Annotated in this window: 49 protein-coding genes, 2 pseudogenes and 1 riboswitch (2 of these 52 running past the window's edge); of the genes and pseudogenes, 40 read left to right on the plus strand and 11 right to left on the minus strand. The window is 65.6% G+C overall.

Going from position 1 to position 56,956, the window contains the following annotated elements:
* A protein-coding gene (gene dsbD, locus HV773_RS15260) for a protein-disulfide reductase DsbD (RefSeq protein ID WP_129562993.1) crosses the window boundary here: on the plus strand, positions 1–321 show its 3' end. It extends 1,662 nt beyond the left edge of the window; only the last 321 of its 1,983 coding nucleotides appear in the window; the start codon falls outside the window, past its left edge; it ends in the stop codon at positions 319–321.
* Between the two features lie 105 nt (positions 322–426).
* Here dsbD and hemB read toward each other — a convergent pair whose 3' ends face one another.
* Complete coding sequence (gene hemB / locus HV773_RS15265) at positions 427–1,425, minus strand: porphobilinogen synthase (protein WP_129562992.1); 999 nt, start codon at positions 1,423–1,425, stop codon at positions 427–429.
* A gap of 329 nt (positions 1,426–1,754) precedes the next feature.
* Positions 1,755–2,399 (minus strand): ribosome biogenesis GTP-binding protein YihA/YsxC, encoded by a 645-nt coding sequence (gene yihA / locus HV773_RS15270; protein ID WP_129562991.1) that lies wholly within the window; start codon positions 2,397–2,399, stop codon positions 1,755–1,757.
* Positions 2,400–2,635: 236 nt separating this feature from the next.
* On the opposite strand from yihA, the gene HV773_RS15275 reads away from it, so the two are divergent.
* The 5 genes from HV773_RS15275 to msrQ all read left to right on the plus strand — a co-directional run bounded on the left by HV773_RS15275 (position 2,636) and on the right by msrQ (position 8,965).
* Entirely contained in the window at positions 2,636–3,307 is a 672-nt protein-coding gene (locus HV773_RS15275) for a c-type cytochrome (RefSeq protein WP_129562990.1), read from the plus strand.
* Positions 3,308–3,457: 150 nt separating this feature from the next.
* Positions 3,458–5,662: a cytochrome c biogenesis protein ResB gene (locus HV773_RS15280; RefSeq protein WP_129562989.1), complete on the plus strand. Its 2,205-nt coding sequence runs from the start codon at positions 3,458–3,460 to the stop codon at positions 5,660–5,662.
* A gap of 63 nt (positions 5,663–5,725) precedes the next feature.
* Complete coding sequence (ccsB, locus tag HV773_RS15285) at positions 5,726–6,961, plus strand: c-type cytochrome biogenesis protein CcsB (RefSeq protein ID WP_129562988.1); 1,236 nt, start codon at positions 5,726–5,728, stop codon at positions 6,959–6,961.
* A gap of 228 nt (positions 6,962–7,189) precedes the next feature.
* Positions 7,190–8,191 (plus strand): protein-methionine-sulfoxide reductase catalytic subunit MsrP, encoded by a 1,002-nt coding sequence (msrP, locus tag HV773_RS15290; protein ID WP_129562987.1) that lies wholly within the window; start codon positions 7,190–7,192, stop codon positions 8,189–8,191.
* Between the two features lie 63 nt (positions 8,192–8,254).
* Entirely contained in the window at positions 8,255–8,965 is a 711-nt protein-coding gene (gene msrQ / locus HV773_RS15295) for a protein-methionine-sulfoxide reductase heme-binding subunit MsrQ (RefSeq protein WP_129563409.1), read from the plus strand.
* Between the two features lie 78 nt (positions 8,966–9,043).
* Here msrQ and lysA read toward each other — a convergent pair whose 3' ends face one another.
* Both lysA and lptM read right to left on the minus strand, forming a co-directional pair.
* A complete protein-coding gene (gene lysA, locus HV773_RS15300; protein ID WP_129562986.1) occupies positions 9,044–10,327 on the minus strand; it encodes a diaminopimelate decarboxylase in 1,284 nt (427 codons plus the stop codon).
* A 36-nt stretch (positions 10,328–10,363) separates the two neighbouring features.
* Complete coding sequence (gene lptM, locus HV773_RS15305; RefSeq protein WP_129562985.1) at positions 10,364–10,741, minus strand: LPS translocon maturation chaperone LptM; 378 nt, start codon at positions 10,739–10,741, stop codon at positions 10,364–10,366.
* A gap of 35 nt (positions 10,742–10,776) precedes the next feature.
* On the opposite strand from lptM, the gene cyaY reads away from it, so the two are divergent.
* Positions 10,777–11,094, plus strand: a complete 318-nt coding sequence (cyaY, locus tag HV773_RS15310) for an iron donor protein CyaY (protein WP_129562984.1) — start codon at positions 10,777–10,779, stop codon at positions 11,092–11,094.
* Positions 11,095–11,816: 722 nt separating this feature from the next.
* Here the strand turns inward: cyaY and HV773_RS15315 are convergent.
* Positions 11,817–14,303 (minus strand): penicillin-binding protein 1A, encoded by a 2,487-nt coding sequence (locus tag HV773_RS15315; RefSeq protein WP_129562983.1) that lies wholly within the window; start codon positions 14,301–14,303, stop codon positions 11,817–11,819.
* Between the two features lie 300 nt (positions 14,304–14,603).
* Here HV773_RS15315 and pilM point away from each other — a divergent pair, with 300 nt between their 5' ends.
* The 8 genes and pseudogenes from pilM to ugpQ all read left to right on the plus strand — a co-directional run bounded on the left by pilM (position 14,604) and on the right by ugpQ (position 22,841).
* Complete coding sequence (pilM, locus tag HV773_RS15320) at positions 14,604–15,635, plus strand: type IV pilus biogenesis protein PilM (RefSeq protein WP_129562982.1); 1,032 nt, start codon at positions 14,604–14,606, stop codon at positions 15,633–15,635.
* Positions 15,632–16,330: a fimbrial assembly protein gene (locus HV773_RS15325; protein WP_129562981.1), complete on the plus strand. Its 699-nt coding sequence runs from the start codon at positions 15,632–15,634 to the stop codon at positions 16,328–16,330. The genes pilM and HV773_RS15325 overlap by 4 nt, the downstream gene beginning before the upstream one ends.
* Complete coding sequence (locus tag HV773_RS15330) at positions 16,327–17,229, plus strand: hypothetical protein (protein ID WP_175195318.1); 903 nt, start codon at positions 16,327–16,329, stop codon at positions 17,227–17,229. The genes HV773_RS15325 and HV773_RS15330 overlap by 4 nt, the downstream gene beginning before the upstream one ends.
* Before the next feature lie 89 nt (positions 17,230–17,318).
* Positions 17,319–18,896, plus strand: coding sequence for a type IV pilus secretin PilQ (locus tag HV773_RS15335; RefSeq protein ID WP_417629176.1), 1,578 nt, complete (start codon positions 17,319–17,321; stop codon positions 18,894–18,896).
* A gap of 149 nt (positions 18,897–19,045) precedes the next feature.
* Positions 19,046–19,600 (plus strand): shikimate kinase AroK, encoded by a 555-nt coding sequence (aroK, locus tag HV773_RS15340; RefSeq protein WP_035531679.1) that lies wholly within the window; start codon positions 19,046–19,048, stop codon positions 19,598–19,600.
* Between the two features lie 33 nt (positions 19,601–19,633).
* Entirely contained in the window at positions 19,634–20,728 is a 1,095-nt protein-coding gene (gene aroB / locus HV773_RS15345) for a 3-dehydroquinate synthase (RefSeq protein WP_129562978.1), read from the plus strand.
* A 187-nt stretch (positions 20,729–20,915) separates the two neighbouring features.
* Positions 20,916–22,046: pseudogene (locus tag HV773_RS15350) on the plus strand (deoxyguanosinetriphosphate triphosphohydrolase); the annotation flags it as partial.
* Positions 22,047–22,079: 33 nt separating this feature from the next.
* Entirely contained in the window at positions 22,080–22,841 is a 762-nt protein-coding gene (ugpQ, locus tag HV773_RS15355; protein WP_175195319.1) for a glycerophosphodiester phosphodiesterase, read from the plus strand.
* 91 nt (positions 22,842–22,932) lie between these two features.
* Here the strand turns inward: ugpQ and HV773_RS15360 are convergent, their stop codons facing one another.
* Positions 22,933–23,310: an ElaB/YgaM/YqjD family protein gene (locus HV773_RS15360; protein WP_129562975.1), complete on the minus strand. Its 378-nt coding sequence runs from the start codon at positions 23,308–23,310 to the stop codon at positions 22,933–22,935.
* 406 nt (positions 23,311–23,716) lie between these two features.
* Positions 23,717–24,436, minus strand: coding sequence for an OmpW/AlkL family protein (locus HV773_RS15365; protein WP_129562974.1), 720 nt, complete (start codon positions 24,434–24,436; stop codon positions 23,717–23,719).
* 188 nt (positions 24,437–24,624) lie between these two features.
* On the opposite strand from HV773_RS15365, the pseudogene HV773_RS15370 reads away from it, so the two are divergent.
* From HV773_RS15370 to thpR, 4 genes and pseudogenes are all read left to right on the plus strand, one after another.
* Positions 24,625–25,314 (plus strand): annotated as a pseudogene (locus HV773_RS15370) (transposase); the annotation flags it as partial.
* Between the two features lie 638 nt (positions 25,315–25,952).
* Complete coding sequence (locus tag HV773_RS15375; protein WP_129562973.1) at positions 25,953–30,653, plus strand: glutamate synthase-related protein; 4,701 nt, start codon at positions 25,953–25,955, stop codon at positions 30,651–30,653.
* 106 nt (positions 30,654–30,759) lie between these two features.
* Positions 30,760–32,226, plus strand: coding sequence for a glutamate synthase subunit beta (locus tag HV773_RS15380; protein WP_129562972.1), 1,467 nt, complete (start codon positions 30,760–30,762; stop codon positions 32,224–32,226).
* 201 nt (positions 32,227–32,427) lie between these two features.
* A complete protein-coding gene (thpR, locus tag HV773_RS15385; RefSeq protein ID WP_343052362.1) occupies positions 32,428–33,021 on the plus strand; it encodes an RNA 2',3'-cyclic phosphodiesterase in 594 nt (197 codons plus the stop codon).
* A 17-nt stretch (positions 33,022–33,038) separates the two neighbouring features.
* Here the strand turns inward: thpR and HV773_RS15390 are convergent, their stop codons facing one another.
* From HV773_RS15390 to HV773_RS15405, 4 genes are all read right to left on the minus strand, one after another.
* Positions 33,039–34,415 (minus strand): D-amino acid dehydrogenase, encoded by a 1,377-nt coding sequence (locus tag HV773_RS15390; RefSeq protein ID WP_175195321.1) that lies wholly within the window; start codon positions 34,413–34,415, stop codon positions 33,039–33,041.
* 52 nt (positions 34,416–34,467) lie between these two features.
* Entirely contained in the window at positions 34,468–35,772 is a 1,305-nt protein-coding gene (locus tag HV773_RS15395; RefSeq protein ID WP_129562970.1) for an MFS transporter, read from the minus strand.
* A gap of 233 nt (positions 35,773–36,005) precedes the next feature.
* The gene (locus tag HV773_RS15400) at positions 36,006–36,782 is read right to left on the minus strand and encodes an SDR family NAD(P)-dependent oxidoreductase (protein WP_175195323.1); all 777 of its coding nucleotides are present in this window, start codon (positions 36,780–36,782) and stop codon (positions 36,006–36,008) included.
* Complete coding sequence (locus tag HV773_RS15405) at positions 36,779–38,536, minus strand: ABC transporter ATP-binding protein/permease (protein ID WP_129562969.1); 1,758 nt, start codon at positions 38,534–38,536, stop codon at positions 36,779–36,781. The genes HV773_RS15400 and HV773_RS15405 overlap by 4 nt, the downstream gene beginning before the upstream one ends.
* 276 nt (positions 38,537–38,812) lie before the next feature.
* Positions 38,813–38,926, plus strand: a riboswitch (TPP riboswitch).
* Between the two features lie 270 nt (positions 38,927–39,196).
* Between HV773_RS15405 and HV773_RS15410 the strand changes: the two genes are divergently transcribed.
* The 21 genes from HV773_RS15410 to hisF form a co-directional block, all read left to right on the plus strand.
* The gene (locus HV773_RS15410) at positions 39,197–40,321 is read left to right on the plus strand and encodes an FAD-dependent oxidoreductase (RefSeq protein WP_129562968.1); all 1,125 of its coding nucleotides are present in this window, start codon (positions 39,197–39,199) and stop codon (positions 40,319–40,321) included.
* 142 nt (positions 40,322–40,463) lie between these two features.
* On the plus strand, positions 40,464–40,661 hold the full coding sequence (gene thiS / locus HV773_RS15415; RefSeq protein ID WP_129562967.1) for a sulfur carrier protein ThiS: 198 nt from the start codon (positions 40,464–40,466) through the stop codon (positions 40,659–40,661).
* Positions 40,662–40,746: 85 nt separating this feature from the next.
* Positions 40,747–41,562, plus strand: a complete 816-nt coding sequence (locus tag HV773_RS15420) for a thiazole synthase (protein WP_129562966.1) — start codon at positions 40,747–40,749, stop codon at positions 41,560–41,562.
* Complete coding sequence (gene thiE / locus HV773_RS15425) at positions 41,559–42,668, plus strand: thiamine phosphate synthase (RefSeq protein WP_129562965.1); 1,110 nt, start codon at positions 41,559–41,561, stop codon at positions 42,666–42,668. The genes HV773_RS15420 and thiE overlap by 4 nt, the downstream gene beginning before the upstream one ends.
* 177 nt (positions 42,669–42,845) lie before the next feature.
* A complete protein-coding gene (locus HV773_RS15430) occupies positions 42,846–43,667 on the plus strand; it encodes an ABC transporter ATP-binding protein (protein WP_129562964.1) in 822 nt (273 codons plus the stop codon).
* Positions 43,664–44,440 carry a lipid asymmetry maintenance ABC transporter permease subunit MlaE gene (gene mlaE / locus HV773_RS15435; RefSeq protein ID WP_129562963.1) on the plus strand — a complete coding sequence of 259 codons (777 nt, stop codon included), beginning with the start codon at positions 43,664–43,666 and terminating at the stop codon, positions 44,438–44,440. Before HV773_RS15430 ends, mlaE begins: the two co-directional genes overlap by 4 nt.
* A gap of 66 nt (positions 44,441–44,506) precedes the next feature.
* Positions 44,507–45,076, plus strand: coding sequence for an outer membrane lipid asymmetry maintenance protein MlaD (mlaD, locus tag HV773_RS15440; RefSeq protein ID WP_129562962.1), 570 nt, complete (start codon positions 44,507–44,509; stop codon positions 45,074–45,076).
* 26 nt (positions 45,077–45,102) lie between these two features.
* Positions 45,103–46,077 (plus strand): MlaA family lipoprotein, encoded by a 975-nt coding sequence (locus tag HV773_RS15445; protein WP_129563407.1) that lies wholly within the window; start codon positions 45,103–45,105, stop codon positions 46,075–46,077.
* Positions 46,078–46,228: 151 nt separating this feature from the next.
* Positions 46,229–46,861 carry an MlaC/ttg2D family ABC transporter substrate-binding protein gene (locus HV773_RS15450; protein WP_129562961.1) on the plus strand — a complete coding sequence of 211 codons (633 nt, stop codon included), beginning with the start codon at positions 46,229–46,231 and terminating at the stop codon, positions 46,859–46,861.
* Positions 46,858–47,130, plus strand: coding sequence for an STAS domain-containing protein (locus HV773_RS15455; protein WP_129562960.1), 273 nt, complete (start codon positions 46,858–46,860; stop codon positions 47,128–47,130). Before HV773_RS15450 ends, HV773_RS15455 begins: the two co-directional genes overlap by 4 nt.
* Before the next feature lie 262 nt (positions 47,131–47,392).
* A complete protein-coding gene (locus HV773_RS15460; protein ID WP_129562959.1) occupies positions 47,393–48,328 on the plus strand; it encodes an ABC transporter ATP-binding protein in 936 nt (311 codons plus the stop codon).
* Complete coding sequence (locus HV773_RS15465; RefSeq protein WP_129562958.1) at positions 48,325–49,080, plus strand: ABC transporter permease; 756 nt, start codon at positions 48,325–48,327, stop codon at positions 49,078–49,080. Before HV773_RS15460 ends, HV773_RS15465 begins: the two co-directional genes overlap by 4 nt.
* A gap of 27 nt (positions 49,081–49,107) precedes the next feature.
* Complete coding sequence (locus HV773_RS15470; protein ID WP_035531648.1) at positions 49,108–49,347, plus strand: BolA family protein; 240 nt, start codon at positions 49,108–49,110, stop codon at positions 49,345–49,347.
* A gap of 108 nt (positions 49,348–49,455) precedes the next feature.
* Positions 49,456–50,718 (plus strand): UDP-N-acetylglucosamine 1-carboxyvinyltransferase, encoded by a 1,263-nt coding sequence (gene murA, locus HV773_RS15475; protein ID WP_129563406.1) that lies wholly within the window; start codon positions 49,456–49,458, stop codon positions 50,716–50,718.
* Positions 50,715–51,401 carry an ATP phosphoribosyltransferase gene (gene hisG / locus HV773_RS15480; protein ID WP_129562957.1) on the plus strand — a complete coding sequence of 229 codons (687 nt, stop codon included), beginning with the start codon at positions 50,715–50,717 and terminating at the stop codon, positions 51,399–51,401. The genes murA and hisG overlap by 4 nt, the downstream gene beginning before the upstream one ends.
* A gap of 43 nt (positions 51,402–51,444) precedes the next feature.
* Entirely contained in the window at positions 51,445–52,764 is a 1,320-nt protein-coding gene (gene hisD, locus HV773_RS15485) for a histidinol dehydrogenase (RefSeq protein WP_129562956.1), read from the plus strand.
* A 262-nt stretch (positions 52,765–53,026) separates the two neighbouring features.
* Positions 53,027–54,103, plus strand: a complete 1,077-nt coding sequence (gene hisC, locus HV773_RS15490; RefSeq protein ID WP_129562955.1) for a histidinol-phosphate transaminase — start codon at positions 53,027–53,029, stop codon at positions 54,101–54,103.
* Positions 54,104–54,196: 93 nt separating this feature from the next.
* The gene (gene hisB, locus HV773_RS15495) at positions 54,197–54,784 is read left to right on the plus strand and encodes an imidazoleglycerol-phosphate dehydratase HisB (protein WP_035531642.1); all 588 of its coding nucleotides are present in this window, start codon (positions 54,197–54,199) and stop codon (positions 54,782–54,784) included.
* A gap of 12 nt (positions 54,785–54,796) precedes the next feature.
* Positions 54,797–55,438: an imidazole glycerol phosphate synthase subunit HisH gene (hisH, locus tag HV773_RS15500; protein WP_129562954.1), complete on the plus strand. Its 642-nt coding sequence runs from the start codon at positions 54,797–54,799 to the stop codon at positions 55,436–55,438.
* 189 nt (positions 55,439–55,627) lie between these two features.
* The gene (hisA, locus tag HV773_RS15505) at positions 55,628–56,380 is read left to right on the plus strand and encodes a 1-(5-phosphoribosyl)-5-[(5-phosphoribosylamino)methylideneamino]imidazole-4-carboxamide isomerase (protein ID WP_129562953.1); all 753 of its coding nucleotides are present in this window, start codon (positions 55,628–55,630) and stop codon (positions 56,378–56,380) included.
* 58 nt (positions 56,381–56,438) lie between these two features.
* Positions 56,439–56,956: the 5' portion of an imidazole glycerol phosphate synthase subunit HisF gene (gene hisF, locus HV773_RS15510; protein ID WP_129562952.1), read on the plus strand. The gene runs 256 nt beyond the window's last position; the window shows 518 of its 774 coding nt (coding positions 1–518); it begins with the start codon at positions 56,439–56,441; its stop codon lies beyond the right edge, outside the window.

The following is a 56,956-nucleotide window of genomic DNA, read 5'->3' on the forward strand; positions in this document are numbered from 1 at the left end:
AAAGAGATGGAAAACCTCACGTTCAGCGATCCGCGGGTGCAGTCACGCCTCGCGCAACTCGGTCTGCTGCGCGCCGACGTGACGGCCAATAGCCCGGACGATCAGGCGCTGCTCAAGCGCTTTGGCCTGTTCGGCCCGCCGGGCATCATCTTCTTCGACGCAAGCGGCCAGGAAGTGCTGCGCGTGGTGGGCTACGAAAACGCCGACAAATTCCTCGCCCGGCTCGACCGCGTGGCGGAGCAGGGGCAATCGCCTGCGCCTTCGGTCAAGCCGGTGCGATCGGTGCCGTCGGCGCTTTCGACGCTCACGGGCAAGTCTTAAGCACACCACACGGCTTGGCGCGACGGGTCGTGCGTCTGTGCAAACAAAAAGGCACGTCGCAGGACGTGCCTTTTTTCATGCATCAAGCGCGAACCCGCGCGGCGCTTACTTCTGCGCGCGCAACAGGCGGGCGGCGTCGAGCGCGAAGTACGTGAGAATGCCGTCGGCTCCCGCGCGCTTGAATGCGAGCAGCGACTCCATCATCACCTTGTCGTGGTCGAGCCAGCCGTTTTGTGCAGCGGCCTTGAGCATCGCGTATTCGCCGCTCACCTGGTACACATAGGTCGGGAAGCGGAACTCGTCCTTCACGCGGCGCACGATGTCGAGATACGGCATGCCGGGCTTGACCATCACCATGTCCGCGCCTTCCTCGATGTCGAGGCGCACTTCGCGCAGCGCCTCGTCCGAGTTCGACGGGTCCATCTGGTAGGTCATCTTGTTGCCCTTGCCCAGATTCGACGCAGAGCCCACGGCGTCGCGGAACGGTCCATAGAACGCCGAAGCATATTTGGCCGAATAGGCCATGATCTTCGTATGGATGTGGTTCTCGCTCTCGAGCATCTCGCGGATCGCGCCGATGCGGCCGTCCATCATGTCCGAAGGCGCGACGATATCGACGCCCGCTTCGGCCTGCGTGCGCGCCTGCGCGACGAGGATCTCAACGGTCTCGTCGTTGATGACGTAGCCGTTTTCGTCGATCACGCCGTCCTGGCCGTGGCTCGTGTACGGATCGAGCGCGACGTCGCAGAGCACGCCCAGATCGGGGAACCGCTTTTTGAGTTCGCGCACGGCGCGCGGAATCGTGCCGTCGGGATTGGTCGCTTCGATGCCGTCCGGCGTCTTCAGCGCCGGATCGACGGCGGGGAACAGCGACAGCACCGGAATGCCCAGTTCAACGCACTGCTCGGCCACGCCCATGAGCAAATCGACCGAGACGCGCTCGACGCCGGGCATCGACGGCACGGCTTCGCGCACGTTGGTGCCTGCGACCACGAACACGGGGTAGATCAGGTCGTTGGTGGTGAGGAGGTTTTCGCGCATCAGGCGGCGCGAGAAGTCGTCCCGGCGCATGCGGCGCGGACGATGATGTGGGTAGAAGCTCATGTCGGCAGATATCTTGAAACGGGACGCGCCAGGGCGCGCGGGAAACTTTTCAGGACAATGGTATATCATACCGATCGAGCGAGGCGCCTGGCGCCGGACTCCCCGCTTCTCCTCCCTGAGCGGGTGCCTGTCGTTTTTCGATAAGGCTGTTTAGCCCGCCGGCATTTACGGCGGGTTTTTTTATGTGCCGTCGAAACAGGTGATTCCGGTGCGCCGGCGAGGACACGCGGCGTCGCGCGTCCCGATATGTGGGCTAGCGCACATACACGCACTGAAACTGGCAAGTGAAGCGCCGGACCAGAGGGGGCCGCGGCGCGAGCGCGCCGGCCTTAAGCCTCTCCGGATTCGTCCTTGGGCGCGATCCAGCTTTCGATGACCGCGTGCGCCTCGTCGAGCCCCACGCGCTTGAGTGCGGAAAAGAGTTGCGCACTCAGCTTCCCTTCATAGCCCTGCTTGCTGTACTCCTCGAAGGCCTTGTTCGTCGTGCGCAGCGCGAGGACGCTTTCTTGACGTGTCAATTTGTCGCATTTCGTCAGAAGCGCGTGGATCGGCTTTCCGGTCGGCGCGAACCACTCGATCATGCGCCGGTCCAGGTCGGTGAGCGGCCGGCGCGCATCCATCATCAGCACGAGGCCGGCGAGTTGCGCGCGCGTTTGCAGATAGAGCGAGAGCAGTTGCTCCCAGTGCGCCTTCGCGGCTTCCGGCACTTCGGCGTAGCCGTAGCCCGGCAAGTCGACCAGATAGCCTGCGGGATCGTCGGCGCGGCCCACGTCGAAATAGTTGATGTGCTGCGTGCGGCCCGGGGTCTTCGACGCGAAGGCGAGGCGCTTCTGGTTGCACAGCAGGTTGATCGCCGTGGATTTGCCTGCGTTCGAGCGGCCGGCGAACGCGACCTCTGGCCGCGCGGTGGCGGGCAGGTCGCGCAGATGATTCACCGTCGTGAAGAAACGGGCTTGATGCAGCAGGAAGGCCATCGGTAGGACCACATGTGAAGTAGCGAGGCGGGAGGGTCCGCCAGGCCCGGAGGTGCCGGGAACGATCTGAAGATATCGGGGGGAGGCCCGACTGGCGCCGTGGCGCCTTGCGCGCTATTGTACAATGCGACGGTTTACTGAATACCGGGAGGGCCATCGCGGGGCTTTCGAGGTAGATCGGTCGCTGTCGTGTATTTGCAGAACCTGATTCCCACAAGACGAAACAAGGTGCGCGAATGAATCGATTGGGCAAGTCCTTGAAGGTACTCCAATTTGCGATAGGTGCGACGGCAGCAGGTCTCGTAGCAAGCGTTTCGATGATGGCGACGGCAGCCGAGTCTGCTCCCGCCAAGCCCGATCTAGCCCGGGGGCAGGCTATCGCGGGGCAAGTCTGCGCCGCCTGTCATGGCGCCGATGGCAACAGCAGCGGCGGCGCCTATCCCAAACTCGCCGGCCAGCACGCCGAGTATCTCGTCAAGCAGCTCAAGGATTTCAAGCCACAGCCCGGTGGCAAGCCCCCTGCGCGTAATAATCCAATTATGGTTGGCTTCGCCAGCGCGCTTAACGATCAGGATATGATCAACGTCGCGGCCTGGTTCTCGTCGCAGACGCCCAAGCCCGGCGCCGCGCACGATGCGAAGACCGTGCCGGTCGGCCAGAAGATCTGGCGTGCCGGTATTGCGGACAAGGGCGTGCCCGCCTGCGCGGGGTGCCACGGACCTACGGGGCAGGGCATTCCGGTTCAGTACCCACGGCTCTCGGGTCAATGGTCGGAATACATCGTCGCGCAGTTGCAGGCGTTCCAGCAGCGCACGCGCAACAACAACGAGCCGATGCGTGAAATCGCGCACCGTCTCTCGGACGACGAGATCAAGGCCGTTGCCGACTACGCAGCCGGCCTGCATTGATCCCGGCCTCGCGGCCGGGCAGTCGAAGAACAAGAAAAGGGTGTGGGCGCCGCATGGATGCGGCGGTCCCGCACCCTTTTTTGCTGTAATGCGCTGACGAAAAGCGCAATGAGAAGTGCCATGAGAAGCGCAATGAGAAGCGGAGTTTGAATGAGCGTCACCACGCAGGGTCTGCAATTGAATATCCGCCAGAGAGCGGTCAGAAGCACCATCGAGCTGCTCAGTTCGATGCGCTTTGCCATCGCGCTGCTCGTGGTGCTTTCCATTGCGAGCATCATCGGCACGGTGCTCACGCAGGACGACCCGTACCCCAACTACGTCAACCAGTTCGGCCCGTTCTGGGCCGACATCTTCCGCGCGCTGAGTCTTTACACGGTGTATAGCGCGTGGTGGTTCATGACCATCCTCGGCTTTCTCGTGGTGTCGATCTCGCTGTGCGTGATCCGCAACGCGCCGAAGATGATCGCGGACGCGAAGAGCTGGAAGGACAAGGTCCGCGAAGGCAGCTTGCGCGCGTTCCATCACAAGGGCGAGTTCGTGCTCGAGGGCGGCTCGCGCGCGCAGACCACCGCGACGCTCGGCAAGCTCGCGCAGCGTCTCGGCTACAAGTTTGTCACGCGCGAAACCGAGGGCGCGACGCTCATCGCTGCCAAGCGCGGCGCGCTTGCGAAGATCGGCTATATCTTCGCGCACGTGGCCATCGTGGTGATCTGTATCGGCGGCCTGCTCGACAGCAATCTGCCGATCAAATTCCAGATGTGGCTCTTCAACAAGACGCCCGTCCAGAGCAACGCCGTCATCAACGACATTCCACCCGAGCATCGGCTTTCCACCGCGAATCCGACATTCCGCGGCTACGCGTGGGTGCCCGAGGGGCAGTACGTTTCCACGGCCATCCTGAACCAGCCTAACGGCTCGCTGATCCAGGATCTGCCGTTCTCGATCCAGCTCAACAAGTTCATCGTCGATTACTACTCGACTGGCATGCCCAAGCTCTTCGCGAGCGACATCGTCGTGATCGATCACAAGACGGGCAAGCGCATTCCGGCGCGCATCGAGGTGAACGAGCCGTTCGAGTATGACGGCGTGTCGATCTACCAGTCGAGCTTCCAGGACGGCGGCTCGCAGATGCACATGACCGCTTGGCCCATGGCCGGCGCGAGCGCGAAGAGCTTCCCGCTCGACGGCACCATCGGCAATTCGGAGAAGCTCGCGCTGCCGGCGGGCCAGAGCGTGCCGGGCGTGGATGGCCAGACCATCGAGTTCGCCGATTTCCGCGCGATCAACGTCGAGAACATTTCGAACGGCAGCGGCCAGACCGACGCGCGCGGCGTCGCGCATCAGACCCTCAAGGAAGCGTTCGACGAGCGCCTGGGCTCTGGCGCGAAGAGCGCGAAGCCGCTCGATCTGCATAACGTTGGCCCCTCGGTGCAGTACAAGGTGCGCGACAAGGACGGCCAGGCGCGCGAGTACAACAACTACATGCTGCCCGTCGACGTGAACGGCGCGCGCATATTCCTCGCGGGCATGCGCGAGAACCCCGACGAGCCGTTCCGTTACCTGCGCATTCCGGCCGACAGCGGCGGCACGATGAAGGAGTGGATGCTGCTGCGCGCCGCGTTCGAGGATCCGGCGCTGCGCGAGCAGGCCGCGCAGCGCTTCGCTGCGCGATCGGTCCCCGATGCGAACCGTGAGTTGCAGCAGCATCTGCAAGAAAGCGCGTCGCGTGTCCTGACCCTTTTTGCGGGCGCGGACGCTTCGGCGCAGGGCACATCCCAGGCGCAAAAGGGCGGCTTCCAGGCCGTGGCAATCTTCATCGACAAATCCGTGCCCAAGGACCAGCAGGAAAAGGCCGCAGGACTCCTGCTGCGCATGCTCGAAGGCGCGACGTGGGACCTTTGGCAGCTCGCGCGCACGCAGGCGGGCGAGCCCGTGCTCAAGCCCGACGCGCAATCGGCGCGCTTCGTCCAGGACTCGATCAATGCGGTTTCGGACAGTTTCCTGTATGGATCGCCTGTCTATCTACAGCTCGATTCATTCAAGCAGGTGCAAGCTTCGGTATTTCAGGTGACGCGCGCGCCGGGCAAGAAAGTCGTGTATCTTGGCAGCCTGTTGCTCGTAATCGGCATCTTCTCGATGTTCTACGTGCGCGAGCGACGTCTGTGGTTCTGGCTGAAGGACCGGAGTGAGGCCAACGGCGGGGGCGTCGACGTCATCATGGCGATGTCGACCGCGCGCCGCACCCTCGACTTCGAGAAAGAGTTTGCCCGTACCCGCGAAGCCGTCTCCCGAGCCTTGGGTGTGAAACCCGGGGCCACCGGAGCAGGCAGCGGCGGGACGGACCGTACCCCTTGATCCACGCGCCATTCATGTGATTGACGCGATCCACGGAAACTCACGATCGACACCGGTAAGCCCATGGACCTGACTCAAGTAACTTCTTCCGCGCAAACCCGCCGCGCCGACCGCGCGGCAACGGCCGCGTCGCACGATGCGGCGTTTGCGCACGATCCCCACGCGGACGCGTTCTTTGACGAACGCCCCTTCCTGCGCCGTCTCACGGCGCTCGACTGGCTGTTCGCGCTGGCGCTGGTGTTGGGCGCGGGCTTCGCGCTCTCGCGCTACCACGCGCACATGAACTATTACGACAAGCTGGTGCTCTGCGGCACGGTGCCGGCGCTCGTCGTGCTGGGCTGGCGCTGGAAGCCGGCGCGTCTGTTGATGGCGGGCATTGCCGTGCTGTCGGTTGGCGCGATCCAGATTTATCAGGGCGACCTCGCGCGCGCCGACCAGGCGTTCTTCCTCAAGTACTTCCTCTCGAGCCAGTCGGCCATTCTGTGGATGAGCGCGCTGTTCGTGCTGGCGACGTTCTTCTATTGGGTCGGTCTGCTCTCGCGCTCGCCTACGGGTGGCGCGATCGGCACGAGGCTCACGTGGGCGGCGGTGCTGATCGGCTTCGTCGGCCTGATGGTGCGCTGGTACGAGTCGTATCTGATCGGCGCCGACGTCGGCCATATTCCCATCTCGAACCTCTACGAAGTGTTCGTGCTGTTCAGCCTCATCACGGCGCTGTTCTATCTGTATTACGAAAAGCACTACAACACGCGCGCGCTCGGCGCGTTCGTGCTGCTCGTGATCAGCGCGGCCGTGGGCTTCCTGATGTGGTACTCGATCTCGCGCGACGCGCAGCAGATCCAGCCGCTCGTGCCCGCGCTGCAAAGCTGGTGGATGAAGATCCACGTGCCGGCGAACTTCATCGGCTACGGCAGCTTTGCGCTTTCGGCGATGGTGGGTGTCGCCTACATCATGAAGGAGCGCGGCGTGCTGGCGGACCGCCTGCCCGCGCTCGACGTGCTCGACGACGTCATGTACAAGTCGATCGCCGTCGGTTTTGCGTTCTTCACCATTGCGACCATTCTCGGCGCGCTGTGGGCGGCGCAGGCGTGGGGCGGCTACTGGAGTTGGGACCCGAAGGAAACCTGGGCGCTGATCGTGTGGCTCAACTACGCGGCGTGGCTCCACATGCGCCTCATGAAGGGCTTGCGCGGCGGCGTGGCCGCCTGGTGGGCGCTCACGGGCTTGCTCGTCACGACTTTCGCGTTCCTGGGTGTGAACATGTTCCTCTCGGGCCTGCACAGCTACGGCAAGCTGTAATGCGCGGTAACGCGTGGTACTGGCGGACGGTGTAACCGCCGCCGCCCGCCCAGCGAACTAACCGTCGGATGCCTTGCGCTCCGACGGTTTTTTATTTGCGGGGCGGAAGAATTGCGGATCGCGTACGTTTGCCCGTTAGTGGAGGGCCCAGAACGGCGCGCGGGCAAGGTGGGTTTGCGGCGGGGTCAAGACGGGGCCGAGGTGGGCCGATTCGACAGGAGCAACATCATGTGGATCAAGCGCAGCAGCAGGATCATCCTCAATGGCGACGACATCGCCGCGAGCGAGATCACGCCGCAAAAAGTGTATGAGCAGCGCCGCCGTTTGCTGCAGGCGGCCGGGGCGGCCGCGCTTGGCGGTGTGGCGGGCCTGTTCGGCGTGCGCGACGCGTTCGCGGAATACGCGCCGCCCGATGCGAAGGCCCTCAAGCTCGCCGCGAAGACCAACACGAAGTTCGTCGCGCTCGACAAGGTCACGCCCTACAAGGACATCACGACCTATAACAACTTCTACGAATTCGGCACCGACAAGGGCGACCCCGCCGAGAACGCGCATACGCTGCGGCCACGTCCATGGAAGGTGAGCGTGGAGGGCGAGGTGAAGAACGCGAAGGTCTACGACATCGATGAGATTCTCAAGCTCGCGCCGCTCGAGGAGCGCGTGTACCGGCACCGCTGCGTGGAGGGCTGGTCGATCGTTGTTCCGTGGATTGGCGTGTCGCTTTCCGAGTTGATTCGCCGCGCGGAGCCTACCGGCAATGCGAAATACGTGCAGTTCATCACGCTTGCCGACCGCTCGCAAATGCCCGGTCTCGCCGATCCGATCCTCGATTGGCCGTACTCCGAAGGATTGCGCATGGACGAGGCGATGAACCCGCTCACGCTGCTCACCGTGGGGCTCTACGGCCAGGTGCTGCCGAACCAGAACGGTGCGCCGGTGCGCGTGGTGTTGCCGTGGAAGTACGGCTTCAAGAGCGCGAAGTCGCTCGTGAAGATCCGCTTCGTGGAAAAGCAGCCGCCCACGAGCTGGAACACCTACGCGGCCAACGAATACGGCTTCTATTCGAACGTCAATCCGAACGTGGATCACCCGCGCTGGAGCCAGGCGACGGAGCGGCGCATCGGCGAGGACGGCTTTTTCGCGCCCAAGCGCAAGACGCTCATGTTCAACGGGTACGGCGATCTGGTGGCGTCGATGTATCAGGGCATGGATCTGCGCAAGAACTTCTGAGCTTTGCACGGGATCGCTGTAGGTGCTGAAGCACCCACTCCGATCGACAGTCGCCAGATGGCAATGGAGCAATCGATGGAATCGACGACCGTTTCTCCGCGCGCGGGCGTGGGCGCGGCGGCCACACGCGCAGCGCGGGCGTTGCCCGCAGCCAACGGTCCGCGCTGGCTGCCGTGGGCCAAGGGCGTGGTGTTCGTCGCGGCGTGGTATCCGCTAGCGCGGCTGGTGTTCTACGGCGTCACGGACCGGCTCGGCGCGAACCCGATCGAGTTCATCACGCGCTCGACCGGCCTCTGGACGCTCGTGTTCCTCTGCATCACGCTCGCGGTCACGCCGTTGCGCCGCCTCACCGGCTTCAATGCGCTGATCCGATTTCGGCGCATGCTGGGGCTCTACGCGTTCTTTTACGCCGCGCTGCACTTCACCACCTATATCTGGTTCGACAAGTGGTTCGACGTGGCCGCGATGCTCAAGGACATCGGCAAGCGGCCCTTCATCACTGTGGGCTTCACAGCGTTCGTGCTGCTGATTCCGCTCGCCATCACCTCGACGCGCGCGATGGCGCGCAAGCTCGGACGTCGCTGGCAGACGCTGCACCGGCTGGTCTACGCGATCGGCGTGCTCGCGATCCTGCATTTCTGGTGGATGAAGGCGGGCAAGCACGATCTCGCGCTGCCGAAGCTCTATGGCGCGATCATGATCGTGCTGCTCGGCTGGCGGATCGGCGCGTGGCTGCTTGCGCGCTGGAAGGCGCGATCGGCGACATCGCCGTAATCGATCATGCCAGGCACGGGCAATAAAAAAAGCGACGCACGGTGCGTCGCTTTTTTGCATTCAGCGCGGAGGCTTCGTTCAATCCGGCAGCAGATGCTCGCCGGCGAACAGTTGCTGCACCGTCTCGCGTTCGCGCGCGACGTGCGCACGCGTACCGTCGACCAGGACTTCGGCCGCGCGCGGACGCGTGTTGTAGTTCGAACTCATCACGAAACCGTAGGCGCCCGCCGAGCGGATCGCAAGCACGTCGCCGGCCTCGATCGCGAGCGTGCGCTCGCGTCCGAGCCAGTCGCCGCTCTCGCACACCGGGCCGACGATGTCGTAGGTGTGCGCATCGCTCGCGCGCTCGGTGACCGGCTCGATGGCGTGATACGCCTCGTACATGGCTGGGCGCGCGAGATCGTTCATCGCGGCGTCGACGATCGCGAAGTTCTTTTCCACACCGGGCTTCAGGAACTCGACGGTCGTAAGCAGGATGCCGGCGTTGCCAACCAGTGAGCGGCCCGGCTCGAAGTACACGTCGCGGGTCTTGCCGGTCTTCGCGCCGTGCGCCTCGATGCGATCGAGCACGGTGCGCACGAATGCGCCGATGTCGGGCGGCGTTTCGTCGTCGTAGCGGATGCCGAGGCCGCCGCCCACGTCGATGTGATGGATCTGCACGCCATCCGACTCGATTTGGTCGACGAGCTCGAGCACCTTGTCGACGGCGTCGAGATACGGCGCGACTTCAGTGATTTGCGAGCCGATATGGCAGTCGATGCCGACCACGTCCAGATGCGGCATGGCCGCCGCCGCGCGGTAGGTCGCGCGCGCCTCGTCGAACGCGACGCCAAATTTGTTCGACTTCAGGCCCGTGGAGATGTACGGATGCGTCTTCGCGTCGACGTCCGGGTTCACGCGCAGCGAGACCGGCGCCTTCTTGCCCAGTTCGCCGGCGACGGCGTTCAGGCGGTCGAGTTCGGGGATCGACTCGACGTTGAAGCACTTCACGCCCGCTTCGAGCGCCATGCGCATTTCGTCAGGGTGCTTGCCCACGCCCGAGAACACCGTGTTCGCCGCTTTGCCGCCCGCTGCCAGCACGCGCGCGAGTTCGCCGCCCGAGACGATGTCGAAGCCCGCGCCTTCGCGCGCGAACACGTTGAGCACCGCGAGGTTGCTGTTCGCCTTGACCGCTACGTGTACCGTGGCGCGGCGGCCCGCGCACGCATCGGCGTAGGCGTGCCATGCTTCGGTGAGCGCCGCGCGCGAGTAGACGTAGAGCGGGGTGCCGTACTGCGCGGCGAGGTCGGCGGCGGACACGCCTTCGACGAAGAGCGTGCCGTTGTCACGGTGAAAGGCGCGATGAAAAGCGGGCTGGGTCATGCTAGCGTCTGGTTGAAGTCGGTGCGGGGGGGCTGCTTACTGATTCGGTGCTGCGGCGGAAGCAGGTTGCGGAGCAGGTTGCAAATCGGGCTGTGCGCCGCTGGCGGGCACGGATTTGAGTTCGGAATCCGGGGACAGCGAAAGCGGCGTGCCCGACGTGTCGGGAAGCTCGCCGGCTTGCACGCCCGATGCGGGCAGCGCCGTGGCAGGCGTCGGTTGTGCGTCGTCGTCGGTTTGCGTCTCGAAATTCGGCTTCTGCGGGAGCGGCGGCACCTTGGGCATGTAGAGCGCCCCTCTCTGGCCACAGCCTGCCAACGAAAGCGCGGCTACAGCGCCGATCGCGAAAGCGGCTAGAATCGCGCGGGGCGTCGATACGCGGGATGCCGGTGCGCGCATCCTGGAATTGACACGCATAATTGTCCCTGAATGATTAACCGGTGGAGTTTAGCATGCCAGATAGTGACTACCTGAGCCGCGCGGAGGCCGTGCTGACGGCAGTAGAGCGCGTCGTGGACGGGGCTGAGGCCGATATCGAACTCGAGCGCAGCGGCAACGTTTTGACACTCGAATTCGAGAATCGCACGAAGATCATCGTGAATCTGCAGCCGCCGATGCGCGAGATCTGGATCGCGGCGAAAGCGGGCGGGTTTCATTATCGTTTTATCGACGGCGAGTGGCGCGACACCCGCACGGGCACCGAGTTCTTTTCGGCGCTCACCGCCTACGCGAGCGAGCAGGCGGGCGAGCCGGTCACGTTCAAGCCGTAAGACGACGGCTGAGGATGGCGCGCGGGCCTGTGCGTCGCGCTGTCGCCAAATGCGAAAACGGCCAGCCAAACTGAACTAAAGTCGGCTGGCTGTTTTCGTTGCGGCAGGAACTGCGCTTGGTCCCGCCGTTACGCCTTACTTACACAAGATGGACACAGTCGCACTCACCGACTGCGTATTAAGTCCATCAACAGGGTCCACGCTGGTAGCGGCCGTGATATATCCCGATTGCGCTGGCGCGTTGGCGAAGCACGCGAAGTTCGCGGTCGTTGTACTCGTTGGCGTGATAGAGATATTCTTGCCTTCCCAGTGAAACGCCTGAGCCCCGCGTGTAAAATTCCCGACCTGCCCGGAAACGCTGCAGGTACCGGAAGTGCCGCCGGAGCAACTCAGCGTCACACTACCCGGCGAGGGCACCACTTGGGCTGTGGCCGCGCCGGAAGCCGCGACAAACGCGCAAGCAACTGCGCTTGCGATCAGAATTCCTCGGAATTTGCCAATCATTTAGATATCCTTATTTTGATGAGCGAAAGGCCATCATAAATAGCTAGATATCTCATAAATAAGCCTCGCTCTCGAGCGGTGTTCCTTCTTGCGAGAGGTCAAGGAGGCAGGCCACGAAGCTGCTTGGCTGTGTCAGAGCGGCACTGCGCGTTGATTGAGCAAGAAAAAGCCGCCGTGCGACCACGGCGGCTTCCCGGTACAACATCGGCCAAGTGCGCTCAATGCCCGCGGAACAGGTTCATGATGTCTTCCTTCTCCTTGGCGTTGACCTGCTCGGGCTCCGCGCCCGCACCCGCTTGACCACCCACGCCCGAGGCACCGTTCGCCTGGGCGTCCAGCGCGGCCTGACTGATGCCCACCGTCGAGACGAAGCCGTGGCCTGGCGTGACGTCGGCGTAATAGAGTTCGTCGCCGAGCGTCACGACGCCATCGGGCATCGGCATCTTGTACTCGGGCACGCCGTTGAGCGCCTTCTGCATGTACTCGATCCACACGGGCAACGCGAGGCCGCCGCCGGTTTCCTTGTCGCCGAGGCTGCGCGGATTGTCGTAGCCGATCCACGCGATGGCCGCGAGCGTGTGCTGATAGCCCGCGAACCAGGCGTCGCGCGAGTCGTTGGTCGTGCCGGTCTTGCCGCCGAGGTCGGTGCGCTTGAGGACGTTCGACTTCGCGCCCGTGCCACGCTGGGCAACGCTCTGCAGCAGGCTGTTCATGATGTACGCGTTGCGCGGGTCGATCGCGCGCGGCGCGTTCTGGCCCGCCACGAGCGGCTGCGCCTGCGCGACCACCATGCCGCGCTGATCGGTGACTTCGGCGATCAGGTACGGATTCACGCGATAGCCGCCATTGGCGAACACCGAATACCCGCCGGCCATTTGCAGCGGCGTGACGAGACCCGCGCCGAGCGCCATCGGCAGATAGGCAGGATGGCGATCGGCGTCGAAGCCGAAGTGCGTGATGTATTGCTGCGCGTACTTCGTGCCGATGTGGTTGAGGATGCGGATCGACACGAGGTTCTTCGACTTCATGAGCGCGGTGCGCATGGTCATCGGGCCGTCGAAGCCGCCGCCGTAGTTCTTCGGCTCCCACGCCTGGCCACCCGTTTCGGCGGCGCTGAAGAACAGCGGCGCGTCGTTGATGATGGTGGCCGGCCCGAGCCCCTTATCGAGCGAAGCCGAATAGATGAACGGCTTGAAGCTCGAGCCCGGCTGGCGCCATGCCTGGGTGACGTGGTTGAACTTGTTCTTGTTGAAGTCGAAGCCGCCCACCAGCGCGCGGATCGCGCCATCCTGCGGCACGACTGAGACGAACGCGCCTTCGATCTGCGGCAATTGCGTGATCGACCATTCGCCGGGTCCGCTTGCCGCACTGCTTCCGGCATTGTTCGAGGCGTTGTGTCCGCCGTTATTGCGCGTGATACGGATGATCGCGCCTGGACGAATGCGCTGGTTCGGCTGCGCGCGCGCGCTCAGGTTGTATTGCGCGAAGCGCAGGCCGTCGCCGGTGATGGTGGCGGTGTTGCCGTCCATGAGGGTCGCCTGCACCTGCTTCGGGCTCGCGGAGGTGACCACGGCCGCGACGAGCTCGCCGTTGTCGGGGTGCTCGAGCAGGGCGTCGTCGATGGCCTGCTCGCGGTCGTCCGCGTCGGCGGGCAGTTCGATGAACGCCTCGGGCCCGCGATAACCGCGACGCCGCTCGTAGTCGAGCAAGCCTTTGCGCAGCACGCGGTAAGCGACGTCCTGATCGGCCGAATCGATGGTCGTGACTACGCTCAGGCCGCGCGTGTACGCCTCTTCGTGATACTGGGCGTACATCATCTGGCGCACCATTTCCGCCACGTACTCGGCGTGTACGCTGAATTCCTTGCCCGCGCCCTTGACCACGAGCGGCTGCTGCGCGGCTGCGTCGTATTGCTGCTGGGTGATGTAGTGCAGCTCCAGCATGCGCTCGAGGATGTACTCCTGGCGTACCTTGGCGCGCTTCGGATTCACGACCGGGTTGTACGCCGAAGGCGCCTTGGGCAGGCCCGCGAGCATCGCGCATTCGGCGAGCGTGAGATCTTTCAGATCCTTTCCGAAGTACACGCGCGCGGCGCTCGCGAAGCCGTAGGCGCGCTGTCCCAGATAGATCTGATTCATGTACACCTCGAGAATCTGATCCTTGGAGAGCTTCGACTCGATCTTGTAGGCGAGCAGCATCTCGTAGATCTTGCGCGTGTAGGTCTTCTCGCTCGAGAGGAAGAAGTTGCGCGCCACCTGCATGGTGATCGTGCTCGCGCCTTGCGAGGCGTGGCCATTGGTGAGCGCGACGAAGCCCGCGCGCGCGATGCCCGTGAGATCGACGCCGCCGTGTTCGTAAAAACGCGCGTCCTCGATCGCGAGGATCGCCTTCTTGAGGTTCTCGGGGACGTCCTGGATATGGACGATGTCGCGCCGTTCTTCGCCGAATTCGCCGATCAGCACGTGGTCGCGCGTGTAGATGCGCAGCGGCACCTTCGGCCGATAGTCGGTGAGCGCGTCGAGCGACGGCAGGTTAGGCGTGGCGACGATGAGCGCATAGCCGAGCACGAGCGCCGCGCAGGCGGCCGCGCCCACGATCAGCACGACAATGCCGACGAGCAGCTTGAGCCACCACGGCCGCTTGCGTTTGGGCGACGCGGGCGGCGGGGACGGCGGAACGGATGAGGGAGGCAGAGCTTCTTGCATACGGACACCGGAAAAACAGTCCCGCGATTATAGCCGCCTGCCCAAGCGTGCTTTCGGAATGCTTACGCAGGGTGGCGAGGCGGGCGGAACGGCCGCGAGGCATAGACGCACTCTAGCTGTGTCTCGCATGCGCGAGAAGATCGCGTGACGGTCGCACTTGATTGCATCCGGTTGATTCGAGGCCACGACATGCACGGATTGGCCATCCGGACGAGTGTGCGCGGCAAGCGCCGCTTCGCACAATTTCCCCCTGAGCGCGTCACGAATGGTTCGCGGCGCGACGCACATGGGAGGAATGCGATGAGCTTGCTCAATCCGCTGTTGCTGGGTGCGCGCCGCTTTGCTGCGGGCGTCGATGTGGGCGCGCGTGGCGTCACGCTGGTTGTTCTGAGTCAGAGGGTGTTCGGCGGCGGGCCGTTGCGCATCGAATGGCTGGGCCGCGCGCCGCTTGCGCGCGAGGCGCTCTCGGGCGTCGAGATCGTTAATCGTCAGGCGCTGGCAGGCGCGCTGCAGGAAGTGTTCGGCGCGCTGCCGCCCGCCTGTGCGCAGGCCACGCTGCGTTGCGCGATGGCGCTGCCCGCCGGCGCGACGCTGCTGGCGTCCATGCCGCTCGCGCGGCTGGCGCCCGCGGACCGGGGCGGCCGCGCGAGCCGGGCAGACCAGATGGGCCGGTTGGACATCTCAGGCCTCTACACCGAGCTCGAGCCGCTCGTGCTCGCCGAGGCGGAACGCGTGTCGGGCGTCGAGCGCGCCGAGCTGGCCGTGGATTGGCGCGTCGGCCCGCTTGCGCTGGAGTGCGGCGTGGCGTCCATGCACGAAACGCAGGTGACGATCGCGGCCACAGCGCGCGCCCATCTGGAGGCGCGCATCGAATGCGCCGCGATGGCGGGCATCGCGCTATGCGCCGTGGACGACGAGGCGCATGCGGCACTGCGCGCGATTCGTCATGCCGCTGAGTTCGAGTTGCAGCCGCACGAGGCGTGGGTGGCGCTGTGGATCGGCGCGGACGGCGTGCACGGCTGGTTCGTCGCCGAAGAAGCCGTCGTGCGAACCATGCGTTTTCCGGCGCTGGAGCACGCCGATCTGGTCGAAGCGCTGCGCGATCTGGCAGGCAGCGAGCAAACGGGCTGCACGTTCGTGGCCGGCGACCTCGCTCTGCTGCACAGCACGCATTTTTCGCTTGCCGATATCGGCGATGTGCTCGGCAGTCCCGTGCTGCCGTTCGAATGCGCGCCGCTCGCCGACATTGAACACCCGCTCGATGCCAATCTGCTGCACGACCCGTCGTGTGCGGTCGCGTTCGGCCTTGCCATGCGCGGGGTGAGCGAATGAGCGCGCGAGCGGGCATCGTGCGCGAGCAGATCGTCGTGCCGGGAATGTGGAGCGATGGATTCAACTTGCTGCCATGGCGGTCGGGCGCGATGCGTCGTTTGCGTCGTCGCCGCGCGGTCGAATGGCTGGCGGCGTTGATTGTGGGCGGCGCATGCGGCAGCGCCGTGGCCGGATGGCAGCTGTTCGAGCGCACACGGGTCGAAGCGCGCCGCGAGGCGATAGATCAACAACTCGCGCGCTTGGCCGTGCCGCTGGCGCTTGCGCACAAGCTCGAACGCGAAGCCGACGCGCGCCGCGCCGCGCGTTCCGAAGCGCAGCAGCGGGCGAAGCCGCTTGCGCATGTGTTTGCGCTCATCGACGCGTTGTCGCGGGCGCGCACGGCGGGCGTGGTTCTCGAGCAGCTTGCGCAGCGCGTCGAAGAAACAGAGTTGCACGCAAGCGCGACCAACGAGGCTGCGGCAGCGGCTTGGCTCGCAAGCCTGCACGCGATCCCGGGAGTCGAGGCGGTCGACGTGCGCGAATTGAAGCGCCCTCAGGAAACCGCGCTCATGCGCGAGCGCACCCCGCTCGGTGCGTCGCCCAGCGTGGCGCTGACTCGTGCGCCCATTCGTATAGCGGTGCGGCTGGTATGGAAGGGCGTGGCGGCGAACGCAGTCGGCGCGGCGCGTAGCGCAGGCGCGAAGGGGGCGAAATGATGGCCACGCTCGGGATGCGCGCCCGCCCCTTTGGGCGTCCACGCACGCACGGCGGTGTGCCCGGACACCTGCGCGGATGGCTGCCTCTGCATGCGTGGAGCGGCCGGCGGCGCGCCACAGTCGCTGCGGTGTTGGGTGTACTCGCCACCTGCCTGGTGAGCGGTGCTTGCGTGATCCTGGACGTAGGCGGCGAGCAGGCGGCGCAATCCACGCTTGCCGATGCCCATGCGCGGCTCGCGGGCGCGCGGCAAACACTAGCGAGCCTGCCGGCCTTGCAGCGTGAGGCGCACGCCGGGCAAGACGGACCACAGCGCGGGCGCGAGGGCAGCGCTGCTGGCGATATTCGCGGCATCTCGCAGCTTGCGGCGCAGGCCGAGCTCGTGCTGATCACGCTGGAGCCAGCGGCTTCGGGCGGCGCCCGGGGGCAGACGTTTCGCTCGACGAAGCTGGTTGCGCTGGGCAGCTTCGGGCAATTGTCGACGTTCCTCGAAGGGCTTGCGACGTTGCCCGAACTCGTCGTGCCTGCCGAGCTTTCTGTCAGACGCAGCCGAGGCGGCCTTGCGGTCTCGGCCGTGCTGCAGGTGTTCGACGGACTGCCTGCTGCTGTCCTCTCGCGCCATGGCGACGAAGGTGGCGCACTCGCCGATCCGTTCGCGAGCGGATTCTCCGGTGTCCAGGGCGCTGCTTGGACGCAGGGCGGCGCTGCGATGCGCCTGTCCGGCATGCTGGTGGAGCGCGGGCGAGCGGTTGCGCTCGTTGAAACCGCCGAAGGCACCGTGGCCGTGCAGACCGGCGCCACGCTTGCGGGCGCACAGGTGTCGAGCGTGAATCCGGTGCGCATCGTGCTCTCGCTCGATGGCGCGACGCACACCTTGGGCTGGGCGGAGGACGCCAAATGAAACTCCTGCAATTGGTGTGTCCTGGCGCCGGCCGACTTTGGGCCACAGTGCGCCGCGTGATCCGTCGGCTGAGTTGCGTGCTTGCATTGATGGCGCAGGCCGCGCCTCCCGCCCAAGGCGCTGTGCCGCCACCGCTGCCGGCGTGGCGGCAGGCTGCCGTACCGGTTGCGCGTTATGAGGCGCCGCCGCTGCCGCCACAGCCATCGCTCTCTGTCGGCGGAACGGGTGGGGAGTCTGATGCCCCGCCAGGCTGGGTCGCGAATCCGTTCGTGCCCGAGAACGGCGCAGGCGCAGCTTCGCTGCCCGGTGCTGCCGAGGGCGAAGGCGGCGATCCAGCGGCGCAGCGTGCGGCAACACCGGCCACGCCCGAGGCGTCGCCACCGCTTGAGGGGCCGCCCGTGCCACTGCGTCCACCGACACGCCTGAGCGGCGCGGCGTCGGGCGATGACGGCCTGCCGCCCGATCGCCCGATCTCGCTCAATTTTCAGCGCGCGGAGCTCACGGCCGCGCTGCACGCGTTCGCGCAATTCACGAAGCTGAACATCGTTGCGAGCGAGCGCGTGCGCGGCCAGGTCACGCTGCGGCTCGACCGTGTGCCGTGGCGCGCCGCCTTCGACCTGCTGCTCGTATCGAACGGCCTCGCCATGGAGCGCACGGGCCGCGTGCTCTGGGTCGCACCCGCAGCTGACCTCGCTGCGCGCGAGCGCCAGCTATTCGAAGCGCACGCGCGCGCCGCCGAACTGGAGCCGCTTGCGAGCCGCGCGTTCGAGCTTCAGTACGCGCGCGCCGAGGACCTGCGCCGGCTCCTCACCGGCTCGGGCACGCAGCGCGCGCTCTCGAAGCGTGGCGCTGCCGTGGCGGACACGCGCACGAATCTGCTGTTTGTCACGGATTTGCCGGCACGCCTCGACCAGATCGCGGGGCTCATCCAGCGCCTCGACGCGCCCGCGCGCCAGGTGCTGATCGAGGCGCGCATCGTCGAAGGCGACGAAGGCTTGTCGCGCGAACTGGGCGTGCGGCTCGGGCTCCACCCGACCAATCCGGACGGCGTTCCGCGCGGGCTGCACGGCGACACGGTCGGCGCGGTCTATGATTTGCCGGCGGGGCCGCTCTCCGGGTTCGACGCCGCCCAACTCGGCCTCACGCTGTTGGCCGCGCACGCAACCCGCCTGCTCGACATCGAGTTGAGCGCGCTGGAAGCCGAGGGGCGCGGGCGAGTGGTGTCGAGTCCGCGCGTCGTGACGGCGGACCGCACCAAGGCCGTCGTCGAGCAGGGCACTGAGCTGCCGTATCAGGCCAAGGTCGGACAGGGCGTCTCGGGCGTGCAATTTCGCCGCGCCACGCTGAAGCTGGAGGTCGAGCCGCAGATCACGCCCGATGGCCGTGTGATTCTCGACCTCGACGTGGCCAAGGACAGCGTGGGCGAGCAAACCGCCGCAGGGCCGGCGATTCACACCAAGCACGTGCAGACGCGGGTCGAGATCGAGGATGGTGGAACGGTCTCGATTGGGGGCATCGATGCGACCGATGACCGGGACGATGTGACGCGCGTGCCGCTCCTGGGCAAAATACCGTTTTTGGGCGCGCTTTTTTCGCATCGCGCGCATCGTGATCGACGCAGCGAACTGGTGGTGTTCATCACGCCGCGCGTGGTCAGCGGGGACTGAGCGGTCGGCGTGCGAAGCGCGTGGGTCGCGCCCCAAATTGAAGCGGCGCCGCGCGGACTGCCCGAAAAGGGCCGGACCGCGCGCGCCGTAGGCTCGACAACGCCGCCGCTTTGCCAGTAAGCTGCGGCACCAACCTTTCGTAGGAAACGCTGCAAGTGCGGGACGCAAACGCCAATGTATTTTTCGTAGGGCTCATGGGCGCCGGCAAGACGACCGTGGGCCGGGCGGTCGCGCGCCGGCTTGAGCGTCCGTTTTTCGACTCCGATCACGAGATCGAGGCGCGCACGGGCGCGCGCATTCCGGTGATCTTCGAGCTGGAAGGCGAAGCGGGCTTTCGCGAGCGCGAGGCGCACGTGATCGACGACCTCAGCGCGCGCGAAGGCATCGTGCTGGCGACGGGCGGCGGCGCGGTGCTACGGCCCGAAAACCGCGCGGCGCTCAAGGAGCGAGGCTTCGTCGTTTATTTGCGCGCGAATCCGCACGACCTCTGGCTGCGCACTCGCCGCGACAAGAACCGGCCGCTCCTGCAGACCGAAGACCCCAAGGGGCGGCTCGAAGCGCTCTATGAGCAGCGCGATCCGCTTTATCGCGAGGTCGCCGACTTCGTGATCGAGACCGGCCGTCCGTCCGTGAACGGCCTCGTCAACATGGTGTTGATGCAGCTCGACATGGCCGGCGTCGCTCGAACCCCGGCGAGCGAGTAGGGTGTTCCTGCTCGCGTCACCCATCCTGAACGAATGCCTCGCATGATTACCGTCAACGTCGAACTGGGCGACCGCGCCTACCCCATCCATGTCGGCACCGACCTTATCGGCCAGACGGCGCTGTTCGCGCCGCATATCGCCGGCAAGTCGGTGACCATCGTGACCAATACCGTCGTCGAGCCGCTTTATGGCGACCAGCTGCGCGCTGCGCTCGCGCCGCTCGGCAAGGACGTCCACACGGTCGTGCTGCCCGATGGCGAGGCGTACAAGAACTGGGAAACGCTCAACCTGATCTTCGACGCACTGCTCACCGCGCGCGCCGACCGCAAGACCACGCTGATCGCGCTGGGCGGAGGCGTGACCGGTGACATGACGGGTTTCGCGGCCGCCTGCTACATGCGCGGCGTGCCGTTTATCCAGGTGCCCACGACGCTGCTCTCGCAGGTCGATTCGTCGGTGGGCGGCAAAACCGGCATCAACCATCCGCTCGGCAAGAACATGATCGGCGCGTTCTACCAGCCACAGGCCGTGATCGCCGATATCGGCGCGCTGCGCACGCTGCCGGCGCGCGAACTGGCAGCCGGCGTGGCCGAGGTCATCAAGACCGGGGCGATCGCTGACGCCGAATTCTTCGAGTGGATCGAGGCGAATGTGGCAGCGCTCAACCGCTGCGAGCCCGAGGCGCTCGCGCATGCGGTGAAGCGCTCGTGCGAGATCAAGGCGTCGGTGGTGGCCGCCGACGAGCGCGAAGGCGGCCTGCGCGCGATTCTGAACTTCGGCCATACGTTCGGTCACGCGATTGAAGCGGGCCTCGGCTATGGTGAGTGGCTGCACGGCGAAGCCGTGGGCTGCGGCATGGTGATGGCGGCCGATCTTTCGGTGCGGCTCGGCATGCTCGACGAAGCGTCGCGCGCGCGGCTCGTGCGGGTGGTGAAGGCCGCGAATCTGCCGATCGTGGCGCCCGCGCTGGGCGCGGAGCGCTACGTCGACCTCATGCAGGTCGACAAGAAAGCCGAGGGCGGTGCGATCAAGTTCATCCTGCTCGAGCGCTTCGGGCAGACGCATATCGGCCGTGCGCCCGACGAAGCCGTGCAGGCGACGCTCGCCGCCGCCGTTGTGAAGGGTTGAATTTAGCCGCTTGAACCTGGCGGCCTGAGTTTGCGCGGCCCGTGCCTGCGAGGCCGGGGCCGCCCCACATGCGATCCTTGCGGAGGAACCGTTGAGCGACACCCGCAGCGACATCAGAGGCGAGCATTCCGCTAAGCACACAGGTCAGGACCGCGCCCACGCGCCGGGCGTTGTCGGTGTGCCAGTCGATCTGGAAGCGGGGCTCGCGCCCTACGCGGCACGTTCCGCGCAATCGCGCGGGCGTCGGTTCGCCGAGCCGCCGCCCGCCGCGCGCAGTGAGTTTCAGCGTGACCGCGACCGCATCGTCCATTCAACGGCTTTCCGGCGGCTCGAATACAAAACCCAGGTGTTCGTGAATCACGAGGGCGATCTCTTTCGCACGCGGCTCACGCACAGCCTCGAAGTCGCACAGATCGCGCGTTCGGTTGCCCGCAACCTGCGCGTGAACGAGGATCTTGTCGAAGCTATCTCGCTCGCGCACGATCTCGGCCATACGCCGTTCGGCCATGCGGGCCAGGACGCGCTCAACGAATGCATGCGCGAGCACGGTGGCTTCGAGCACAACTTGCAGAGCCTGGCCGTGGTCGACGAACTCGAGGAGCATTACGGCGCGTTCGACGGCCTCAATCTCTGCTTCGAGACGCGCGAAGGCATCCTCAAGCACTGCTCGCGCGAGCATGCGCGGCAGCTGGGCGAACTCGGCGAGCGCTTCCTGCTCGGGCGTCAGCCTTCGCTCGAAGCGCAGATTGCCAACATCGCCGACGAAATCGCCTACAACAATCACGATGTGGACGACGGGCTGCGTTCGGGGCTGCTCACCATCGAGCAGCTTGCCGAGGTCGAACTCTGGCAGATGCACTACGAGGCTGCGCGCGCCGAGTACCCGCAAATAGAGGGGCGGCGCCTCGTGCATGAGATCGTGCGGCGCATCATCAACACGCTGATCGTCGACTTGATCGACGAGACGAGCCGCAATCTCGCGAAGCTCGCGCCGCAATCGCTCGACGACGTGCGCGCCGCGCCGCCCATCGTCGCGCACAGTGAGGGCGTTGCGGCCCAAGCCGCCGTGCTCAAGCGGTTTCTGTACCGCAACCTGTACCGGCATTACCGCGTGATGCGGATGGCGAACAAGGCGCAACGTATCGTGAAGGGGCTTTTCGAGGCGTTTTCCGACGATCCGCGTCTGCTGCCCCCCGCCTACCAGACGCACGACGAAGCATCGCAGCCGCGCCAGATCGCGCACTACATCGCGGGCATGACGGACCGCTATGCGCTCAAGGAATACCGGCGCCTCTTCGTCGTGTCCGACGAAGTCTGAGTGATCCCCTGTCCTGAATCCGGAGTCCAGACGATGAACAACTGGCCGTATCCGCGCGTTGCCGCGCATCGTGGCGGCGGTACGCTCGCCCCCGAGAACACGCTGGCGGGCCTGTGTGTCGGCGCCGGGTTCGGGCACACGATGGTGGAATTCGACGCCAAGCTCTCGGCCGACAACATCGCGTTCCTGCTGCACGACGACACGGTCGAGCGCACCTCGAACGGGCGCGGTGCGGCGGCGCAGCTGCGCTATGCGCAGATTGCGGCGTTCGATGCGGGTAGTTGGTGCGATCCGCGCTTCGAAGGCGAGCACATGCCGACGCTCGCCGAGGCGGCGCAATGCTGCCGCGAGGAAGGCCTGATGGCGAATGTGGAGATCAAGCCGTGTCCGGGGCGGGAGGTGGAGACGGGCCGTATCGTCGGCGCCGAGGCGGCGCGGCTGTGGCGCGCATCGGGGCTGGATCAAGCGACAGTGCAGCCGCTGCTTTCCTCATTCTCGCCCGAGGCGCTCGCGGCGGCGCGCGATGCCGCGCCGGATCTTCCGCGCGGCCTGCTGGTCGAGCGCGTGCCCGACGACTGGCGCGAGCAGACGGCCGCGCTAGGTTGCGTTTCGCTGCATGCGAGCCACCGGCATCTGGACGAGGAACTGGTTCGCCGCATCAAGGAAGCCGGTCTTTTCATTCTCGCCTACACGGTGAACGACCTCAAACGCGCGCGGTTACTCGTGAGTTGGGGCGTAGACACCATCTGCACCGACCGCATCGACCTGATCGAGCCGTACGCGCTCGACGGATAGTGCGGCTTCAAACCCGCCACTGAGTGGCCAAGGTCGCTCGCAAGCCCATCGGCGTAGACCGCCGGGCGGGCTTGCGGCGCGTGGCGATGCTTTAGCGCAGGCGCGAAAGCAGTGCGCCTGCGACCAGCGCGACGCCGCCCACGATGGCAACGGCTTGCCACGGGTTGGCACGCACGTAGTCGTCGGCTTGGGCTATGGCTGCGTCGGCGCGCTCGCGCGTGGAGGCGCGCGCAACTTCCAGGCGCTCGCGCGCCGAATCCAGACGCTTGCGAATGTCGGCGCGCAGCTCGGCGGCGTCGGCTTGCGTGCCTTCGCCGAGCGTCGTTTCCAGTTCGGCGAGCAAATCCCGCAGTTCTTCGGCGATGTCGGCGGCCGCGTTGCGGCCGTGGCGTGCGATGCGGCGCGCGTGGCGGCCCGTGCGCGTCCAGGATTCTCCGATGGCGTCTCGCGTATTCGGGAATGCGCTCATGAATAGCTCCGTCATTGAAAACACAGGGTAAAGGGCCCGCCACGCCTGTGTCCTAAAAGCGGGCGCGGCGGGCGAAAGGGTTCAAGTATTGCGCATTTCGGGTGCCTGGCGTGCCAAGGTGTACAGGCGGGATTACGCTTGGGCTCGTCCGCCAAGGCCCGCCTGGCGGGGCTTCGCGGCCCGCGCGCGGGTGCCGGACGGCAAATCGGCGCGTCTTGTTTGCGACAAATGATTACGGGGACAGCACGGATTTTCCGGGAGGCATAGAATCAGGAAAAGCCATTCGAGATGTAAGGGATGGTTGCTGTCTATGTAGGAGGTGCCGCCCTCCGTCGGTCGCCGTGAGGGCGGGACGGAGAGCAGGACCGGGGAAGGCTGGGGCGGGGTGTTCCGAACGCGCTGGCGCTCAGAAGTTGTAGCCGACCTTCAGGAAGGTGACGAGCGGGTTCAGGTGGATCTTGGCTTCGGAGCGCCGCTGGGTGCCCAACTGGTTGGCGACGGTGGTATCGAACGTGGCGATCACACTGACCGGGATGTACGAGAGCGAGAAACCGGCGAACCAGTGCTTCGTGAAGTTGTAGTTGAAGCCCACATTAAATACGGGCGCCCAGGAACGATCCGTCGAAACACTGGTCGGACCCCCAAGTACACCTTGCTCGAATGTGGGGTTCGTGATTTTCGCGTCGGTGAACCAGACGTACGTGAAACCGATGCCGGCGTAAGGACGGAATTTTGCTTCAGGCGTGTTGAAGTAGTACTTGAGCAACAGTGCCGGGCTCCACAGGCGCGCTTCGCCAACCTTGCCGAACTGGCTGAAGCTCCCGCCGCCGGAGAGATCGAACTTCGGCGGAATGCCCAATTCGGCTTCAGTTGCGATGTGGTCAGTAATGAAGTAGCCGAGGGAGAGGCCCAGGGTGTCGGACGAGCCTACGCTGGCGCCCGTGTTCGGAATGGCGAGGTTGACGGGCCGGCCGCCCGCGCTGTCGATTTTGAGCGGGTCGCTGCTGTCCTGCGGCGCGAAGTGGAACCATCCGGTTGTAACGTAGAAGGTGTTGGCCGATTGTGCGTAAGCCCCCGACACGCAGGCGAGTGCGGCAGTGGCTGCCAGCGCCTGTTTTAATTTCATATATGTGCTCCTCCATGAAAGGCCCGCTCATTATGAACACAACGTTTGCAACAAACCAGACACGACCGTTAGAGCTTTTTCCCTAAGCGCCGCGAGCGTTCCGCTCGAGCCGTCATGCCCGCGAAAACGAGCGCTGGCGCGGCTTGGCGGGCATGCGGGTATTCACTAACGTACCAGGAAAATCGAGCATGGCACGGCTTGCACGTCTTTATGTTCCCGACCAGCCGCAGCATGTGATTCTGCGCGGACTGGACCAGCAGCCCGCTTTCGTCGACGACCAGGATTACGAACTGTTCATCGACTGCCTGAAGGCGGCGGCGCGCGATCATCATCTGGCGGTTCACGCGTGGGTCTTGATGCCCGGCGCGGTGCAACTGCTCGTCACGCCCTCTGACGAATCGAGCCTTCCCAAGGCGATGCAGGCGGTCGGCAGGCGCTACGTGGCGCATTTCAACCGCCGTTACGCACGGCGCGGCACGCTCTGGGAGGGGCGTTATCGCGCCACGGTCATCGAGGGCGAGCGCTTCTTCCTGCTCGCAAGCCGCGTCGTCGAGCTTGCGCCGCTGCGCAATCAGCTCGTGACGGCGGCGGAAGACTATCGATGGTCGAGCTATCGGCATCACATCGGGCTCACGGTAGATAGCCTCATTACCGACCACCCGCTTTACTGGGCGCTTGGCAACACGCCGTTCGAGCGCCAGCGCGCCTATCGCGAACTCTGCGAGCAACCGTTCGACGAGCGCGAGACCACGCAACTGATGCAGGCCACGCTCAAGGGCTGGGTGCTCGGCAGCGATACCTATCGCGAGTGGGCCTCGCGCACGGCGAACCGTCGCGTCTCGCCGCTGCCGCGCGGGCGGCCGCGCAAGGTGCGCGAGACTCCTGCCGCAGGCGCACCGGGCGCCAGTGCGATTGGCGCGGCAGCAACCGCCGCCGCTGGCGGCAGCGTGGCGGCACCGAGCGCACCTCAGTCTCCTGCAGGCGGGCAATCGAGCCCTAATTATTCGTCCTCTGCCGGTGCGCATTCCGATACGCATTCGGGGGGGCATGGCGGCACGCATGCGGGGAGTGGTTCCGGCGCAACGCCAGGGACAAATACGGGTGGCGCGGGCGGGCATTCGTCGGGTTCGGCGTCGTCCGGCTCGGGCAGCGGCTCCGGTTCATCGCCGGTTCATCACGAGCGCAAACCCGGCACCGGAACGCATTAATCTGCTTCCAGATCAACGGGTTATCAGGAAAAACGGCATCTTCGGGTGCCGTTTTATTTTGCTCGAATTTAATATGACCCCAATAAAATATAGGTGCAACGCACCATCTTTATAATTGGGGTCTAATCATTGCGATTTATTTGCATGTGCTTGATTCGTCGCGTATATTCGCGTTTCGGCTCTCCTCGACGCACAACGCGGGAAGCCAGCATCGCCCGCGCAACGCCGTACAGCGGTCACGCAAGCGGCGGGAAACAAAAAAGTACGGAATCAACGGCCAGCTCTGGCCACTCTTGGACGGTGTCCCCATGAACGATCACCTGCAGCGCGCCGCGGTGCCCGCCGCGCAAGGTCTGTATGACCCGCAAAACGAACACGACGCGTGTGGCGTCGGCTTCGTCGCCCATATCAAGGGCAAGAAGAGCCACGAAATCATTCAGCAAGGTCTGAAGATTCTCGAAAACCTCGACCACCGGGGCGCCGTGGGCGCCGATCCGCTGATGGGCGACGGCGCGGGCATCCTGATCCAGATTCCGGACGCGTTCTATCGCGAAGAGATGGCGCGCCAGGGCGTGACGCTGCCGCCGGCTGGCGAATACGGCGTCGGCATGGTGTTCCTGCCGAAGGAACACGCCTCGCGTCTCGCGTGCGAGCAGGAACTCGAGCGCACGGTGCGCGCCGAAGGCCAGGTCGTGCTGGGCTGGCGCGATGTGCCGGTCGACCACGCCATGCCGATCTCGCCCACCGTGAAGGCTAGCGAGCCGCTGATCCGCCAGATCTTCATTGGCCGCGGCAAGGACGTGATGGTCACCGACGCACTGGAGCGCAAGCTCTACGTGATCCGCAAGACCGCGAGCCACCGCATCCAGGCGCTCAAGCTCAAGCACGGCAAGGAATACTTTGTGCCGTCGATGTCGGCGCGCACGGTTGTCTATAAGGGCCTGCTGCTCGCAGGCCAAGTTGGCGTGTACTACCGCGACCTGCAAGACGAGCGCGTGGTTTCGGCGCTCGCACTCGTGCACCAGCGCTTCTCCACGAACACGTTCCCGGCATGGGAGCTGGCTCACCCGTACCGCATGATCGCCCACAACGGTGAAATCAACACCGTGAAGGGCAACGTGAACTGGCTGAACGCCCGTACTGGCGCGATCGCCTCGCACGTGCTCGGCGACGACCTGCCGAAGCTCTGGCCGCTGATCTACCCGGGCCAGTCCGATACCGCTTCGTTCGACAACTGTCTCGAACTACTGGTGATGGCGGGTTACCCGCTCGTGCACGCGGTCATGATGATGATCCCGGAAGCGTGGGAGCAGCACACGCTGATGGACGAGAACCGCAAGGCGTTCTACGAATACCACGCCGCGATGATGGAGCCGTGGGACGGCCCCGCCGCCATCGCCTTCACCGACGGCCGCCAGATCGGCGCGACGCTCGACCGTAACGGTCTGCGTCCGGCGCGCTACATCGTCACGGATGATGATCTCGTGATCATGGCTTCGGAAGCCGGCACGCTGCCGATTCCCGAGTCGAAGATCGTCAAGAAGTGGCGCCTGCAGCCGGGCAAGATGTTCCTGATCGACATGGAACACGGCCGCATCATCGACGACAAGGAACTGAAGGACAACCTGGCCAACGCCAAGCCTTACAAGAGCTGGATCGACGCCGTGCGCATCAAGCTCGACGAGATCGAGCCGAAGGCGGAAGACGTGGCCACGGCGCGCGCCGAAGCCGCTGCGCTGCTCGACCGTCAGCAGGCGTTCGGTTACACCCAGGAAGACCTCAAGTTCCTGATGGCGCCGATGGCGATGTCGGGTGAAGAGGCTGTCGGTTCGATGGGCAACGACTCGCCGCTGGCGGTCATGTCCAACAAGAACAAGACGCTCTACAACTACTTCAAGCAGCTGTTCGCGCAGGTCACGAACCCGCCGATCGACCCGATCCGTGAAAACATGGTGATGTCGCTCGTGTCGTTCATCGGCCCGAAGCCGAACCTGCTCGACACCAACAACATCAACCCGCCGATGCGTCTCGAAGTGTCGCAGCCGGTGCTCGACTTCAAGGACATCGCGAAGATCCGCGCGATCGAGCAGTACACGGGCGGCAAGTTCAGCAGCTACGAGCTGAACATCTGCTATCCGGTGGCCTGGGGCAAGGAAGGCATCGAAGCGCGCCTCGCGTCGCTGTGCGCGGAAGCCGTCGACGCCGTCAAGTCGGGCTACAACATCCTGATCGTTTCGGACCGCCGCGCGGACCGCGGCAATGTCGCGATTCCGGCGCTGCTCGCCACCTCGGCAATCCATTCGCACCTCGTGAAGCACGGTCTGCGCACGAGCACGGGTCTCGTCGTGGAAACGGGTTCGGCGCGCGAGACGCACCACTTCGCGCTGCTCGCCGGTTTCGGCGCGGAAGCCGTGCACCCGTACCTCGCGATGGAAACGCTCGCGCAGATGGCGCAGGGCCTGAAGGGCGATCTGTCGGCGGACAAGGCCGTCTACAACTTCACCAAGGCGGTGGGCAAGGGCCTGCTCAAGGTGATGTCGAAGATGGGCATCTCCACGTACATGTCGTACACGGGCGCGCAGATTTTCGAAGCGGTCGGCCTCGCGGACGACCTCGTGCAGAAGTACTTCGCGGGCACGGCATCGAAGGTGGGCGGTATCGGCCTGTTCGAAGTGGCTGAAGAGGCGATCCGTCTGCACCACGACGCATTCGGCGACAACCCGATCCTCGCGAACATGCTCGACGCGGGCGGCGAGTACGCTTACCGCGTGCGCGGCGAAGACCACATGTGGACGCCGGACGCGATCGCCAAGCTCCAGCACTCGGCGCGCAGCAACTCGTACCAGACGTACAAGGAATACGCGCACCTGATCAACGATCAGACCAAGCGTCACATGACGTTCCGCGGCCTGTTCGAGTTCCGCCTCGACCCGGTGCGCGCGATCTCGATCGACGACGTCGAGTCGGCCAAGGAAATCGTCAAGCGCTTCGCCACGGGCGCGATGTCGCTCGGCTCGATCAGCACGGAAGCGCACGCCACGCTCGCCGTCGCGATGAACCGCATCGGCGGCAAGTCGAACACGGGTGAAGGCGGCGAAGACGAGAAGCGTTACCGCAACGAACTGCGCGGCATTCCGATCAAGAACGGCGACACGATGCGCTCGATCATCGGTCCTGAAGTCGTGACGGACATCCCGCTGAAGGATGGCGACTCGCTGCGCTCGAAGATCAAGCAAGTTGCGTCGGGCCGCTTCGGCGTGTCGGCGGAGTACCTGTCGTCGGCGGATCAGATCCAGATCAAGATGGCGCAGGGCGCGAAGCCGGGCGAAGGCGGTCAGCTGCCGGGCCACAAGGTTTCGGAGTACATCGGCAAGCTGCGTTACTCGGTGCCGGGCGTGGGCCTCATCTCGCCGCCGCCGCACCACGACATTTACTCGATCGAAGACCTCGCACAGCTGATTCACGATCTGAAGAACGTGAACCCGGTGTCGTCGATCTCGGTGAAGCTGGTGTCAGAAGTTGGCGTGGGCACGGTGGCTGCAGGCGTCGCCAAGGCCAAGGCCGATCACGTCGTGATCGCCGGCCATGACGGCGGCACGGGCGCTTCGCCGCTGTCGTCGGTCAAGCATGCGGGCACGCCGTGGGAACTCGGCCTCGCCGAAACCCAGCAAACCCTGGTGCTGAACCAGTTGCGCGGCCGCATTCGCGTGCAGGCCGACGGCCAGATGAAGACCGGCCGCGACGTGGTGATCGGCGCGCTGCTCGGCGCGGATGAATTCGGCTTCGCGACGGCGCCGCTCGTCGTCGAGGGCTGCATCATGATGCGCAAGTGCCACCTGAACACCTGCCCGGTCGGCGTCGCGACGCAAGATCCGGTGCTGCGCGCGAAGTTCTCGGGCCAGCCCGAGCACGTCGTGAACTTCTTCTTCTTCGTTGCTGAGGAAGTGCGCGAAATCATGGCGCAACTCGGCATCCGCAAGTTCGACGATCTGGTCGGCCGCGCGGATCTGCTCGACACCCGCAAGGGCGTGGAGCACTGGAAGGCGAAGGGTCTGGACTTCACGCGCGTGTTCTATCAGCCGCAAGTGGGCGCCGAAGTCGCGACGAAGCACGTCGACACGCAAGATCACGGCCTCGATCGCGCGCTCGATCACACGCTGATCGATAAGGCGAAGGCCGCGATTGAAAGCGGCGAGCACGTCTCGTTCATCCAGCCGGTGCGCAACGTGAACCGCACGGTGGGCGCGATGCTCTCGGGCGTGGTCGCGAAGAAGTACGGTCACGACGGTCTGCCCGACGACTCGATTCATATCCAGTTGAAGGGCACGGCGGGCCAGAGCTTCGGCGCGTTCCTCGCACGCGGCATCACGCTGGATCTGGTCGGCGACGGTAACGACTACGTGGGCAAGGGCCTGTCGGGTGGCCGCATCATCATCCGTCCGACCAACGATTTCCGCGGCAAGTCCGAAGAAAACATCATCTGCGGCAACACGGTGATGTATGGCGCACTCGAAGGCGAAGCCTTCCTGCGCGGCGTGGCGGGCGAGCGCTTCGCGGTGCGCAATTCGGGCGCGACGGCCGTTGTGGAAGGCACGGGCGACCATGGCTGCGAATACATGACGGGCGGCACGGTGGTCGTGCTCGGTGAGACGGGCCGTAACTTCGCGGCCGGCATGTCGGGCGGCGTGGCTTACGTCTATGACCCGGAAGGCACGTTCGCCGGCAAGTGCAACAAGTCGATGGTCGCGCTCGACCCGGTCCTGCAACAGGCCGAACAGGAGCGCACCGTGGGCCGCGCGCTGTGGCACGCGGGCGAAACCGACGAAGTGCTGCTCAAGGGACTCGTCGAGCGTCACTTCCAGTTCACCGGCTCGCCGCGTGCGAAGGCGCTGCTGGAAAACTGGGATGCGGCACGCCGCCAGTTCGTGAAGGTGTTCCCGACGGAATACAAGCGCGCACTGGGCGAGCTCGGCGCGAAAAAGGCGAACCAGGAAGAGCTGGCCGCTTAATCCCGCGACGACTACACCAAGACGAAGGAGCGCCCGCCGCGCGACAAGAAGCGCGGCGGCGGGCGCGGTCCCCTCACCGAATTAGATAGAGATAGACGAGAACCAAATGGGTAAGGCAACCGGTTTTCTCGAGTTCGAGCGCCAGCATGAGGCGTACGAAGCACCGCTCACGCGCGTGAAGCACTACAAGGAATTCGTCGCGGCGCTCTCCGACGCCGACGCGAAGGTCCAGGGCGCACGCTGCATGGACTGCGGCATCCCGTTCTGCAACAACGGCTGCCCGGTCAACAACATCATTCCGGACTTCAACGACCTCGTGTTCCGCCAGGACTGGAAGAGCGCGATCGAAGTCCTGCACTCGACCAACAACTTCCCCGAGTTCACGGGCCGCATCTGCCCGGCGCCGTGCGAATCGGCGTGCACGCTCGGCATCAACAACGACCCGGTCGGCATCAAGTCGATCGAGCACGCGATCATCGACAAGGCCTGGGCTGAAGGCTGGGTCGCGCCGCAAGTCGCGAAGCACAAGACGGGCAAGAAGGTGGCCGTGGTCGGCTCGGGCCCCGCAGGCCTCGCCGTCGCGCAGCAACTTGCGCGCGCGGGCCACGACGTGACCGTGTTCGAGAAGAACGACCGCATCGGCGGCCTGCTGCGCTATGGCATCCCCGACTTCAAGCTGGAGAAGTGGCTGATCGACCGCCGCATGCGCCAGATGGAAGCCGAGGGCGTGGCGTTCCGCACCAGCGTCTTCATCGGCAAGGGCGAACTGCCGGCGCACATTGGCAATACGGCCAAGCAGACCATCACGCCGGACGAATTGAAGGAACAGTTCGACGCCGTGGTGATCGCGGGCGGTTCGGAAACGCCGCGCGATCTGCCGGTGCCGGGCCGCGAGATGGAAGGCATCTACTACGCGATGGAGTTCCTGCCGCAGCAGAACAAGGTCAATGCGGGCGACAAGCTACCGGACCAACTACTGGCCAAGGGCAAGCACGTGGTGGTGATCGGCGGCGGCGATACGGGCTCCGATTGCGTGGGCACCTCGAACCGTCACGGCGCGAAGAGCGTCACGCAGTTCGAACTGCTGCCGCAGCCGCCCGAGGAAGAGAACAAGCCGCTCGTGTGGCCGTACTGGCCGGTCAAGCTGCGTACCTCTTCGTCGCATGAGGAAGGCTGCTCGCGCGACTGGGCGGTTGCCACGAAGCGCCTCGAAGGCAAGAACGGCAAGGTCGAGAAACTCATCGCCGCGCGCGTCGAGTGGAAGGACGGCAAGATGGTCGAAGTGCCGGGTTCGGAGTTCGAAATGAAGGCCGATCTTGTGCTGCTCGCCATGGGCTTCACGCAGCCGGTCTCGCCGGTGCTCGAAGCGTTCGGCGTCGAGAAGGACGCGCGCGGCAACGTGCGCGCTTCGACCGAAGGCGAGAAGGCGTATTACACGTCGGTCGACAAGGTCTTCACCGCTGGCGACATGCGCCGTGGTCAGTCGCTCGTCGTCTGGGCGATCCGTGAAGGCCGTCAATGTGCACGTTCCGTCGATGCCTATTTGATGGGCAGCTCGGAACTGCCGCGCTGAAATAGGCTGAGTCGATTCAAGCCGGCGAGCGATCCTCGCTGGCCGTAGTGGGCAACATGCAGTAGACACTGTCAAGCCGGGCTGCCTGTAAGGGTGGCCCGGCTTTTTTTCGTCGGCTTTCTCTGGTTTCGGTCGAGTTGAGCCGCCAAGGCGCGGGCACGGCGCAAGTGCCAAAGCGCAAATGCTGGCCGGCGCGCTACCATGATGCGGTCGTTCCTCACCCGAGGCCTGCCGATCATGTCCGAAGCCCGCGAGACCGATCAATGGCGGCGCTGCTTCGTTGCGCTCGCGCCCGATGCGCCGTCGCGCGACGCACTCGCCGCACTCGACGTGCCGCCCAATGCGCGTCGGGTGCCGTATGCGCAGTTGCATCTCACGGTGGCGTTCATTGGCGCGATGTCGTTCGCGCAGGGTGAGTCGCTCGCGGCGCGCCTCGCTGAGCGTACGGCGCCGCCGTTATCCCCATTCCCGCCCGCGCCCGTCACGAAGATCGAGTGCTGGCCGGGGCGTGCGCAGCCGCGCTTGATGGTGGCCGTGCTGGCCATGTCCGACGCATTCACGGCACTTGACTGGCGGGTGCGCTCCCTGATGGGCGAGGTGGGCTTGCCGCTCGATGCGCGCGCGTTCCGGCCGCACATCACGCTGGCGCGCTTTACGCACGACGCGCGTGGCGCACCGCCGGAAGGCGGCGCGCAGGCGCTGCCGCCGTTGCGGTTTACCTCGCTCGTGCTGTATTCGAGCACGCTGGCGAGGCAGGGCGCGCGTTATGAAGCGCTGGCGAGTGTGGTGGTCTAACCCACCCGCCGCGACCATCAGCGCCGATACCGCTCCAGCGTCAACCCATCGAGATCGATCTCGGGCGCGCGCCCGGCGATCAAATCAGCGACCACGCGTCCCGAGCCCATCGACATCGCCCAGCCGGTCGAGCCGTGGCCGACGTTGAGCCACAGCCCTTGTACGCCCGATTGACCGAGCAGCGGCGCGCCGTCGGGCACCATCGGCCGGCGTCCGACCCAGAACTGCGCGGAAGACAGCGTGGCCGCGTGCGGGAACCAGTCGTCGAGCACTTTCATGAGCGTTTGCAGCGCCTGCTCGCGCAGCGTCGTGCGGTGGTCGCCGAGTTCCGCCGTGCCGGCCACGCGCAAGTAGGGCCCGAAACGCGTGATGGCCGTTTTGAGCGATTCGTCCATGAGCGCGGCGCGCGGGGCCTTCTGCTCGTCGACCACCGGCAGCGTGGCCGAGTAGCCCTTCACCGGATACAGCGGCACCCGCACGCCGAACGGCGCGACGAGCGCCGCGCTCTCTACGCCGAGCGCGACCACGACGGCGTCCGCCGTGAGCGTTTGCGGTTCGGTATCGGCCACCTCGTTCAAATCGGCGGGGCGCAGCACCTGGGCGGGCGCGCGGCGGTCCTCGCGGCGCTGCTCCCGCAGTTCGCGGCGGTTGTTCGCCGTGCGCCGCCCGGGCACGGGCCGCACGCGCACGCCGCTCACCCGGCCGCCCGTGGCTTCGAGTGCGAGCACCTCAGTGTCGAAAACGAACTTCACGCCGCTTGCCTCACATACCGCGCGCAGTTCGCGTGTGAAGCGTGCGCAGTCTCCGGCTTCATCGTCGGGCAGATAGATGCCGGCCACGGGCTTCACTTGCGACCACGCGAGGCCAGGCTCGATCTGCGCGCAGCCTGCGGCGTCCAACTCGCGATAGGCGATGCCCGCGTCGCGCAGCACGCCTAGCGCCGGTTGCGCGAGTTCGACGTCGTAGTCGCTGCGAAAGAGCTGAAGGTAGCCTTGGCTGCGCCCGTACTCGAACGCGTGCTGCGCGCGAAACGCGTGCAGGCAGCCGCGGCTGTAGTAGGCGATGCGCTGCATGCGCTGCTTGTTCACGCGAAAGCGTTCGAGGTCGCATTCGCGCAGCCAGCGCGCGATCCAGCGCCATTGCGCGGCGTCGAGCGTGGGCCGGAAGATCAGCGGCGAGGTCGGCTTGAGCAGGTACTTGATGAGCTTGCCCGGCATGCCCGGCGCGGCCCAGGGGGTGACGTACCCGGGCGCGATCACGCCAGCGTTGCCAAAGCTCGTGCCGAGCGCGACGCCCGGCTCGCGTTCGATGACCGTGACGTCGCAGCCCCGTTCGCTCAGGTAATACGCAGTAGCGACGCCGATCACACCGGCGCCGAGGACGATCGTTTTCATGCCGGTCGTAGTGAGTGAGGCGGGAACGGACGGTATTGCAGCACGTTCGCGCTCATTGTGCAGTGGAGTCCGCCGAGGGACGGGCAGACGCGCCGCCGGTTGCCGGGGCAGCATCGTCGGTCAGCGCCTTGCCTTTCGTTTCGGGCAGGCACAGGGCGGAGACGATCACGAGCAGATAGCCCGCGCCGGCCACCGCGCCAATCGCTTTCACGAGCGTCGTGGTCTGCGCGAGCGTGCCCACGAGGATCGGGAAGAACGAGCCGAGGCCGCGCCCGAGGTTGTAGCAGAAGCCCTGACCCGAGCCGCGGATCGCATTCGGATAGAGTTCGGAAAGATAGGCGCCCACGCCCGCGAAAATCCCCTGCACGACAATGCCGAGCGGAAAGCCGAGCAGCAGCATGGCGGTATCGGTGATCGGCAGCATGGTGTAGGCCATGCCGAGCGCGAACGAACCGATGGCGAACAGGATGAAGGATGCGCGCCGCCCGATCTTGTCGCACAGGATCGCGCCGACGATATAGCCCGTGAACGAGCCGACGATCAGCACGACCAGGTAGCCGCTCGTGTTGAACACCGACAGATGGCGCACGGTTTTCAGATAAGTGGGCAGCCAGGTGGTGATCGCGTAGTAGCCGCCCAGCATGCCGGTGCACAGTGCGCTGCCGAGCAGCGTCGTGGCGAGGTGCGCGGGCGCGAAGATCTGCAGGAAATGGCCGTGCGTTTCGCCGCGCTCGCGGGCGCGGCGCGTTTGCAGGAACACTTCGGGGTCGCTCACGTTGCGGCGCACATAGAAAATCCACAGGGCGGGCACGATGCCGATCCACAAGCACGCGCGCCACGCGTACTGCTCGGGCAGCAGCGCGAAGAACGCCCAGTAGAGAATGGCGGCGGCGCCCCAGCCAAACGACCAGCTGCTCTGCACAGTGCCCACGGCTTTCGCGCGGTGCTGCGGCGAGCGGATTGTCTCGGCCATCATGATCGTCACGACCGACCATTCGCCGCCGAAGCCGATGCCCTGCAGCGTGCGCGTGGCGAGCAGTTGCCAGAACGAGTGCGTGAAACCGGACAGAAACGTGAAGAGCGCAAAGGTGGCGATGGTCCACTGGAGCACGCGCACGCGGCCGTAGCGGTCGGCCAGGATGCCCGCGAGCCAGCCGCCGAGCGCGGAGGAGATCAGCGAACTCGTCGCGATCATGCCGGCCTCGCCCTTGGTCATGCCCCAGGCGGCGATGAGCGTCGGAATCAGGAACGAGTAGATCATGAAGTCGAACGCATCGACCGCATAGCCGCCGAAGCCAGCGTAGAGCGTGCGCCGCTCGCGCTCGTTCAGCTCCCTGAACCACTGGAAAGATTCCATTGTCTCGTCCCCATATTTGTTGTGTGCGCAACGACCCATGAAGCCGTGAGGCGGCGAGTCGCGCATGCGGTGTCCAGCGGGGCGGGCACCGCTGCAGGCGCTCGAACGGCGCTATTTTACGGTGGGAAAGGCGGTCGCGGCCAGGGGAGTTGAAAGCCTGGGTGTGCGCTGGGGCAAGCGATGCTCGCTTGGGTGTACTCCGGGACGGTGCGCGCAGCCCGTTGCGCAGGGCCTCAGCCCAGCGTCAGGCCGCCGTCGACGTGGATCGTCTGACCGGTGATATGGCGCGCGGCGTCGGACAGCAAAAAGGCGATCAGTTCGGCGATGTCGGCGGGTTCGGCCACGCGGCCGAGCGGTGTGGCCTCGGCGGCGCGCGCCCACGCCGGCGCGTTTTCGGGCGTCGGGCCCGCGTCCTTGCGGGTGTAGCCGGGCGCCACGCAGTTCACGGTCACGCCGTGCGGCGCGAGCTCTGCGGCAGCGCTCTTTGCCAGCGATTCGAGCGCGGCCTTGGCGGCCGCAGTGGCCGCGAACGGCGCGTCGGCGCGGTAGCGGTGCGCGACGAACGAGCTCACCGCCACCACGCGAGCATGCGCCGAGCGCAGCAGAGCAGGCCGCGCTTCGCGCACGAGCGCCGCGAACGCGGCGGGCATCGAGGCGAAGGTGGCGGCGAGCGTGTCGGGCTCCAGGTCCGTGAGCGCCTGACGCTGCGCGTGGCCCGCGTTGGCGACCAGTTGATCGAGCGCGGAAAAGCGCACAAGCGTTGTTTCGACAAGCCGCGCGGCTGCGCCTGCAACGGCCAGGTCGGCGCAGGCCGTCGCGCAGGCCGCGCCTTGCGCTTCGCACGCTGCAGCAACCGCCGCGAGGCGCGCTCGCGCCGCTTCATCGGCGCCGCGCGCGTGCAGCATCAGCGCGACGCCGGGGGCGGCCAGGCGCCGTGCGAGCGCGGCTCCAATGCCGGAGCCCGCGCCCGTGATCAGGACGACGCGCGTGTTCGCGTCGGTCCCGCTCACGCCGCGACCCGCTCTTCAGGCGTGCGCTCGATTTCGAGCGTCTCGTGGTGGTACGCCGCGAGCGACTCGCGGTGCGCCACGCTCACGATTGCCGATTTCGGCAGTCGTTCCATGAAGAGCTTGTAGAGACGGTTTTCGTTGTCGGGATCGAGCGCGCTCGTGGCTTCGTCGAGGAACAGGTAGTCGGGCTTGTGCAGCAGCACGCGCGCGCCCGCAAGCCGCTGCTGCTCGCCCGGCGAGAGCACGCGGGTCCAGTGCGCGGACTCGTGCAGGCGCTCGACATAGTCTTCGAGACGGCACGCGCGCAGCGCTTCGCGGCAGTCATCGTCGCTGTAGGCGTCGGCGGGCGAAGGGTAGGTGAGCGCGGCCTTGAGCGTGCCGATCGGCAGATAGCTTTGCTGCGGGATGAACATCATGCGCGCGTCCACGGGCGCGTCGATCGAGCCCTCGCCGAATGGCCAGAGGCCCGCGAGCGCGCGGATCAGCGTGCTCTTGCCCGCGCCCGAGGGGCCGCGCACGAGCCAGCGCGAGCCGGGCTTGATGGCGATGTCGCGCACCTCGGAGAGCGGCGTGCCGTTGGGCAGCGCGAGCTTGAGATGTCCGGTGGTGAGCGAGTTGTCGTCGACGTAGTGCAGATTGATGCCGCCGTGCTCGGTGGCGGGCGAAACGGTTTCCTTCAGGCGCGGCGAGTGCACTACGCGCGCGAATTCGCGCAGACGATTCACCGTGGCGCGCCATTCGACGAGGGTGGCGTAACTGTTGATGAACCACGAGAACGAATCGCTCACGGTGCCGAACGCACTCGAAATCTGCATCAGCACGCCGAAGGTGAAGGCGCCCGCGAAGTAGCGCGGCGAGGCCACGACGATCGGAAAGATGATGGCGATCTGGCCATAAAAGCTCAGCACGAAGGTGAGGCGCTTCGTGTACTTCATCACGCGCCACCAGTTGTCGCGGATGTGGTGGAACAGGCCCTGCGCGTTGTTGCGTTCGGTGTCCATGCCGTCGTAGAGCGCGATCTGCTCGGCGTTCTCGCGCAGGCGAATGAGGCCGAAGCGGAAGTCCGCCTCCACTTTCTGCTGCTGGTAGTTGATCGACACGAGCGGATGGCCGACCTTCTGGATCACGAGCGAGCCGAACACGGCGTAGAGCGCGGCGGCCCACACCATGTATCCCGGAATCGTGATGGGCGTGCCGCCCACCGCGAACGTGAGCGCGCCCGCGAGCGACCACAGGATCATGATGAAGGAGACCAGCGTGACGACCGTGGAGAGCAGGTCGAGCGTGAGCGAGAGCGTGGTGGTGGCGAACGACTGGAGGTCGTCGCTGATCCGCTGGTCGGGGTTGTCGGCGAGGCGGTCGCGCTCGATGCGGTAGAACGCGCCCTGGCCGAGCCATTCGTTCAGGAAGCGCGTGGTGAGCCACTGGCGCCAGCGAAAGCCGAGCATCTGGCGCAGATACCGCCCGTACACCGCGAGGATGATGAACGCGAACGCCAGTGCGGTGAAGATCATCAGCAGATGCGGAAACTGCTTGGCATCCTTGTTCTGCAGCGCGTTGTAGAAGTCGCGGTTCCAGTCGTTGAGCCGCACGTTGATCCACACGACGGCGAGATTCATCGCGATGATCGCCACCAGCAGGCCCCAGGCGACCCAGCGTTCCTCGGACACCCAGTAGGGCTTGATCAGACTCCAGGCCGTGATCTTGTGATGCTCGTTCTGATCCGGCGTGGCGCGGGGAGTGAGGTTGGTCATGTGCGTCCTGATGTTGTGCCGGCCCGCGGCCGGAATAGACGATACCCGCCGCTCGCAGCGCCGTGGCGTCGCGATTGTGTCCCGAAGCGCTTAAGCAAGGCTTAATTGCCTGCGCGCGGCGTCCGGGCGACTGGGGTGCGGCATGGGGTGCGTCATTGTCTCACCGCCCGCGTGAGCTGGGCGGTTCACCGTGGTTTGGGCATTGTGCCAGAGCAGAAATCGCCCGCCGTCCAGTGGTCGTTTGCGGCGTGCGCGGCTTTTGTGGTCTAATGACCGCTGACGAAACAGGGGTGCTTCACTGGTATGCCTGGCATGCCGCAGTGAGGCTGAGAGAGACCCTTCGCACCCGATCCGGGTAATACCGGCGCGGGAAGTTTCCGGAAAGTCTTGCTGGCGCCGCGGTTGATGAGTTCGATCAGTCGATTCGTTTCGGCTGGGTTCATTCAGGCGTCGAGATTCCCGCCGGGCAGCACGTGCCGCGCATGTCGGGTTTTGCGCTTCACGTCGTTTGCACGGCCGGCCTTGCAGCCGGTTTCGTCCTTGGGTACGCATGCTTGTTTGCCGTACGGAAAGGATACGATGACCGCCTCTTCTGCACCTTATTCAGATCATTCCCCGGTTTCTGCCGGCGCTCGCGCGTCTGCTCGCGCCACACCGGCCATGCCCGATTTCGCCGTGCTCGGCGGCGGGCTATGCGGACGTCTCGTTGCATGGCGTCTTGCGGGCGCGGGGCATCGCGTGGCGCTCTACGAGCGCGGCGGGCCCGAGGGCGGCGAGTCGGCTGCCTGGATCGCGGCCGCGATGCTCGCGCCGCTGGCCGAGGCCGCCGTCGCCGAAATGTTGATCACCGAGCTGGGCATCGCCTCGCTCGAGACCTGGCCGCGCATTCTCGCGGAGCTGCCCGAGCCGGTGTTTTTTCAACGCAATGGCACGCTCGTGGTCTGGCATCACGCTGATCGCACCGAAGCGCCGCTGTTCGAGCGCCGCGTACGCGCGAACGCGCCGCGCGCGCTTGCCGACGCCAATTTCACGACGCTGGTGGGCGCGCAGATCGACGCCGCCGAACCGGCGCTCGCCGGGCGCTTCGGGCGCGGCTGGCTGCTGGCCGGCGAAGGCCAGCTCGACAACCGCCAGGCGCTGGCGGCGCTGGCGGCGGGTCTCGCGCAGCGCGGTGTGCAAACGCACTGGCACACGAGCGTGGACGACGCGAGCCTGCCGCGCGCGCGTGTGACGATCGATTGCCGGGGCCTCGGCGCCAAGCCCGCGCTGCCGGCGCTGCGCGGCATTCGCGGTGAAGTGGCGCGCGTGCACGCGCCCGGCATCGGCCTCACGCGGCCGGTGCGCCTGCTGCATCCGCGCTATCCGCTCTATATCGCGCCGAAACAGGACGATCTCTATGTGATCGGCGCAACCGAGATCGAGGGCGAGGACCGCTCGCCCGTAAGCGTGCGCTCGGCGCTCGAGTTGCTGAGCGCGGCGTTCGCCGTGCATCCGGCCTTTGGCGAGGCGCGCATTCTCGAATTGAATTCGCAGTGCCGTCCGACGCTGCCCGATCATCGCCCCGCGCTTATCTGGGATGGTGGTGGGACGCTGCGCGTGAACGGTCTCTATCGCCACGGCTTCATGATCGCGCCCGCCGTGGCCGACGAAGCGGTGCGCGTGGCCGAGGCGCTGCTGGCGGACCAGTTCGCCGATGCCGACGCCTTCGAGGCGCTGCGCCGCGAATCGCGCTGGGCGTCGATGCTGCACGCCCGCCATGTTCAAGGTGCGCACGAGCCCGCTTGAATCCGCGTGAATCCGCGTGAATCCGCTTGAACCGGGGCGGTTTGAGCGCGTCAGCGGGCATGCCGCGAGCGCGACACCATCAACACGAGACAAGGCGCACGGTTCGCGCCTTGCCGGAAACAACGTAGTCAGACGAATTGCCATGGATATTCAGATCAACCAGAAGCCGCTCACGCTGCCCGAAGGCGCGACCGTTGCCGATGCGCTCACTGCATTCGGCGCACGTCCGCCATTTGCCGTCGCCGTGAACGGCGATTTCGTCACGCGCACCCAGCACGGTGCGCGCATGCTTTCGGCGGGTGACCGCCTCGACGTCGTCAGCCCGGTGGCCGGCGGCTGATCGCGCAAGCGAACCCGCCGCCGCTTTACTTTTTACTCGCTACCGCGCGCCGCCCGTCCGCTGCCACCTGTCCAGGATTCAAGCCATGACCCATCATCAGTCCGCCGACGCCCTCACGCTGTACGGCGAAACCTTCGCGAGCCGCGTGCTGCTCGGCACCTCGCGCTATCCGTCGCTGCAAGCGCTCTCCGATTCGATGGAGGCCGCGCGCCCCGGCATGATCACCATCGCGCTGCGCCGCCAGATGAACGACGGCACCGCGGAAGCCGGCTTCTTCGATTTGCTCAAGCGCCACGGCGTGCCGTTTCTGCCGAACACCGCGGGCTGCCTCACGGTCAACGAGGCAGTCACCACCGCGCACATGGCGCGCGAAGTCTTCGAGACCGACTGGATCAAGCTCGAACTGATCGGCGACGACTACACGCTGCAGCCGGACCCGGTGGGCCTGATCGAAGCCGCCGCGCGGCTTATCAAGGACGGCTTCAAGGTGCTGCCGTACTGCACCGAAGACCTCGTGATCGGCCGGCGCCTGCTCGACGCGGGCTGCGAGGCGCTGATGCCGTGGGGTGCGCCCATCGGCACGGGCAAGGGCGTGATCAATCCGTACGGATTGCGCGTGCTGCGCGAGCGGCTGCCCGACGTGCCGCTGATCGTCGATGCGGGCCTCGGCCTGCCTTCGCATGCGGCGCAAGTGATGGAGTGGGGCTTCGACGGTGTGTTGCTGAACACGGCCGTGGCGCAAGCCACGCACCCCGAGGCGATGGCGCGCGCGTTCGCGCTGGGCGTCGAGGCGGGCCGCACCGCATATCTCGCCGGGCCGATGGCCGAGCGCGAGGCGGCCGTGGCGAGCACGCCGGTGGTCGGCATGCCGTTCTGGCATCAGGATGGAGGCCAGCAATGACCCAAACGCTGCGACTGCAGGATCGCGAGCTGTTCTGGCCGCCCGCGGACGAACTCACTGAAACGGCGGAGCGCATTCGCGCTCGCCTCGGCGACTGGCAGCCCACGCACGCGCCGTGGCGCCTGTGCCTGACGTCGCCCGACACGCCCAACGGCGGCGATCTGATCATCGTGACCGACGCCGCGCCGCATCTCGCGAACATCGCGCGCTGGATGACCGATGGCGCAGGTGTGATCGAGGCGGCCGGCACGCCCTCGGCAGGCCGCGCGACACTGCATCTGGGCGGCGAGCGCTACGCACTCGAGGGCACGCTCGCGGAGGACTGGATTCCGGCGCTGGCGGCGTTTCTCGACTGCGGCTTCGATCCGCACGACGCGCTCGTGCTGGCACTCGCCTGGCGAGATGGCGACGAGCAGCACGCCGACGCGTGGCCGGTCGACATCGCCCGTTTTCCGCGCGTGCTCGGCTTGCCCGATGCGCCCGCGCAGCCGTTCGCGCCGTGCCCCGCGAAGCTCGGCCTGTATCCCGTGCTGCCCACCGCCGACTGGGTCGAGCGCGTGCTCGACTACGGCGTGCAGACCTTACAACTGCGCAGCAAGCAGCCGAAGTCGCCGGAACTCACGCATGAGATCGAGCGCTGCGTCGCGGCGGGGCGTCGCCACAATGCGCAACTTTTCATCAACGACCACTGGCAGGCGGCGATGGCTGCGGGCGCCTACGGCGTGCATCTGGGCCAGGAGGATTTGCGCGAGGCGGATCTGAACGCGCTCGCTGCATCGGGCATCCGTCTCGGTCTGTCGACGCACGGCTATTTCGAGATGCTCACCGCGCTGCATTTCCGGCCGAGCTACATCGCGTGCGGCGCAGTGTTCGCCACCACGACCAAGACCATGCCGACCGCGCCGCAGGGGCTCGCGCGTCTCGCGCGCTACGTGAAGCTGCTCGACGGCGTAGTGCCGATGGTCGCGATCGGCGGCATCGATTTTGCCGCGCTGCCCGCAGTGCTCGCGACCGGCGCGCCTAGTGCGGCGGTCGTGCGCGCTGTCACCGAGGCCGCCGACCCGGCTGCCGCGGTTGCTGCATTGCGCAACGCGTTTACGCAATAATTAGCCCGCTTCAGCGCCGGCCGCGCTTCGGACTCGTTCCGGACCGCCTGGCGCCGAAGCGCGAGTTGCGGCGCCCTCGGGGATGCCCGACTTGCATCAAGGGGCTTGGGCATGCCACGGCAGCATTCGTACGATGGCCCTATAATCCCGCCTTCGTATAAATGGACTGCCTGCTACGTGCCCTCGAACTCTGAGACCCTTCTGGAGCTGCGCGACGTCGACTTCGGCTACGGCGACCGGCTCGTCCTGTCCGGCCTGAACATGCGCTTTCCGCGTGGCCAGGTCGTTGCGGTCATGGGCGGCTCGGGCGGCGGCAAGACCACGGTGCTGCGCCTGATCGGCGGCCTCGTGCGCGCCCAGCGCGGGCAGGTGCTGTTCCAGGGCCAGGACATCGGCGCGCAATCGCGCGAAGGCCTTTACGCGCTGCGCCGGAAAATGGGCATGTTGTTCCAGTTCGGCGCGCTCTTCACCGACATGTCGGTGTTCGAGAACGTCGCGTTTGCGCTGCGCGAACACACCGATCTTCCCGAAGAGCTGATCCGCGACCTCGTGCTCATGAAGCTCAACGCGGTGGGCCTGCGCGGCGCGCGCGACCTCGCGCCTTCGGAGATTTCGGGCGGGATGGCGCGGCGCGTGGCGCTGGCGCGTGCGATCGCGCTCGACCCCGAACTCATGATGTACGACGAGCCGTTTGCAGGCCTCGACCCCATTTCTCTCGGCATCACCGCGAACCTGATCCGCACGCTCAACGACGCGCTCGGCGCCACGTCGATCCTCGTCACGCACGACGTGCCCGAATCGTTCGCGATTGCCGACTACGTGTACTTCCTCGCGAACGGCCGCGTGCAGGCGGAGGGCACGCCCGCCGAGCTGCGCGCCTCGACCGACCCGATCGTGCGCCAGTTCATCGACGGCGCGCCTGACGGCCCGTTCCGCTTTCACTATCCGACGGATGTGCCGCTCGACGCGGACTTTGGCGTCGGCGGAGGCCGCTCATGATCGGCGCCATCAGTTCACTCGGCCGCGCGGTCCTCGATTCGATCACGCGTGCAGGCCATGCCTCGCGTTTCTTCGTGCGCCTTGTGCTGGAGTTTTTCCCGCTGCTGCGCCGTCCGCGCCTTGTCACGAAGCAGATCCACTTCGTCGGTAATTATTCGCTGCTGATCATCGCGGTGTCGGGCCTGTTCGTGGGCTTCGTGCTGGGCCTGCAGGGCTACTACACGCTCAACCGCTACGGCTCCGAGCAGGCGCTCGGGCTGCTGGTCGCGCTTTCGCTCGTGCGCGAGCTCGGCCCCGTTGTCACCGCGCTGCTGTTCGCGGGCCGTGCAGGCACCTCGCTCACGGCCGAAATCGGCCTCATGAAGGCGGGCGAGCAGCTCACGGCCATGGAAATGATGGCGGTCGACCCGGTGCGCGTCGTGATTGCGCCGCGCATGTGGGCAGGCGTGGTTGCCATGCCCATTCTGGCGGCCATCTTCAGCGCAGTCGGCATTCTGGGCGGCTACGTAGTGGGCGTGCTGCTGATCGGCGTGGACTCGGGCGCGTTCTGGTCGCAGATGCAAGGCGGCGTGGATGTCTGGGCCGATGTGGGCAATGGCGTGATCAAGAGCATCGTGTTCGGCTTCGCTGTCACGTTTACGGCGCTGTATCAGGGCTACGAGGCCAAGCCGACGCCCGAAGGCGTGTCGCGCGCGACCACCAAGACGGTCGTGTACGCGTCGCTCGCGGTGCTGGGCCTCGACTTCCTGCTCACCGCACTGATGTTCAGCTAAGGATAGGAATGCGGCGCGGGTGCCTCCTGGATGGCGCCGCCGCAACGGATTCTGATTGGAATGACGATGAAAAAGACTGCTCTCGACTTCTGGGTCGGCCTGTTCGTGGTGCTGGGCTTCATTGCGCTGCTGTTTCTCGCGCTGAAGGCCGGAAACATGAGCTCGCTTTCGTTCCAGCCGACCTACCCGGTCAAGCTCAAGTTCGACAATATCGGCGGGCTCAAGCCGCGCGCGCCCGTGAAGAGCGCGGGCGTGACCGTGGGCCGGGTGGCGTCCATTGGCTTCGATACGAACACCTATCAGGCGCTCGTCACGATCAACATCGACCAGCAGTATCAATTCCCGAAGGACTCGTCGGCGAAGATCCTGACCTCGGGCCTGCTCGGCGAGCAGTACATCGGGCTGGAACCCGGCGGCGACACGGAAATGCTCAAGGCCGGCGATACGCTCTCAATGACGCAATCGGCGATCGTGCTCGAAAACCTGATCGGCCAGTTCCTCTACAGCAAGGCAGCCGATTCGGGGGCTTCGAAATCGGGTAGTAGCGCCGCTGCATCGGGGCCGGCGGCCGCAAACGGGGCTGGCGGCGAACACGCCGCGCCTGCGCCGGCTGGCTCGGGCGCAGCGGCGCAATAAGGAGAATAAAGATGACGATCGCTCGCATGCGCGTCGTCGCGGTTGGAGCCGCGGTGTTCGCGTTGACGGCGTGTTCGACGGTGCAGACGCCGTCGAAGGACGACCCTTGGGAAGGCCTCAACCGCTCGATCTACACCTTCAACGATACGATCGACACGTATGCGCTCAAGCCGGTTGCGAAGGGCTATGTGAAAGTCACGCCGCAGCCGGTGCGGGACAGCGTGACGAACTTCTTCGCGAACATCGGCGACGTCTACAACGCGGCCAACAATCTGCTGCAGTTAAAGATCGCCGATGGTGTCGAGGACATCATGCGGATCGTGATCAACACGGTCTTCGGCGTGGGCGGTCTGTTCGACGTGGCGTCGCTCGCCAAGCTGCCCAAGCACAACCAGGACTTCGGCCTCACGCTCGGCCATTACGGCGTGCCGGCCGGCCCCTATCTGGTGCTGCCGCTGCTCGGTCCGAGCACCGTGCGCGACGGCGTGGGGATGGTGGGCAACTACTTCATCAATCCGCTCTCGTATGTGAATCCGGCGGCGCTTTCGTGGGGCCTTTACGGCCTGGACGTGGTGAGCGCGCGCGCGAACCTGCTGGGCGCAAGCGACCTGCTCGAAGGCGCCGCGATCGACAAGTATTCGTTCCTGCGCAATGCCTATTTGCAGCGCCGCCAGTACTTGCTCTCGGACGGTCATACGTCGAGCAATCTGCCCGATTACGGCGACGGCGCGCCGCCGCCGAACTACGGCGAGCCCGACGAGGGCGCGGCAGCGCCCGCCGCGGGTGCGGCGATTCCGGCATCGGGTACCGCGCGTGCTGCAGCGCCGACGGCGGCCAGCATGGCGCCGGCCAGCCCCGATGGCGCAACACCGGCTCCCGCCGCGCCGGCGTCAGGTGCTGCGGCACCGGCGGGCGCGTCCGGCGCCGTGGTGCCGGGCGAGCCGTTCGTTCCGCCGCCGCGCTTCGGCATTGGCGCTCCGAATCTGCTGCGCTTGCATTGATCGCGCCGGCTTGGTGCGGGCCCTTAAATCTGACGTAACAAGCTGATACGCCTGTCGCAGTTTCCTGGCATTCTTTGACTCGGTGTCTTGAAGCTCGCGTGATATGGTTGATCTCCAACGGGGCGTTGTTCCCCAACTTGCAGGACTCGCTATGAAGAAATTCTTTCTGTTCCCGATTTTCGCCATGTTTTTTGCGTATGCCGGCGCTGCGTCCGCACAAACGGTCGACACCAGCAACCCTGACGAAATGATGAAGACCGTCACGCAGCAGGTGATGGACCAGATCAAGGGCGACAAGTCGATCCAGTCCGGCGACATCAGCAAGATCACCGAGCTCGTGAACGAGAAGATCCTGCCGTACACGGACTTCCGCCGCACGACGCAGCTCGCCATGGGCCGCAACTGGCGCACGGCCACGCCCGAGCAGCAGCAACAGGTCACCGAGCAGTTCAAGACGCTCTTGATCCGTACGTACTCGGGCGCGCTCGCCCAGGTGCGCGACCAGCAGATCACGTACAAGCCGTTCCGAGCGAACCCGGACGACACCGATGTCGTGGTCCGTTCGACCGTCTTGAACAACGGCCAGCCGATCGAGCTCGACTACCGCCTGTACAAGACGCCGCAAGGCTGGCGTGTGTATGACATCAACGTGCTAGGCGCATGGCTGATCCAGGCGTACCAGCAGCAGTTCCAGGAGAAGATCCAGCAGGGCGGCGTGCAGGGCCTCATCAGCTTCCTCACGCAGCGTAACCAGCAGCTCGCCGCCGGCAAGGCTGCTTCGTGAGCGAGCGCTTCGCCATCGGCGCCACGCTGAACCTCGAGAGCGCGAAGACCGCGCTCTCGGCGGGTCTCGCACAAATCGCGGCAGGCGCCAGCGTCGTCGATTGCGCGCCGCTCACGCAGTTCGATTCGTCTGCGCTCGCTGTGCTGATCGCATGGCAGCGCGCCGCGCGCGAGCGTGGCGTCACTCTCAACGTTTTGAATCTTCCCACCGCGCTCGCGTCCCTCGCGCGCGCTTACGGCGTCGACGCGCTCCTCCACGAGCGACATTGACGCGCGGCGGCCTTGCGGCCATTCTGGTCGAGCAGCCACGCTGGCGCGCGAACCCGATTGCCGCACGCCGCCGCTTTCGTCTTCAAGTCCAGACCTGGCCCAGGCCGGGCTCTCCGACTTGGCCTATAATCAAACGTTTTTTGGGCGTTGCCCCGGGTTTCGGGGGCTTCGAAGGCAGTATCAGCCGTCCCCAATTCTGGTCTTCCCCGCAGTGTTGATGCACCTATCAGCCGCGCCGTTCACGACGGGCGGCGTTTCAGTCATGCCAGCCATAGAAATCCGCAACGTCAAAAAGCGCTACAAAGAGCTCCAGGCGCTCAAGGGCGTCAGCTTCACTGTAGAAGAGGGCGAGTTCTTCGGGCTGCTCGGCCCGAACGGCGCGGGCAAGACGACGCTCATCAGCTGTCTCGCAGGCCTCGCGCGCGCCGACGAGGGCTCGATCACCGTGCGCGGTCACGACGTGGTTGGCGATTACCGCAACGCGCGCCGCAATCTGGGCGTCGTTCCGCAGGAACTGGTGTTCGATCCGTTTTTCACGGTGCGCGAGACGCTGCGCATCCAGTCGGGTTATTTCGGCCTGCGCAACAACGACGCGTGGATCGACGAGATCATGGCCAATCTCGACCTCACCGAAAAAGCCGATGTGAACATGCGCGCACTGTCGGGCGGCATGAAGCGCCGCGTGCTGGTCGCGCAGGCGCTGGTGCACCGGCCGCCCGTGATCGTGCTCGACGAGCCCACCGCCGGCGTGGACGTCGAACTGCGCCAGACGCTCTGGAAGTTCATCGCGCGCCTGAACCGCGAAGGCCACACCATCGTGCTCACCACGCACTATCTGGAAGAAGCGCAAGAGCTGTGCGACCGCATCGCCATGCTGCGGCGGGGCGAGGTGGTGGCGCTCGAGCGCACCAGCACGCTGCTGCAGCGTTTCGCGGGCACGCAACTGTTCGTGCGCTTTTCCGAAGGCGTGCTGCCCACCGAGCTGCGCGCGCTCGAAGTGGATACGTCGAATCTGCCGAACGGCGGCGAGCGCCAGCACCTGTTGCGCCTCGCCAGCTACGACGAGGTCGAGCGCATCCTGTCGCTGTGCCGCGCGAACGGCTGCAAACTGGAAGAAGTGGAAGTGCGCAAAGCCGATCTGGAGGATGTTTTCGTGCAGGTAATGAACGGTCCCGAAGTCATCGAGGGGCTGGCATGAGCGGCTTTCGCACCCTGTTCTACAAGGAAGTGCTGCGTTTCTGGAAGGTCGCTTTCCAGACCGTGCTCGCACCGGTCATCACCGCGCTGCTCTATCTGACGATCTTCGGCCACGCGCTGCGCGGCCACGTCGAGGTGTATCCGGGCGTCGAGTACACGAGCTTCCTGATCCCCGGCCTCGTGATGATGAGCGTGCTGCAAAATGCCTTCGCGAACTCGTCTTCGTCACTCATTCAATCGAAGATCACGGGCAATCTCGTATTCGTACTATTGCCGCCGCTGGCCGCCTGGGAGATGTTTGGAGCCTACGTGCTCGCTTCGATCGTGCGCGGCCTCGCCGTTGGCGCGGGCGTGTTCGTCGTGACGATCTGGTTCATCCCGATGAGCTTTTCCGCGCCGCTCTACATCATCGCTTTCGCGGTGCTCGGTTCGGCGATCCTTGGCACGCTCGGCCTGATCGCCGGGATCTGGGCCGAGAAGTTCGACCAGCTCGCGGCGTTTCAGAACTTTCTTATCATGCCGCTCACGTTCCTTTCGGGCGTGTTCTATTCGACGCATACGCTGCCGCCGGTCTGGCGCGAGGTGTCGCGGCTGAACCCGTTCTTCTACATGATCGACGGCTTCCGATACGGTTTTTTCGGCTTGTCCGACATTAACCCGCTCGCAAGTCTCGCGATTGTTTTCGTCTTTTTCGTGGTGCTGGCCACGCTGGCGATGCGTTTGCTCGCAAGCGGCTACAAGCTGCGCCACTAAATGCAATTGAGGCAGGAGCCACACACCATGTTGCCGACTCCGGAACAGGTCAAGCAGTACATCTCGGCAGGGCTCGCGTGCGAGCATCTCGAAGTCGAGGGCGATGGACAGCACTTCTTCGCGACGATCGTTTCGCCCGCGTTCGAAGGCAAGCGCCTGATCCAGCGCCATCAGCTCGTCTATGCGGCGCTCGGCGAGCGCATGCGCGAGGAAATCCACGCGCTCAGCATGAAGACGCTCACGCCCGCCGAATGGCAGAACGCATAATCTGGAATCTCAGTGCGAATTACCCAGGACAATGGCGCCGCCGCGAGCGGCGCCGCACAACATGACGCGACGCCGCAAGCCGGCCGCACCGATCAGGAAACCTCAGGCATGGACAAACTCGTCATCGTCGGCGGGCAGAAGCTCGCAGGGGAAGTGACCGTTTCGGGTGCGAAGAACGCGGCGCTCCCCATTCTCTGCGCGAGCCTTTTGAGCGCGGAACCCGTCCATCTGGACAACGTGCCCGACCTCCAGGACGTGCGTACCACGCTCAAGCTGCTCGGCCAGATGGGCGTGCGCAGCGAGCAGGACGGCAACCGCGTGCAGCTCGACGCTTCGAAGGTCGACAACCTCGTCGCGCCGTATGAGCTCGTGAAGACCATGCGCGCGTCGATCCTCGTGCTCGGGCCGCTCGTCGCGCGTTTCGGCGAGGCGAAGGTGTCGCTGCCCGGCGGCTGCGCGATCGGCGCGCGCCCCGTGGACCAGCACATCAAGGGCCTGCAGGCGATGGGCGCCGAGATCAACATCGAGCACGGCTTCATCGAGGCGCGCGCGAAGCGCCTGAAGGGCGCGCGCATCGTCACCGACATGATCACGGTCACCGGCACGGAAAACCTGCTGATGGCCGCCGTGCTCGCCGACGGCGAGACGGTGATCGAGAACGCCGCGCGCGAGCCCGAAGTGGGCGACCTCGCGCACCTGCTCGTGGCGATGGGCGCGAAGATCGAAGGCATCGGCACCGACCGCCTCGTGATCCAGGGCGTGGACAAGCTCCACGGCGCGCAGCACACGGTCATTCCCGACCGCATCGAGGCCGGCACGTTCCTGTGCGCGGTGGCCGCTGCGGGCGGGGACGTCACGCTGCGCCGCGTGCGTCCGGGCATCCTCGACGCCGTCACCGACAAACTGCGCGAAGCGGGCGTGACGATCGAAGAGGGCGACGACTGGATGCGCGTGCGCATGCACGAACGCGCGCGCGCCGTGAATCTGCGCACCGCCGAATACCCGGCCTTCCCGACCGACATGCAGGCGCAGTTCATGGCGCTCAACACAATTGCGGACGGTACCTCGCAGGTCGTGGAAACGATCTTCGAAAATCGCTTCATGCACGTGCAGGAGCTGAACCGTCTGGGCGCGAGCATCACGATCGACGGCAAGACGGCGCTGGTCGCCGGCGTCGAGAAACTCTCGGGCGCGAAGGTCATGGCGACCGACCTGCGCGCCTCGGCAAGCCTCGTGATCGCGGGCCTGTGCGCCGACGGCGAAACGCTCATCGACCGCATCTATCACCTCGATCGCGGCTACGACCGCATGGAAGAGAAGCTCAACAAGATTGGCGCCAACGTGAAGCGCATCAAGGGGAACGCGGCATGAGCACGGTCGAGTCCAAGCCCACGCCGGCCGCCGCCGCCGGCGCGCCGCTCACGCTGGCGCTCTCGAAGGGCCGCATCTTCGAAGAGACGATGCCGCTGCTCGCCGCCGCCGGCGTGGAGGTGACCGAAGACCCGGAAACCTCGCGCAAGCTGATCCTGCCGACGACCGACCCGAACCTGCGCGTGATCATCGTGCGCGCGACCGACGTGCCCACGTATGTCGAGTACGGCGCGGCCGACTTCGGCGTGGCCGGCAAGGACGTGCTGCTCGAACACGGCGGCGGCGGGCTCTATCAGCCGATCGATCTCGACATCGCGCGCTGCCGTCTCTCGGTGGCCGTGAAGTCGGGCTTCGACTACGCGAACGCCGTGCGCCAGGGCGCACGTCTGCGCGTGGCGACCAAGTACACGGAATCCGCGCGTCAGCACTTCGCGGCCAAGGGCGTGCACGTCGACCTCATCAAGCTGTATGGCTCGATGGAGCTCGCGCCGCTCGTCGGCCTTGCCGATGCGATCGTCGACCTCGTCAGCACGGGCGGCACGCTGCGCGCGAACAATCTGGTCGAGGTTGAGGAGATCATGGACATCTCTTCGCGCCTCGTTGTGAATCAGGCGGCGCTCAAGTTGAAGCGCGCCGCGCTGCGGCCGATTCTCGACGCGTTCGAACGCGCGTCGCGCGCATAACCCGCGCATTACCCGCACTTAACCGTTCCGGATGGATATCAGCATGGCTATCACGATGCGCAAACTCGATTCGAGCGCCGAAGGCTTCAAGGCGGCGCTGCATGGCGTGCTCGCCTTCGAGGCGAGCGAGGACGAGGCCATCGAGCGCTCGGTCGCGCAAATTCTTGCCGATGTGAAGGCGCGCGGCGACGCCGCCGTGCTCGACTATACGAACCGCTTCGACCGCCTGAGCGCCACCAGCGTCGATGCGCTGGAACTGCCCCTGAGCGAGCTAGAAGCGGCGCTGGAAAGTCTCGAACCCAAGCAGCGCGCGGCGCTCGAGGCGGCGGCCGCGCGCGTGCGCGGCTACCACGAGAAGCAGCGCATCGAGTGCGGCTCGCATAGCTGGCAGTACACCGAATCCGATGGCACCGTGCTCGGCCAGAAAGTCACGCCGCTCGACCGCGTGGGCCTCTATGTCCCGGGTGGCAAGGCGGCGTATCCGTCGTCCGTGCTGATGAACGCGATTCCCGCGCGGGTCGCGGGCGTGCGCGAGATCATCATGGTCGTACCCACGCCCGATGGCGTGAAGAACCCGCTCGTGCTGGCGGCGGCGCTGATTGCTGGCGTCGATCGCGTGTTCACCATCGGCGGCGCACAGGCCGTGGGCGCGCTCGCTTATGGCACCCGCACCATTCCGGCCGTCGACAAGATCTGCGGCCCGGGCAATGCCTATGTGGCCTCGGCCAAGCGCCGCGTGTTCGGCACGGTCGGCATCGACATGATTGCCGGCCCCTCCGAGATTCTCGTGCTGTGCGACGGCACGACCGATCCGCGCTGGGTCGCGATGGACCTGTTCTCGCAGGCCGAGCACGACGAGCTCGCGCAGTCGATCCTGCTGTGCCCCGACCAAGCGTTCATCAAGCGTGTGGAAGACGCGATCGACGAGCTCTTGCCCACCATGCCGCGCGCAGAAGTCATCGCCACGTCGCTCACGAATCGCGGCGCGCTCGTGAAGGTGCGCGACATGGCCGAAGCCTGCGCGATCGCCAACGACATCGCGCCCGAGCACCTCGAAATCTCGGCGCTCGACGCGCAGAAGTGGGGCACCGAAATCCGCCACGCGGGCGCGATCTTCCTCGGCCGCTATACGAGCGAGAGCCTGGGCGACTACTGCGCGGGGCCGAACCACGTGCTGCCTACGTCTCGTACCGCACGTTTCTCGTCGCCGCTCGGCGTCTATGATTTCATCAAGCGATCGAGCGTGATCGAGGTGAGCGCGGAGGGCGCGCAGACGCTCGGCGAGATCGCCGCGGAACTCGCCTACGGCGAAGGCCTCCAGGCCCACGCGCGCAGCGCCGAGTACCGCATGAAGCAGGTCTGAAGCGGTATCAGAATCAGAACAGCGCGGCATGCATGAGTTTCATGCGCGCCGCGCACCCCGAGGAGACGTTCGCAAGCATCGGCGTGAAAGACGCACGCACGCCTGAGGCCGATGCCTGGAACACCGAAGTAACCCGCGCGCCTCAAAGCAGGTATGGGCGCCAACCGGGACGGCACTGCAGCGCATTGGCGCCGCGGTTCGCTGTGCGCATCCGGCTGGCCGTCCGTGCCGGCTCCACGCCTCGCGCGCGAGCCAATCGACAATGACGACACCACAAGACATCATCCGCCCCGACGTGCTCGCAATGACGAGCTACCCGGTTCCCGACGCCACTGGCTTCGTGAAGCTCGACGCCATGGAGAATCCATACACGTTGCCCGCTGCTCTCGCGGCGCAACTGGGCGAGCATCTCGCGGGCGTCGCGCTCAACCGCTATCCGGCACCGCGCCCCGAGGCGCTCATGGCGAAGCTCAAAGCCGCGATGCATGTGCCGCCCGGGTGCGACGTGCTGCTCGGCAACGGTTCGGACGAGATCATCAGCATGATCACGATGGCGTGCGCGAAGCCGGGCGCGAAAGTGCTCGCGCCGGTGCCGGGCTTCGTGATGTACGCGATGTCGGCGAAATTCGCGCAGGTGGAGTTCGTCGGCGTGCCGCTCAAGGCCGACTTCACGCTCGATTGCGAGGCCATGCTGGCCGCCGTCGCCGAGCACCAGCCGGCCGTGATTTGGCTGGCGTACCCGAATAACCCGACCGGCACGCTGTTCGCCGACGCCGACATCGAGCGAATTATCGAAGCCGCCGATGCAGCGGGCGGGCTCGTCGTGATCGACGAGGCCTATCAGCCGTTCGCGCAGGCGAGCTGGATGCCGCGCGCGGGCGCGTTCGACAACGTGGTCGTGATGCGCACGATGTCCAAGCTCGGGCTCGCGGGCATCCGTCTGGGCTACCTCGCGGGCCGTACGGCATGGCTCAACGAATTCGACAAGGTGCGTCCGCCATATAACGTGAATGTGCTCACCCAGGCCGCCGCCGATTTTCTTCTCGACCATATCGATGTGCTCGACGCGCAGGCCGCCCAATTGCGCGCGGACCGGGCGCAGTTAGCCGCCGATGTCGCAAAGTTGCCGGGCGCCGAAGTGTTCGAAAGCGCCGGCAATTTCCTGCTGGTGCGCGTGCCCGATGCCTCTGCCGTGTTCGATACCCTGCTGACGGCGCGGGTTTTGATCAAAAACGTGAGTAAAATGCACCCATTGCTGGCGAATTGCGTACGCCTGACCGTCGGGACCCCCGACGAAAACGCGCGCTTGCTCGCCGCCCTGAAGCTCGTGCTCAAGTAATCCGTCCTCACCGGCCTGAAGCGCACTGTGTCATGGCGCTTCGGGCTTTCGTCCCATGAACCCTCCGTTACGGGCTGTTTGAAGGAAATTGCCATGCGCGTCGCGCAAGTCGTTCGCAACACCAGCGAAACGCAAATCAGCGTGAAAATCAATCTGGACGGCACCGGCGAGCAGAAGCTCGCGACCGGCGTGCCGTTTCTCGACCACATGCTCGACCAGATCGCGCGACACGGTCTGATCGATCTGGAAGTCGAGGCGCATGGCGATACCCATATCGACGACCACCACACGGTGGAAGACGTCGGCATCACGCTCGGCCAGGCGGTCGCGCAGGCCATCGGCGACAAGAAGGGCATCCGCCGCTACGGCCACGCCTATGTGCCGCTCGACGAGGCGCTCTCGCGCGTGGTGATCGACTTCTCGGGTCGTCCGGGCCTCGAGTTCCACGTGCCGTTCACGCGCGCGCGCATCGGCACGTTCGACGTCGACCTGTCGATCGAATTCTTCCGCGGCTTCGTCAATCACGCGGGCGTGACGCTCCACATCGACAATCTGCGCGGCCTGAACGCGCATCACCAGATGGAAACCGTGTTCAAGGCTTTCGGCCGCGCGCTGCGCCAGGCCGCCGAGCTCGATGAGCGTCAGGCGGGCAAGATTCCGTCGACCAAGGGCAGCTTGTAAGCGGTATCCGAGATGAAAACTTCAATTGCGATTGTGGATTACGGGATGGGCAACCTGCGTTCGGTGGCCCAGGCGCTGAAACAGGCTGCGCCGGAAGCCGACGTACAGATCGTCGAGCGCCCGGAGGCGATTCGCGCGGCTGACCGCGTCGTGCTGCCGGGCCAGGGCGCGATGCCCGACTGCATGCGCAGCCTCGCGGAGTCGGGCTTGCAGGACGCCGTGCTCGAAGCCTCGCGCACCAAGCCGCTGATGGGCGTGTGCGTGGGCGAGCAGATGCTGTTCGACTGGAGCGCCGAAGGCGACACGAAGGGCCTCGGCCTGTTGCCGGGCAAGGTCGTGCGCTTCGAACTCGAAGGCCGGCTCCAGGACGACGGCTCGCGCTTCAAGGTGCCGCAGATGGGCTGGAACCGCGTGCGCCAGTCGCGCGCGCATGCGCTGTGGGACGGTGTGCCCGACGAGAGCTATTTTTACTTCGTGCACAGCTACTACGTGGTGCCGGCCGACGCGGCCCACACGGTGGGTGAAACGCCTTACGGCGCGGCCTTTACCTCGGCGGTGGCACGGGATAACATCTTCGCCACCCAATTCCACCCGGAAAAGAGCGCTGCGGCGGGTTTGCGCGTCTATCGCAACTTTGTTCACTGGAACCCCTGATTCACGGGCGGCGCTGTTGGTTCGAAGCGTCTGGCCGAGGCCTGCGTGCAAGCATCGCCCAAAGCTGAGTTGCATTAGCAAGGCCGCTGAAAGAGTTGTACTAAACTAGCGAAACGGCGTCGGATCGGGGGCTCTTCCCGGCCGTTGCCGGCTGATTCCAACCACATTCCCAGATATCACCCGATTGCTATGCTGCTGATTCCGGCCATCGATCTCAAAGACGGTCACTGCGTTCGCCTCAAACAAGGCGATATGGACCAGGCGACGATTTTTTCCGAGGAACCGGCGGCCATGGCCCGACATTGGGTCGAGCGCGGCGCGCGGCGTCTGCACCTCGTCGACCTGAACGGCGCGTTCGCAGGCAAGCCGAAGAACGAAGACGCGATTCGCGAGATCATTCGCGAAGTCGGCGACCAGATCCCCGTGCAGCTTGGCGGCGGCATCCGCGACCTCGACACCATCGAACGCTATCTCGACGACGGCCTCTCGTACGTGATCATCGGCACCGCCGCCGTGAAGAACCCGGGCTTCCTTCAGGAAGCCTGCACGGCGTTCGGGGGCCATATCATCGTCGGGCTCGACGCGAAGGACGGCAAGGTCGCCACCGACGGCTGGAGCAAGCTCACCGGCCACGAAGTCGTGGATCTCGCGCGCAAGTTCGAGGACTACGGCGCCGAGTCGATCATCTACACCGACATCGGCCGCGACGGGATGCTCCAGGGCATCAATATCGAAGCGACGGTGCGCCTCGCGCGTGCGGTGAAGATTCCGGTGATCGCGAGCGGCGGCCTGTCGAATCTCGCCGACATCGACGCGCTGTGCGAAGTCGAGGACGAAGGCGTCGAAGGCGTGATCTGCGGCCGCGCGATCTACTCGGGCGATCTCGATTTCGCCCAGGCGCAAACGCACGCGGACAGCCTGCGCGAGTCTGACGACGCTTGAAGCGTCGCGTGGGCGGCCTCCCGGGTGGAGGCCTGATCCACTCAACATTGGCAAGATCATGGCTCTACCGAAACGCATCATCCCCTGCCTCGACGTGACCGCCGGGCGGGTCGTCAAGGGCGTCAACTTCGTCGAGCTGCGCGACGCGGGTGACCCCGTCGAAATCGCGCGCCGCTACGACGACCAGGGCGCCGACGAACTCACTTTTCTCGACATCACGGCCACTTCGGACCAGCGCGACCTGATCCTGCCGATCATCGAAGCGGTGGCCTCGCAGGTCTTCATTCCGCTGACGGTGGGCGGCGGTGTGCGCGCCGTCACCGACGTGCGGCGCCTGCTCAACGCCGGCGCCGACAAGGTCAGCATGAACTCGTCGGCCGTTGCCAATCCGCAGCTCGTGCGCGATTCCGCCGATAAATACGGCTCGCAGTGCATCGTCGTCGCCATCGACGCGAAGCGCGTATCCGCACCGGGCGAGACGCCGCGCTGGGAAGTGTTCACGCACGGCGGCCGCAAGGCCACGGGCATCGACGCAGTCGAATGGGCACGCAAGATGGCCGAGCTCGGCGCGGGCGA

Origin of the sequence: Paraburkholderia caffeinitolerans, from assembly GCF_902859945.1 — a bacterium.
Taxonomy (GTDB): Bacteria; Pseudomonadota; Gammaproteobacteria; order Burkholderiales; family Burkholderiaceae; genus Paraburkholderia; species Paraburkholderia caffeinitolerans.

What these genes read in the sequence shown, in the direction of transcription:
- hemB (WP_129562992.1), bottom strand. Translation starts at nt 1,425, where the DNA reads ATGAGCTTCTACCCACATCATCGTCCGCGCCGCATGCGCCGGGACGAC.
- yihA (WP_129562991.1), bottom strand. Translation starts at nt 2,399, where the DNA reads ATGGCCTTCCTGCTGCATCAAGCCCGTTTCTTCACGACGGTGAATCAT.
- HV773_RS15275 (WP_129562990.1), top strand. Translation starts at nt 2,636, where the DNA reads ATGAATCGATTGGGCAAGTCCTTGAAGGTACTCCAATTTGCGATAGGT.
- HV773_RS15280 (WP_129562989.1), top strand. Translation starts at nt 3,458, where the DNA reads ATGAGCGTCACCACGCAGGGTCTGCAATTGAATATCCGCCAGAGAGCG.
- ccsB (WP_129562988.1), top strand. Translation starts at nt 5,726, where the DNA reads ATGGACCTGACTCAAGTAACTTCTTCCGCGCAAACCCGCCGCGCCGAC.
- msrP (WP_129562987.1), top strand. Translation starts at nt 7,190, where the DNA reads ATGTGGATCAAGCGCAGCAGCAGGATCATCCTCAATGGCGACGACATC.
- msrQ (WP_129563409.1), top strand. Translation starts at nt 8,255, where the DNA reads ATGGAGCAATCGATGGAATCGACGACCGTTTCTCCGCGCGCGGGCGTG.
- lysA (WP_129562986.1), bottom strand. Translation starts at nt 10,327, where the DNA reads ATGACCCAGCCCGCTTTTCATCGCGCCTTTCACCGTGACAACGGCACG.
- lptM (WP_129562985.1), bottom strand. Translation starts at nt 10,741, where the DNA reads ATGCGTGTCAATTCCAGGATGCGCGCACCGGCATCCCGCGTATCGACG.
- cyaY (WP_129562984.1), top strand. Translation starts at nt 10,777, where the DNA reads ATGCCAGATAGTGACTACCTGAGCCGCGCGGAGGCCGTGCTGACGGCA.
- HV773_RS15315 (WP_129562983.1), bottom strand. Translation starts at nt 14,303, where the DNA reads ATGCAAGAAGCTCTGCCTCCCTCATCCGTTCCGCCGTCCCCGCCGCCC.
- pilM (WP_129562982.1), top strand. Translation starts at nt 14,604, where the DNA reads ATGAGCTTGCTCAATCCGCTGTTGCTGGGTGCGCGCCGCTTTGCTGCG.
- HV773_RS15325 (WP_129562981.1), top strand. Translation starts at nt 15,632, where the DNA reads ATGAGCGCGCGAGCGGGCATCGTGCGCGAGCAGATCGTCGTGCCGGGA.
- HV773_RS15330 (WP_175195318.1), top strand. Translation starts at nt 16,327, where the DNA reads ATGATGGCCACGCTCGGGATGCGCGCCCGCCCCTTTGGGCGTCCACGC.
- HV773_RS15335 (WP_417629176.1), top strand. Translation starts at nt 17,319, where the DNA reads ATGGCGCAGGCCGCGCCTCCCGCCCAAGGCGCTGTGCCGCCACCGCTG.
- aroB (WP_129562978.1), top strand. Translation starts at nt 19,634, where the DNA reads ATGCCTCGCATGATTACCGTCAACGTCGAACTGGGCGACCGCGCCTAC.
- ugpQ (WP_175195319.1), top strand. Translation starts at nt 22,080, where the DNA reads ATGAACAACTGGCCGTATCCGCGCGTTGCCGCGCATCGTGGCGGCGGT.
- HV773_RS15360 (WP_129562975.1), bottom strand. Translation starts at nt 23,310, where the DNA reads ATGAGCGCATTCCCGAATACGCGAGACGCCATCGGAGAATCCTGGACG.
- HV773_RS15365 (WP_129562974.1), bottom strand. Translation starts at nt 24,436, where the DNA reads ATGAAATTAAAACAGGCGCTGGCAGCCACTGCCGCACTCGCCTGCGTG.
- HV773_RS15375 (WP_129562973.1), top strand. Translation starts at nt 25,953, where the DNA reads ATGAACGATCACCTGCAGCGCGCCGCGGTGCCCGCCGCGCAAGGTCTG.
- HV773_RS15380 (WP_129562972.1), top strand. Translation starts at nt 30,760, where the DNA reads ATGGGTAAGGCAACCGGTTTTCTCGAGTTCGAGCGCCAGCATGAGGCG.
- thpR (WP_343052362.1), top strand. Translation starts at nt 32,428, where the DNA reads ATGATGCGGTCGTTCCTCACCCGAGGCCTGCCGATCATGTCCGAAGCC.
- HV773_RS15390 (WP_175195321.1), bottom strand. Translation starts at nt 34,415, where the DNA reads ATGAAAACGATCGTCCTCGGCGCCGGTGTGATCGGCGTCGCTACTGCG.
- HV773_RS15395 (WP_129562970.1), bottom strand. Translation starts at nt 35,772, where the DNA reads ATGGAATCTTTCCAGTGGTTCAGGGAGCTGAACGAGCGCGAGCGGCGC.
- HV773_RS15405 (WP_129562969.1), bottom strand. Translation starts at nt 38,536, where the DNA reads ATGACCAACCTCACTCCCCGCGCCACGCCGGATCAGAACGAGCATCAC.
- HV773_RS15410 (WP_129562968.1), top strand. Translation starts at nt 39,197, where the DNA reads ATGCCCGATTTCGCCGTGCTCGGCGGCGGGCTATGCGGACGTCTCGTT.
- thiS (WP_129562967.1), top strand. Translation starts at nt 40,464, where the DNA reads ATGGATATTCAGATCAACCAGAAGCCGCTCACGCTGCCCGAAGGCGCG.
- HV773_RS15420 (WP_129562966.1), top strand. Translation starts at nt 40,747, where the DNA reads ATGACCCATCATCAGTCCGCCGACGCCCTCACGCTGTACGGCGAAACC.
- thiE (WP_129562965.1), top strand. Translation starts at nt 41,559, where the DNA reads ATGACCCAAACGCTGCGACTGCAGGATCGCGAGCTGTTCTGGCCGCCC.
- mlaE (WP_129562963.1), top strand. Translation starts at nt 43,664, where the DNA reads ATGATCGGCGCCATCAGTTCACTCGGCCGCGCGGTCCTCGATTCGATC.
- mlaD (WP_129562962.1), top strand. Translation starts at nt 44,507, where the DNA reads ATGAAAAAGACTGCTCTCGACTTCTGGGTCGGCCTGTTCGTGGTGCTG.
- HV773_RS15445 (WP_129563407.1), top strand. Translation starts at nt 45,103, where the DNA reads ATGCGCGTCGTCGCGGTTGGAGCCGCGGTGTTCGCGTTGACGGCGTGT.
- HV773_RS15450 (WP_129562961.1), top strand. Translation starts at nt 46,229, where the DNA reads ATGAAGAAATTCTTTCTGTTCCCGATTTTCGCCATGTTTTTTGCGTAT.
- HV773_RS15460 (WP_129562959.1), top strand. Translation starts at nt 47,393, where the DNA reads ATGCCAGCCATAGAAATCCGCAACGTCAAAAAGCGCTACAAAGAGCTC.
- HV773_RS15465 (WP_129562958.1), top strand. Translation starts at nt 48,325, where the DNA reads ATGAGCGGCTTTCGCACCCTGTTCTACAAGGAAGTGCTGCGTTTCTGG.
- HV773_RS15470 (WP_035531648.1), top strand. Translation starts at nt 49,108, where the DNA reads ATGTTGCCGACTCCGGAACAGGTCAAGCAGTACATCTCGGCAGGGCTC.
- murA (WP_129563406.1), top strand. Translation starts at nt 49,456, where the DNA reads ATGGACAAACTCGTCATCGTCGGCGGGCAGAAGCTCGCAGGGGAAGTG.
- hisG (WP_129562957.1), top strand. Translation starts at nt 50,715, where the DNA reads ATGAGCACGGTCGAGTCCAAGCCCACGCCGGCCGCCGCCGCCGGCGCG.
- hisD (WP_129562956.1), top strand. Translation starts at nt 51,445, where the DNA reads ATGGCTATCACGATGCGCAAACTCGATTCGAGCGCCGAAGGCTTCAAG.
- hisC (WP_129562955.1), top strand. Translation starts at nt 53,027, where the DNA reads ATGACGACACCACAAGACATCATCCGCCCCGACGTGCTCGCAATGACG.
- hisB (WP_035531642.1), top strand. Translation starts at nt 54,197, where the DNA reads ATGCGCGTCGCGCAAGTCGTTCGCAACACCAGCGAAACGCAAATCAGC.
- hisH (WP_129562954.1), top strand. Translation starts at nt 54,797, where the DNA reads ATGAAAACTTCAATTGCGATTGTGGATTACGGGATGGGCAACCTGCGT.
- hisA (WP_129562953.1), top strand. Translation starts at nt 55,628, where the DNA reads ATGCTGCTGATTCCGGCCATCGATCTCAAAGACGGTCACTGCGTTCGC.